This window comes from Pseudomonas sp. MDV22-iso1, from assembly GCF_058145095.1.
The window spans coordinates 1-57,671 of the sequence record NZ_JBYVMF010000004.1; the positions used below are offsets into that span (position 1 = coordinate 1).

The 57,671-nt window shown below is 59.3% G+C and carries 51 protein-coding genes and 1 pseudogene (1 of these 52 running past the window's edge); 30 read left to right on the top strand and 22 right to left on the bottom strand.

The window, feature by feature from the left end; translation table 11 throughout:
* Nucleotides 1-192 precede the first annotated feature (192 nt).
* From AC3ZVB_RS06340 to AC3ZVB_RS06410, 15 genes are all read left to right on the top strand, one after another.
* Nucleotides 193-1,665 (top strand): purine-cytosine permease family protein, encoded by a 1,473-nt coding sequence (locus AC3ZVB_RS06340; protein WP_490146096.1) that lies wholly within the window; start codon nucleotides 193-195, stop codon nucleotides 1,663-1,665.
* A 69-nt stretch (nucleotides 1,666-1,734) separates the two neighbouring features.
* Nucleotides 1,735-2,703, top strand: coding sequence for an ABC transporter substrate-binding protein (locus AC3ZVB_RS06345; RefSeq protein ID WP_162439994.1), 969 nt, complete (start codon nucleotides 1,735-1,737; stop codon nucleotides 2,701-2,703).
* 70 nt (nucleotides 2,704-2,773) lie between these two features.
* Complete coding sequence (locus tag AC3ZVB_RS06350) at nucleotides 2,774-3,625, top strand: ABC transporter permease (protein WP_490146097.1); 852 nt, start codon at nucleotides 2,774-2,776, stop codon at nucleotides 3,623-3,625.
* A complete protein-coding gene (locus AC3ZVB_RS06355) occupies nucleotides 3,622-4,452 on the top strand; it encodes a quaternary amine ABC transporter ATP-binding protein (RefSeq protein WP_194691688.1) in 831 nt (276 codons plus the stop codon). Before AC3ZVB_RS06350 ends, AC3ZVB_RS06355 begins: the two co-directional genes overlap by 4 nt.
* 73 nt (nucleotides 4,453-4,525) lie before the next feature.
* Nucleotides 4,526-6,049 (top strand): histidine ammonia-lyase, encoded by a 1,524-nt coding sequence (gene hutH, locus AC3ZVB_RS06360; protein ID WP_490146098.1) that lies wholly within the window; start codon nucleotides 4,526-4,528, stop codon nucleotides 6,047-6,049.
* A gap of 134 nt (nucleotides 6,050-6,183) precedes the next feature.
* On the top strand, nucleotides 6,184-7,716 hold the full coding sequence (gene hutH, locus AC3ZVB_RS06365; protein WP_490146099.1) for a histidine ammonia-lyase: 1,533 nt from the start codon (nucleotides 6,184-6,186) through the stop codon (nucleotides 7,714-7,716).
* 101 nt (nucleotides 7,717-7,817) lie between these two features.
* Nucleotides 7,818-9,023 (top strand): imidazolonepropionase, encoded by a 1,206-nt coding sequence (gene hutI, locus AC3ZVB_RS06370; RefSeq protein WP_490146100.1) that lies wholly within the window; start codon nucleotides 7,818-7,820, stop codon nucleotides 9,021-9,023.
* Nucleotides 9,024-9,033: 10 nt separating this feature from the next.
* Nucleotides 9,034-9,837 (top strand): N-formylglutamate deformylase, encoded by an 804-nt coding sequence (hutG, locus tag AC3ZVB_RS06375; protein ID WP_490146101.1) that lies wholly within the window; start codon nucleotides 9,034-9,036, stop codon nucleotides 9,835-9,837.
* A gap of 201 nt (nucleotides 9,838-10,038) precedes the next feature.
* A complete protein-coding gene (gene pip, locus AC3ZVB_RS06380; protein ID WP_162440001.1) occupies nucleotides 10,039-11,010 on the top strand; it encodes a prolyl aminopeptidase in 972 nt (323 codons plus the stop codon).
* Nucleotides 11,007-11,444 (top strand): D-aminoacyl-tRNA deacylase, encoded by a 438-nt coding sequence (dtd, locus tag AC3ZVB_RS06385; RefSeq protein WP_162440002.1) that lies wholly within the window; start codon nucleotides 11,007-11,009, stop codon nucleotides 11,442-11,444. The genes pip and dtd overlap by 4 nt, the downstream gene beginning before the upstream one ends.
* A 322-nt stretch (nucleotides 11,445-11,766) precedes the next feature.
* Nucleotides 11,767-13,590 (top strand): glucan biosynthesis protein G, encoded by a 1,824-nt coding sequence (locus AC3ZVB_RS06390; RefSeq protein WP_490146102.1) that lies wholly within the window; start codon nucleotides 11,767-11,769, stop codon nucleotides 13,588-13,590.
* Nucleotides 13,583-16,153 (top strand): glucans biosynthesis glucosyltransferase MdoH, encoded by a 2,571-nt coding sequence (mdoH, locus tag AC3ZVB_RS06395; RefSeq protein ID WP_162440004.1) that lies wholly within the window; start codon nucleotides 13,583-13,585, stop codon nucleotides 16,151-16,153. The genes AC3ZVB_RS06390 and mdoH overlap by 8 nt, the downstream gene beginning before the upstream one ends.
* 268 nt (nucleotides 16,154-16,421) lie before the next feature.
* Entirely contained in the window at nucleotides 16,422-17,219 is a 798-nt protein-coding gene (locus AC3ZVB_RS06400) for a transporter substrate-binding domain-containing protein (protein WP_490146103.1), read from the top strand.
* 199 nt (nucleotides 17,220-17,418) lie between these two features.
* Complete coding sequence (locus tag AC3ZVB_RS06405; protein WP_194691682.1) at nucleotides 17,419-18,378, top strand: amino acid ABC transporter permease; 960 nt, start codon at nucleotides 17,419-17,421, stop codon at nucleotides 18,376-18,378.
* A complete protein-coding gene (locus tag AC3ZVB_RS06410; RefSeq protein WP_123361152.1) occupies nucleotides 18,371-19,105 on the top strand; it encodes an amino acid ABC transporter ATP-binding protein in 735 nt (244 codons plus the stop codon). The genes AC3ZVB_RS06405 and AC3ZVB_RS06410 overlap by 8 nt, the downstream gene beginning before the upstream one ends.
* Nucleotides 19,106-19,248: 143 nt before the next feature.
* Here the strand turns inward: AC3ZVB_RS06410 and AC3ZVB_RS06415 are convergent, their stop codons facing one another.
* The 11 genes and pseudogenes from AC3ZVB_RS06415 to ubiE form a co-directional block, all read right to left on the bottom strand.
* Nucleotides 19,249-20,112, bottom strand: a complete 864-nt coding sequence (locus AC3ZVB_RS06415) for a methyl-accepting chemotaxis protein (RefSeq protein ID WP_490146238.1) — start codon at nucleotides 20,110-20,112, stop codon at nucleotides 19,249-19,251.
* Nucleotides 20,104-21,165: pseudogene (locus AC3ZVB_RS06420) on the bottom strand (methyl-accepting chemotaxis protein); the annotation flags it as partial. The gene AC3ZVB_RS06415 and the pseudogene AC3ZVB_RS06420, both read right to left, overlap by 9 nt.
* Nucleotides 21,166-21,383: 218 nt before the next feature.
* Nucleotides 21,384-22,091 carry a 16S rRNA (uracil(1498)-N(3))-methyltransferase gene (locus AC3ZVB_RS06425; RefSeq protein WP_490146104.1) on the bottom strand — a complete coding sequence of 236 codons (708 nt, stop codon included), beginning with the start codon at nucleotides 22,089-22,091 and terminating at the stop codon, nucleotides 21,384-21,386.
* Nucleotides 22,088-22,882: a twin-arginine translocase subunit TatC gene (gene tatC / locus AC3ZVB_RS06430; protein ID WP_162440009.1), complete on the bottom strand. Its 795-nt coding sequence runs from the start codon at nucleotides 22,880-22,882 to the stop codon at nucleotides 22,088-22,090. Before tatC ends, AC3ZVB_RS06425 begins: the two co-directional genes overlap by 4 nt.
* The gene (gene tatB, locus AC3ZVB_RS06435; protein WP_194691679.1) at nucleotides 22,879-23,340 is read right to left on the bottom strand and encodes a Sec-independent protein translocase protein TatB; all 462 of its coding nucleotides are present in this window, start codon (nucleotides 23,338-23,340) and stop codon (nucleotides 22,879-22,881) included. Before tatB ends, tatC begins: the two co-directional genes overlap by 4 nt.
* A 10-nt stretch (nucleotides 23,341-23,350) precedes the next feature.
* A complete protein-coding gene (locus AC3ZVB_RS06440) occupies nucleotides 23,351-23,626 on the bottom strand; it encodes a twin-arginine translocase TatA/TatE family subunit (protein ID WP_162440011.1) in 276 nt (91 codons plus the stop codon).
* A 25-nt stretch (nucleotides 23,627-23,651) separates the two neighbouring features.
* Nucleotides 23,652-23,984, bottom strand: a complete 333-nt coding sequence (locus AC3ZVB_RS06445) for a phosphoribosyl-ATP diphosphatase (RefSeq protein WP_007899279.1) — start codon at nucleotides 23,982-23,984, stop codon at nucleotides 23,652-23,654.
* Nucleotides 23,977-24,378, bottom strand: a complete 402-nt coding sequence (gene hisI / locus AC3ZVB_RS06450) for a phosphoribosyl-AMP cyclohydrolase (protein WP_162440012.1) — start codon at nucleotides 24,376-24,378, stop codon at nucleotides 23,977-23,979. Before hisI ends, AC3ZVB_RS06445 begins: the two co-directional genes overlap by 8 nt.
* Before the next feature lie 90 nt (nucleotides 24,379-24,468).
* On the bottom strand, nucleotides 24,469-26,073 hold the full coding sequence (gene ubiB / locus AC3ZVB_RS06455) for a ubiquinone biosynthesis regulatory protein kinase UbiB (RefSeq protein ID WP_162440013.1): 1,605 nt from the start codon (nucleotides 26,071-26,073) through the stop codon (nucleotides 24,469-24,471).
* Nucleotides 26,070-26,693: a ubiquinone biosynthesis accessory factor UbiJ gene (locus AC3ZVB_RS06460; protein WP_162440014.1), complete on the bottom strand. Its 624-nt coding sequence runs from the start codon at nucleotides 26,691-26,693 to the stop codon at nucleotides 26,070-26,072. The genes ubiB and AC3ZVB_RS06460 overlap by 4 nt, the downstream gene beginning before the upstream one ends.
* Nucleotides 26,693-27,463: a bifunctional demethylmenaquinone methyltransferase/2-methoxy-6-polyprenyl-1,4-benzoquinol methylase UbiE gene (gene ubiE / locus AC3ZVB_RS06465; protein WP_007948968.1), complete on the bottom strand. Its 771-nt coding sequence runs from the start codon at nucleotides 27,461-27,463 to the stop codon at nucleotides 26,693-26,695. The genes AC3ZVB_RS06460 and ubiE overlap by 1 nt, the downstream gene beginning before the upstream one ends.
* 154 nt (nucleotides 27,464-27,617) lie before the next feature.
* On the opposite strand from ubiE, the gene AC3ZVB_RS06470 reads away from it, so the two are divergent.
* From AC3ZVB_RS06470 to AC3ZVB_RS06480, 3 genes are all read left to right on the top strand, one after another.
* Nucleotides 27,618-27,893 (top strand): polyhydroxyalkanoic acid system family protein, encoded by a 276-nt coding sequence (locus AC3ZVB_RS06470; RefSeq protein ID WP_162440015.1) that lies wholly within the window; start codon nucleotides 27,618-27,620, stop codon nucleotides 27,891-27,893.
* Nucleotides 27,894-28,138: 245 nt separating this feature from the next.
* Nucleotides 28,139-28,561: a phasin family protein gene (locus tag AC3ZVB_RS06475; protein ID WP_162440016.1), complete on the top strand. Its 423-nt coding sequence runs from the start codon at nucleotides 28,139-28,141 to the stop codon at nucleotides 28,559-28,561.
* A 10-nt stretch (nucleotides 28,562-28,571) separates the two neighbouring features.
* Complete coding sequence (locus AC3ZVB_RS06480) at nucleotides 28,572-29,480, top strand: phasin family protein (protein ID WP_490146105.1); 909 nt, start codon at nucleotides 28,572-28,574, stop codon at nucleotides 29,478-29,480.
* 201 nt (nucleotides 29,481-29,681) lie between these two features.
* On the opposite strand, the gene AC3ZVB_RS06485 is transcribed toward AC3ZVB_RS06480, so the two are convergent.
* The 10 genes from AC3ZVB_RS06485 to AC3ZVB_RS06530 form a co-directional block, all read right to left on the bottom strand.
* Nucleotides 29,682-30,302, bottom strand: coding sequence for a TetR/AcrR family transcriptional regulator (locus AC3ZVB_RS06485; protein WP_162440018.1), 621 nt, complete (start codon nucleotides 30,300-30,302; stop codon nucleotides 29,682-29,684).
* Nucleotides 30,303-30,329: 27 nt separating this feature from the next.
* On the bottom strand, nucleotides 30,330-32,012 hold the full coding sequence (phaC, locus tag AC3ZVB_RS06490; protein ID WP_162440019.1) for a class II poly(R)-hydroxyalkanoic acid synthase: 1,683 nt from the start codon (nucleotides 32,010-32,012) through the stop codon (nucleotides 30,330-30,332).
* A gap of 115 nt (nucleotides 32,013-32,127) precedes the next feature.
* Entirely contained in the window at nucleotides 32,128-32,982 is an 855-nt protein-coding gene (phaZ, locus tag AC3ZVB_RS06495) for a poly(3-hydroxyalkanoate) depolymerase (protein ID WP_162440020.1), read from the bottom strand.
* Between the two features lie 147 nt (nucleotides 32,983-33,129).
* Nucleotides 33,130-34,809 (bottom strand): class II poly(R)-hydroxyalkanoic acid synthase, encoded by a 1,680-nt coding sequence (phaC, locus tag AC3ZVB_RS06500; protein ID WP_194691674.1) that lies wholly within the window; start codon nucleotides 34,807-34,809, stop codon nucleotides 33,130-33,132.
* A gap of 255 nt (nucleotides 34,810-35,064) precedes the next feature.
* Entirely contained in the window at nucleotides 35,065-35,442 is a 378-nt protein-coding gene (locus AC3ZVB_RS06505) for a gamma-butyrobetaine hydroxylase family protein (protein WP_490146106.1), read from the bottom strand.
* A 222-nt stretch (nucleotides 35,443-35,664) separates the two neighbouring features.
* The gene (gene hslU / locus AC3ZVB_RS06510; RefSeq protein ID WP_162440023.1) at nucleotides 35,665-37,005 is read right to left on the bottom strand and encodes an ATP-dependent protease ATPase subunit HslU; all 1,341 of its coding nucleotides are present in this window, start codon (nucleotides 37,003-37,005) and stop codon (nucleotides 35,665-35,667) included.
* Nucleotides 37,006-37,060: 55 nt separating this feature from the next.
* Entirely contained in the window at nucleotides 37,061-37,591 is a 531-nt protein-coding gene (hslV, locus tag AC3ZVB_RS06515; RefSeq protein ID WP_162440024.1) for an ATP-dependent protease subunit HslV, read from the bottom strand.
* Nucleotides 37,592-37,822: 231 nt separating this feature from the next.
* Nucleotides 37,823-38,530 carry an SPOR domain-containing protein gene (locus AC3ZVB_RS06520; protein WP_008149545.1) on the bottom strand — a complete coding sequence of 236 codons (708 nt, stop codon included), beginning with the start codon at nucleotides 38,528-38,530 and terminating at the stop codon, nucleotides 37,823-37,825.
* Between the two features lies 1 nt (nucleotide 38,531).
* Entirely contained in the window at nucleotides 38,532-40,268 is a 1,737-nt protein-coding gene (gene argS, locus AC3ZVB_RS06525; RefSeq protein WP_490146107.1) for an arginine--tRNA ligase, read from the bottom strand.
* Between the two features lie 149 nt (nucleotides 40,269-40,417).
* Nucleotides 40,418-42,637, bottom strand: a complete 2,220-nt coding sequence (locus AC3ZVB_RS06530) for a primosomal protein N' (protein ID WP_490146108.1) — start codon at nucleotides 42,635-42,637, stop codon at nucleotides 40,418-40,420.
* A 221-nt stretch (nucleotides 42,638-42,858) separates the two neighbouring features.
* On the opposite strand from AC3ZVB_RS06530, the gene rpmE reads away from it, so the two are divergent.
* The 3 genes from rpmE to AC3ZVB_RS06545 all read left to right on the top strand — a co-directional run bounded on the left by rpmE (nucleotide 42,859) and on the right by AC3ZVB_RS06545 (nucleotide 45,355).
* Nucleotides 42,859-43,089 (top strand): 50S ribosomal protein L31, encoded by a 231-nt coding sequence (gene rpmE, locus AC3ZVB_RS06535; RefSeq protein ID WP_008080648.1) that lies wholly within the window; start codon nucleotides 42,859-42,861, stop codon nucleotides 43,087-43,089.
* Between the two features lie 26 nt (nucleotides 43,090-43,115).
* Nucleotides 43,116-43,904, top strand: coding sequence for a thermonuclease family protein (locus AC3ZVB_RS06540; RefSeq protein WP_162440944.1), 789 nt, complete (start codon nucleotides 43,116-43,118; stop codon nucleotides 43,902-43,904).
* Between the two features lie 182 nt (nucleotides 43,905-44,086).
* Nucleotides 44,087-45,355, top strand: a complete 1,269-nt coding sequence (locus AC3ZVB_RS06545; protein WP_162440942.1) for a malic enzyme-like NAD(P)-binding protein — start codon at nucleotides 44,087-44,089, stop codon at nucleotides 45,353-45,355.
* Nucleotides 45,356-45,593: 238 nt separating this feature from the next.
* On the opposite strand, the gene AC3ZVB_RS06550 is transcribed toward AC3ZVB_RS06545, so the two are convergent.
* Nucleotides 45,594-48,035 carry a penicillin-binding protein 1A gene (locus AC3ZVB_RS06550; protein ID WP_490146239.1) on the bottom strand — a complete coding sequence of 814 codons (2,442 nt, stop codon included), beginning with the start codon at nucleotides 48,033-48,035 and terminating at the stop codon, nucleotides 45,594-45,596.
* A 219-nt stretch (nucleotides 48,036-48,254) separates the two neighbouring features.
* Here AC3ZVB_RS06550 and AC3ZVB_RS06555 point away from each other — a divergent pair, with 219 nt between their 5' ends.
* The 9 genes from AC3ZVB_RS06555 to gltB all read left to right on the top strand — a co-directional run.
* Nucleotides 48,255-49,319, top strand: a complete 1,065-nt coding sequence (locus AC3ZVB_RS06555; protein WP_162440940.1) for a pilus assembly protein PilM — start codon at nucleotides 48,255-48,257, stop codon at nucleotides 49,317-49,319.
* Nucleotides 49,319-49,885, top strand: coding sequence for a PilN domain-containing protein (locus tag AC3ZVB_RS06560; protein WP_162440939.1), 567 nt, complete (start codon nucleotides 49,319-49,321; stop codon nucleotides 49,883-49,885). Before AC3ZVB_RS06555 ends, AC3ZVB_RS06560 begins: the two co-directional genes overlap by 1 nt.
* Nucleotides 49,882-50,505: a type 4a pilus biogenesis protein PilO gene (gene pilO, locus AC3ZVB_RS06565; protein WP_162440938.1), complete on the top strand. Its 624-nt coding sequence runs from the start codon at nucleotides 49,882-49,884 to the stop codon at nucleotides 50,503-50,505. Before AC3ZVB_RS06560 ends, pilO begins: the two co-directional genes overlap by 4 nt.
* Nucleotides 50,502-51,029: a pilus assembly protein PilP gene (locus AC3ZVB_RS06570; protein WP_162440937.1), complete on the top strand. Its 528-nt coding sequence runs from the start codon at nucleotides 50,502-50,504 to the stop codon at nucleotides 51,027-51,029. Before pilO ends, AC3ZVB_RS06570 begins: the two co-directional genes overlap by 4 nt.
* A gap of 13 nt (nucleotides 51,030-51,042) precedes the next feature.
* Nucleotides 51,043-53,133 (top strand): type IV pilus secretin PilQ, encoded by a 2,091-nt coding sequence (locus AC3ZVB_RS06575; protein ID WP_490146109.1) that lies wholly within the window; start codon nucleotides 51,043-51,045, stop codon nucleotides 53,131-53,133.
* A 4-nt stretch (nucleotides 53,134-53,137) separates the two neighbouring features.
* Nucleotides 53,138-53,656 carry a shikimate kinase AroK gene (gene aroK, locus AC3ZVB_RS06580; RefSeq protein WP_490146110.1) on the top strand — a complete coding sequence of 173 codons (519 nt, stop codon included), beginning with the start codon at nucleotides 53,138-53,140 and terminating at the stop codon, nucleotides 53,654-53,656.
* A gap of 151 nt (nucleotides 53,657-53,807) precedes the next feature.
* On the top strand, nucleotides 53,808-54,908 hold the full coding sequence (aroB, locus tag AC3ZVB_RS06585; RefSeq protein ID WP_162440943.1) for a 3-dehydroquinate synthase: 1,101 nt from the start codon (nucleotides 53,808-53,810) through the stop codon (nucleotides 54,906-54,908).
* 10 nt (nucleotides 54,909-54,918) lie between these two features.
* Nucleotides 54,919-56,505, top strand: a complete 1,587-nt coding sequence (locus AC3ZVB_RS06590) for an AAA family ATPase (protein WP_194691665.1) — start codon at nucleotides 54,919-54,921, stop codon at nucleotides 56,503-56,505.
* A 349-nt stretch (nucleotides 56,506-56,854) separates the two neighbouring features.
* Nucleotides 56,855-57,671, top strand: the 5' end (the start) of a protein-coding gene (gltB, locus tag AC3ZVB_RS06595) for a glutamate synthase large subunit (RefSeq protein WP_162439918.1). It continues 3,632 nt past the right edge of the window; only the first 817 of its 4,449 coding nucleotides appear in the window; the start codon lies at nucleotides 56,855-56,857; the stop codon falls past the right edge of the window.

The following is a 57,671-nucleotide window of genomic DNA, read 5'->3' on the forward strand; positions in this document are numbered from 1 at the left end:
GATCGACTGCGCCAAGGAACAAGGCCTGAACCTGCCGATGATCACCGGTAAATAAACGCAGGACACTGTAGGAGCTGCCGAAGGCTGCGATCTTTTGATCTTGATCTTCAGAAAAGATCGCAGCCTCGTTTCACTCGACAGCTCCTACAGGGACCACACCAACCCAGAATAACAATCCACAGAGGTTGAATCATGGCTGTAAACAACGATCGTGCAGGCAACAAACCGTTGATCGAGAAACGTTCGATCGACTACATCCCGGAAGCGGAAAGACACGGTCGTCTATTGAGTCAGTTCACCCTGTGGATGGGGGCCAACCTGCAAATCACTGCGATTGTCACCGGGGCCTTGGCCGTGGTGCTGGGTGGTGATGTGTTCTGGTCGTTGATCGGTCTGTTGATCGGTCAACTGCTGGGGGGCGGGGTGATGGCGTTGCATGCGGCGCAAGGGCCCAAGCTTGGCCTGCCACAGATGATTTCCAGCCGGGTACAGTTCGGTGTTTATGGCGCGGCCATCCCGATCGTACTGGTCTGCTTGATGTACCTCGGTTTCACTGCCACGGGCACCGTACTTTCCGGCCAGGCGCTGGGCCAGTTGTTCGGCGTCAGCGACAGCGTCGGTATCCTCATTTTTGCCAGTGTCATCGTGCTGGTCACGGTGCTCGGCTATCGGGTGATCCATTGGATTGGCCGCGTCGCCAGTGTCATTGGCGTGATTGCTTTCGTTTTCCTGTTCAGCCGTCTCATGAGCCAGACGGACGTTGGCGCACTGCTGGAAATCCGCCACTTCAGCTGGAGCAGCTTCCTGCTGGCTGTATCACTCGCGGCGTCCTGGCAGATCGCCTTCGGCCCTTACGTGGCTGACTATTCGCGCTACCTTCCAAGCAAGACTTCCTCGGTGAAGACCTTTTTCGCCGCTGGCGCGGGTTCGGTCATTGGCGCACAGGTGGCAATGATCCTCGGCGTGTTCGCCGCTGCATCGGCCAACGGCCAGTTCGTCGGTCACGAAGTCGCCTACATCGTGGGTCTGGGCGGGACCGGTGCCACCGCCGCGCTGCTGTACTTCAGCATCGCCTTCGGCAAGGTCACCATCTCCACGCTCAATTCCTACGGCAGCTTCATGTGCATTGCGACCATCATCAGCGGCTTCCGTGGTGAGCTGAAGGTCACGCCCTTGCAGCGCCTGGTCTTCGTGCTGGTCATTGTAGGAACCGCGACCCTGATTGCCTTGCTCGGCCAGCACTCGTTCCTCGGTGCATTCAAGTCCTTCATCCTGTTCCTGCTGGCGTTCTTTACGCCATGGAGCGCGATCAACCTGGTGGACTACTACTGCATCACTCGCGAGCGTTATGACGTGCCAGCCCTGTCCGATCCGAAAGGTCGCTACGGCCGTTGGAACCCATTGGGTATCAGCGTCTATGTTTTCGGTGTACTGGTGCAGCTACCGTTCATCTCCACCAAGTTCTATACCGGTCCGCTGGTAGCGGCCCTGGGTGATGTGGATATCTCCTGGATCATTGGTCTGGTGCTTCCTGCAGCCCTGTATTACGTGTGTGCGAAAAAATGGCACGGCTCAGTGCCCGATCAACTGATTTTGCCGGTCGAGCAGGACAGTGTTGTACAACCAGTAACGAGCGGGGCCAGTCGCGCTGCGGCGCGGGCCTGATTGGACGAGGACAGGGCTGGATGCCTCTTGACTGCCGTAAGCCAACTCATGATTAGGAGCGTCACAACAATGAAATCGAACAAGACCCTGCTGACTACATTGATTTCCATGGGCCTGCTCGCCAGCGCCGGCGCCAGCCAGGCAGCCGGTTGGTGCGAATCCGGTAAACCGGTGAAGTTCGCCGGCCTCAACTGGGAAAGCGGCATGCTCCTGACCGACGTGCTGCAAGTCGTGTTGGAGAAAGGCTACGACTGCAAGACCGACAGCTTGCCAGGCAACTCCATCACCATGGAAAACGCCCTGAGCAGCAACGACATTCAAGTCTTCGCCGAAGAATGGGTGGGGCGTAGTGAAGTCTGGAACAAGGCCGAGAAGGCCGGCAAGGTCGTCGGTGTGGGCGCTCCGATTACGGGCGCTGTCGAAGGCTGGTACGTACCGCGCTACGTGATCGAAGGCGATGCCAATCGCAAGCTGGAAGCCAAGGCGCCTGACCTTAAAAACATTGCTGATCTGGCCAAGTACGCCAGCGTGTTCAAGGATCAGGAAGAACCGTCCAAAGGCCGTTTCTACAACTGCCCGGCCGGCTGGACCTGTGAGCTGGACAACAGCGAGATGCTGAAGAGCTACGGCCTGGAAAGCACCTACACCAACTTCCGCCCAGGCACCGGCCCGGCGCTGGATGCAGCGGTGCTGTCGAGCTACAAGCGTGGCGAGCCGATCCTGTTCTACTACTGGTCGCCGACGCCGCTGATGGGGCAGGTCGACCTGGTCAAGCTTGAAGAGAAACCGGGCGTGGACAAGAGCGTGACCATCAAGGTCGGCCTGTCCAAAACCTTCCACGACGAGGCCCCGGAACTGGTGGCCGTGCTGGAAAAGGTCAACCTGCCGATCGACCTGCTGAACCAGAACCTGGGGCGCATGGCGAAGGAGCGGATTGCTTCGCCGAAGCTGGCGAAAATCTTCCTCAAGGAACATCCTGAAGTCTGGCATGCGTGGGTAAGCGAAGACGCAGCCAAGAAGATCGACGCGGCTTTGTAGGTCCAGCTTCTTCGACTGCCGGCGACGGCAGTCGGGTGCTGTATCGCAACCCCTTGATTGAGAGTCTCTTATGTTTCCCGAAAGCTTTACCTTTTCCATCGCCGACTGGGTCAACGGTTGGGTCGATTCGCTGGTGACCAATTACGGCGATGTGTTCCGACACATCTCAGACACCCTGTTGTGGGCCATCGTCAACCTTGAAGGCCTGCTGCGTGCGGCGCCCTGGTGGCTGATGCTGGCAATCGTTGCAGGTGTGGCCTGGCACGCGACCCGCAAGATCGTGACCACCGCTGTCATTGTCGGCTTGTTGTTCCTGGTGGGGGCGGTTGGCCTCTGGGACAAGCTGATGCAGACGCTCGCTCTGATGATGGTCGCGACGGTGATTTCGGTGCTGATCGGCATTCCGCTGGGCATCCTCTCGGCGCGCAGCAATCGCCTGCGTTCGGTACTGATGCCGTTGCTCGACATCATGCAGACCATGCCAAGTTTCGTGTACCTGATCCCGGTACTGATGCTGTTCGGCCTGGGCAAGGTGCCGGCGATTTTCGCGACCGTGATTTACGCCGCGCCGCCGCTGATCCGCCTGACCGATCTGGGCATTCGCCAGGTCGACGGAGAAGTGATGGAGGCCATCAACGCCTTCAGTGCCAACCGCTGGCAACAACTGTTCGGCGTGCAACTGCCGCTGGCCCTGCCAAGCATCATGGCCGGGATCAACCAGACCACCATGATGGCCCTGTCGATGGTGGTGATTGCCTCGATGATCGGTGCCCGTGGCCTGGGTGAAGATGTGTTGGTGGGGATTCAGACCCTCAACGTTGGACGAGGCCTGGAAGCCGGTCTGGCGATCGTGATTCTGGCAGTGGTCATCGACCGCATTACTCAGGCGTATGGTCGGCCACGGCATGAGGTGAGCAAATGAGCAACGAAGCCATCAGCAAGATCGAAGTCAAAAACGTCTTCAAGATTTTCGGCAACCGTTCCAAGGATGCGCTGGCCATGGTTGGCCAAGGCAAGACCAAGGATCAGGTGCTTTCCGAAACCGGCTGCGTGGTGGGTGTGAACGACTTGTCGTTGAGCATCGGTACCGGTGAGATTTTCGTGATCATGGGCCTCTCGGGCTCCGGCAAGTCGACGCTGGTTCGCCACTTCAATCGCCTGATCGATCCCACCAGCGGCGCGATCCTGGTGGACGGCGTGGACATCCTGCAATACGACATGGAAGCCTTGCGCGAATTTCGTCGGCACAAGATCAGCATGGTGTTCCAGAGCTTCGGCCTGCTGCCGCACAAGACCGTGGTGGACAACGTCGCCTACGGCCTGAAAGTGCGCGGCGAGAGCAAGCAGATGTGCACCGAGCGTGCCCTGCACTGGATCAACACCGTGGGCCTCAAAGGCTACGAAAACAAATACCCGCACCAGCTCTCGGGCGGCATGCGCCAGCGTGTGGGCCTGGCCCGCGCCTTGGCGGCGGACACTGACATCATCCTGATGGACGAAGCCTTCAGCGCCCTCGATCCGCTGATCCGTGCGGAGATGCAGGACCAGTTGCTGGAGCTGCAAAAGACCCTGCACAAGACCATCGTTTTCATCACCCACGACCTCGACGAGGCCGTGCGCATCGGCAATCGCATTGCGATCCTCAAGGACGGCCGCCTGATCCAGGTCGGCACGCCGCGCGAGATCCTGCATTCGCCAGCGGATGAGTATGTCGACCGGTTCGTGCAGCGTCGGGCTGCGGTGGTTTAGATCATTTGTGTTGGCTGGGCTGGCCCCATCGCGAGCAGTGAAGCTGCATCAATATTCCGGATTGAGGTCAATGATGTCCCAGGCTGAAAAAATCGTTATCACCGAAGCGCAAGTCACTTGGCAGAACGTCGTCGCCGTCGCTCGGCATGGCGCACAACTTGAACTGTCGGCGCCGATCTGGGCGCGGATCGAGAATGCTCAGGCGATCGTCCAGCGCATCGTCACCAGTGGCGAACGCGCCTATGGCATCAACACCGGCCTGGGCGCGCTGTGCAACGTCTCGCTGCAGGATGAACAGCTCAGCCAGTTGTCGCGCAACACCTTGCTCAGCCACGCCTGTGGCGTTGGCGCGCCGCTGGCCGACGAGCAGACTCGCTCGATCATGTGCGCCGCGGTCATCAACTACAGCCACGGCAAATCCGGCCTGCACCGCCAGGTAGTGGAAGCGCTGCTGGCGTTGCTCAACCGTGGCATCACCCCGCAAGTGCCGTCCCAGGGCTCCGTGGGCTATTTGACCCACATGGCGCACATCGGCATCGCGCTGCTGGGTGTCGGCAATGTCAGCTACCGCGGGCACATCGTCTCCGCGCAGCAGGCCTTGGCGGAAGAAGGGCTGCAACCGGTCAAACTGGGTGCCAAAGATGGTCTGTGCCTGGTCAACGGCACGCCGTGCATGACTGGCCTGAGCTGCCTGGCCATTGCCGACGCCGAGCATCTGTTGCAGTGGGCCGACGTGATTGGTGCCATGAGCTTCGAAGCCCAGCGCGGGCAGATCGACGCTTTTGACGCCGAAATCATCGCGCTCAAGCCGCATCCGGGTATGCAGCAGGTCGGTATCAACCTGCGCGCCTTGCTCGACGGCAGCGAAGTGATTGCCCAGAGCAAAGGCATTCGGACTCAGGACGCCCTGAGCATTCGTTCCATCCCGCAAGTGCACGGCGCCGCGCGTGACCAACTGGTGCACGCGACCCGTCAGATCGAAACCGAACTCAACAGCGCCACCGACAATCCGCTGGTGCTGGGCACTGCGGACAAGTACCGCGTGGTGTCCCAGGCCAACCCGCATGGCCAATCTGTAGCCATGGCGGCGGACCTGCTGGCCATTGCCATGGCGGAGATCGGCTCCATCGCCGAGCGTCGCCTGGATCGCTTGATCAACCCACACGTCAGCGGCCTGCCGGCCTTTCTGGTGGCCAACCCGGGCGTGAACTCCGGGATGATGATCGTGCAATACGTCGCCGCTTCGCTGTGCGCGGAAAACCGCCAACTGGCGCAACCGGCCGTGCTCGATAACTACGTCACCTCCGGCCTGCAGGAAGATCACCTGAGCCTTGGCACCAATGCAGCGCTGAAGCTGCACCGCGCCCTGGAAAACTGTACGCAGATTCTCGCCATCGAGTACTTGCTGGCGGCCCAGGCATTCGAGTTCCTGAAAGAACAGCGCTTTGGTGCTGGCACCGATGCGGCGTGGCGTCTGCTGCGCGAACGTGTCCCGGCTTACGATCAGGATCGCTGGTTGGCGCCGGACATTGCCGCTGCGGCCAGTGTGTTGAAAGAACCGAATTTGCTGCACAAGGCTTTGCCCAATCTGAACTGATTTTTATCCAAAACCAGCGTGCCAAGGCGCCAGCCCCCTCAAAAAGGGGGAAGCGACGGACAACGGACATTTCCGGAGCGTCTGGTCTGCCTCTCTAAACAGAGAGCATTTACAACTCTCAAAAGGAGCACAAAATGACAGCCCTAAACCTGATTCCCGGCCAGCTGAGCCTCGCCCAACTGCGTGATATCTATCAGCAGCCCGTGCAACTGACCCTCGACAGCAGCGCTTCGGCCCAGATCGAAGCCAGTGTCGCGTGCGTGGAACAGATTCTCGCCGAGAACCGTACTGCCTACGGCATCAACACCGGGTTTGGCCTGCTGGCCTCGACCCGCATCGCCAGCGAAGACCTGGAAAACCTGCAGCGCTCGCTGGTGCTGTCCCACGCCGCCGGTGTTGGCGAACCGATCAGCGACGCACTGGTGCGTCTGGTCATGGTGCTCAAGGTCAACAGCCTGAGCCGTGGCTTCTCCGGCATTCGCCGGGTGGTGATCGACGCGTTGATCGCCCTGATCAACGCCGAGGTTTATCCCCACATTCCATTGAAGGGCTCCGTCGGCGCCTCGGGTGATCTGGCGCCGTTGGCGCACATGTCGCTGGTGCTGCTGGGCGAAGGCAAGGCGCGCTACAAAGGCGAATGGCTGGAGGCGAACGAAGCGCTGAAAGTGGCCGGCCTGACCCCGCTGACGTTGGCGGCGAAAGAAGGTCTGGCGCTGCTCAACGGTACTCAGGTGTCCACCGCTTATGCGCTGCGTGGTCTGTTCGAAGGTGAAGACCTGTTCGCTGGTGCTGTTGCGCTGGGTGCGTTGACGGTGGAAGCCGTGCTGGGTTCGCGCTCACCGTTCGACGCCCGTATCCATGCCGCGCGTGGCCAGAAAGGCCAGATCGACGCCGCGGCCGCTTACCGCGATCTGCTCGGCGAGCGCAGCGAAGTGTCCGATTCGCATCAGAACTGCGAGAAGGTTCAGGACCCGTACTCCCTGCGCTGCCAGCCACAAGTCATGGGCGCCTGCCTGACCCAGTTCCGTCAGGCCGCCGAAGTGCTCGCCATCGAAGCCAACGCAGTCTCGGATAATCCGCTGGTGTTCGCGGCTGAAGGCGATGTGATTTCTGGCGGTAACTTCCACGCCGAGCCAGTGGCCATGGCCGCTGACAACATGGCGTTGGCGATCGCGGAAATCGGCTCCCTGAGCGAGCGTCGTATTTCGCTGATGATGGACAAGCACATGTCGCAACTGCCGCCGTTCCTGGTGGCCAATGGCGGCGTGAACTCCGGTTTCATGATCGCCCAGGTGACGGCTGCCGCATTGGCCAGCGAGAACAAGGCATTGTCCCATCCGCATTCCGTGGACAGCTTGCCGACCTCGGCCAACCAGGAAGACCACGTGTCCATGGCGCCCGCTGCAGGCAAGCGTCTGTGGGAGATGGCCGAAAACACCCGCGGTGTTCTTGCGGTGGAATGGCTGGCAGCGTGCCAGGGCCTGGACTTGCGTGAAGGCTTGAAGACTTCGGCGAAGCTGGAAAAAGCACGTGGGATTCTGCGTAAGGAAGTGCCGTTCTATGAGAAAGACCGTTTCTTCGCGCCGGACATTAATGCCGCGACTGAGTTGTTGGCGACGCGTTGCTTGAACGAGCTGGTGTCGACCAAGCTTTTGCCTAGCCTGTGATGGACTCATCGCCAGCAGGCTGGCTCCCACAGAGGTACGCATTCCAACTGTGGGAGCCAGCCTGCTGGCGATTCTATTTTGAATACTGTGGAGACTAAGGGATGAAAACTCTCTGGCAACACTGCCACGTCGCAACCATGGCGCAAGGCGTCTACTCGATCATCGAGGACGCGGCCATCGTGACGTCCGGTGCGCACATTGAGTGGGTTGGCCCGCGCAGCGAATTGCCGTCCGGCGAGTACCCGGCGGTCAACGATTTGAAAGGGGCCTGGGTTACACCGGGCCTGATCGACTGCCACACCCACACGGTGTTCGGCGGTAACCGCAGCGGCGAATTCGAACAGCGTCTGCAAGGCGTCAGCTACTCGGAAATCGCCGCCAAAGGGGGGGGGATCGCCAGCACCGTTCGCGCCACCCGCGCCGCAACCGAAGACGAACTGTTCGCCAGCGCCGCCAAGCGTCTGAAAAGCCTGATGCGCGATGGCGTCACCAGCATCGAAATCAAATCCGGCTACGGCCTGAACCTGGACAACGAGCGCAAGATGCTGCGCGTGGCCCGGCGCCTTGGCGCCGAACTGCCGGTCAGCGTGCGCACCACCTGCCTGGCCGCTCACGCCCTGCCGCCGGAATACGTGGATCGCGCCGACGCCTACATCGATCACATCTGTGCCGATATGCTTCCGGCGCTGGCTGCCGAAGGTTTGGTGGATGCGGTGGATGCCTTCTGCGAATACCTGGCGTTTTCTCCGGAGCAGGTCGAGCGGGTATTCATTGCCGCACAGGAACTCGGATTGCCGGTGAAGCTGCATGCCGAACAACTATCGTCGCTGCATGGCTCGAGTCTGGCCGCGCGGTACCACGCCCTGTCTGCCGATCATCTGGAATTCATGACCGAAGACGATGCCATCGCCATGGCGAAGTCCGGCACCGTCGCGGTACTGCTGCCGGGGGCGTTCTACTTCCTGCGTGAAACCCAGTTGCCACCAATGGACGCCTTGCGCAAACACGGTGTGAAAATCGCCATTGCCAGCGATCTGAACCCCGGCACTTCGCCTGGGCTGTCGCTGCGCCTGATGCTGAACATGGCCTGCACCTGTTTCCGCATGACCCCGGAAGAAGCCCTGGCCGGCGCGACAATTCATGCCGCCAGCGCTTTGGGTATGGCGGACACCCACGGTTCGCTGGAGGTCGGCAAGGTTGCGGACTTTGTTGCCTGGCAAATCGATCGTCCTGCCGACCTTTCGTACTGGCTGGGCGGTGATCTGGAAAAACGCGTCGTGCGTCACGGCGTCGAAACGAGCGTTTAGGAGAACAGTTGTGGATAAGGTTCTGAACTTCAAACAAGGCCGTGTGCCGCTGCTGATCAGCATGCCTCACGCCGGCTTGCGCCTGACACCTGCGGTCGAAGCCGGGTTGATCCCCGATGCGCGCAGCTTGCCGGACACCGACTGGCACATCCCCACGCTTTATGAATTTGCCGCTGAACTGGGTGCCAGTACCCTGGCTGCCGAGTACTCGCGATTTGTCATCGACCTGAACCGTCCGTCCGATGACAAGCCTTTATATGCGGGTGCCACGACCGGTCTGTATCCCGCGACGCTGTTCGACGGCATTCCGTTGTTCCGTGAAGGCATGGAGCCGTCGGCGGCAGAGCGGGCGACCTACCTGGAGCAGATCTGGACGCCGTATCACAGCACCTTGCAGAACGAGCTGGCTCGACTCAAAGCCGAATTCGGCTATGCATTGCTGTTCGATGCGCATTCGATTCGCTCGATCATCCCGCACCTGTTCGACGGCAAGCTGCCGGACTTCAACCTGGGCACCTTCAATGGTGCCAGTTGCGATGCGCAATTGGCGTCGCAGCTGGAGGCGATCTGTGCGCGCCACGGCGAGTACAGCCATGTGCTGAACGGCCGCTTCAAGGGCGGCCATATCACCCGAAACTACGGCAACCCGGCCGAGAACATTCATGCGGTGCAGCTTGAACTGGGGCAGTGCACGTACATGGAAGAGTTCGAGCCGTTCCGTTACCGGCCTGATCTCGCGGCACCGACTCAGGTGGTGCTGAAGGAATTGTTGCAAGGATTGCTGGCGTGGGGTCAGGCGCGTTATCGAGGCTAAAACGTGTAGGAGCGAGCTTGCTCGCGATGGACGTTAACGATAACGGGGGGCACTTGGATGAATATGTACCCTCACGTTTTTCGCGAGCAAGCTCGCTCCTACACAGGACATGCTCATTCACGTAATTCGGGTTTATGATGCCTCACGGCAGAATAATAGTAGTCCCCCCAGGGATGACCTCGACCCCTTACGGAGCGCGCAATGCAGACTTTGTACCCGCAGATCAAACCCCACGCCCGGCACGATCTGGCCGTCGATGAAACCCACACACTCTACGTTGACGAAAGCGGTTCACCGGAAGGTTTGCCGGTGGTGTTCATCCACGGCGGTCCCGGCGCCGGATGTGATGCCCAGAGCCGTCGTTACTTCGATCCGAACCTGTATCGCATTGTCACCTTCGACCAGCGCGGCTGCGGTCGCTCCACGCCCCACGCCAGCCTGGAAAACAACACCACCTGGGATCTGGTCGCCGATCTTGAGCGAATCCGTAAACACCTGGGTATCGAGAAATGGGTACTGTTCGGCGGTTCCTGGGGTTCGACGCTGGCGCTGGCTTACGCGCAGACCCACCCGGAGCGCGTGCACGGTCTGATCCTGCGCGGGATTTTTCTCTGCCGTCCGCAAGAAATCGAGTGGTTCTACCAGGCTGGCGCCAGCCGTCTGTTCCCGGATTACTGGCAGGACTACATCGCGCCGATCCCGATGGACGAGCGCGGCGACTTGCTCACGGCATTCCACAAACGCCTGACCGGCAACGATCAGATCGCCCAGATGCACGCGGCCAAGGCCTGGTCCACATGGGAAGGGCGGACCGCTACCTTGCGTCCGAACCCGCTGGTCGTCGATCGTTTCTCCGAGCCGCAACGCGCCCTGTCGATCGCCCGTATCGAATGCCACTACTTCACCAACAATGCGTTTCTTGAACCGAACCAGCTGATTCGTGACATGGGCAAGATCGCCCACTTGCCTGGCGTGATCGTCCATGGCCGCTACGACGTTATCTGCCCCTTGGATAACGCCTGGGAGTTGCACCAGAACTGGCCCAACAGCGAACTGCAAGTCATCCGTGACGCCGGCCATGCGGCCTCCGAACCTGGCATCACCGATGCACTGGTGCGTGCCGCCGACCTGATGGCGCGGCGTATGCTCGACCTGGCGCCAGAAGAAGCATGAAGGGGTTGTTGCAGCGCGTGCGAGGCGCGCGAGTCGAAGTAGAAGGCGAGGTGGTCGGCGCGGTCGACCAGGGTTTGTTGGTCCTGGTGGCGGTCGAACCCGACGATACGCGGGCCAGCGCCGACAAACTTCTCCATAAGCTGCTTAACTATCGGGTGTTCAGTGACGCTGAAGGCAAAATGAATTTGTCCTTGGCCGATGTCGGTGGCGGGCTGCTGCTGGTCTCTCAGTTCACCCTCGCCGCCGACACACGCAGCGGGTTGCGCCCGGGTTTTTCGACCGCCGCCCCTCCGGCCTTGGGTGAAGAGCTTTTCGACTATCTATTAAACAAAGCGAAACAAGTGCATGGCACTGTGGCATCAGGTAGATTCGGCGCGGATATGCAGGTGCACCTGGTCAATGATGGCCCGGTCACCTTCCTGTTACAGACCTGAAAGCGCTTGAAACAACTTTTTAAGCCCTTTTCGACTGAAAGCAGGGGTTTTTCGCGATAAATACTTTGTTACCCCTGATGCGTTGTAACGCGGCCTGCTAGATAATCGCGCGCTACGGGGATCAGCGTTCGTTGGCCCATTTTTGACTTAGGTAGAGACTTGTCCTGGACCTCTTGGGGAATCATTTTGCCCCATAGGAGTCGGAACAATGCTCGCCAACTTGGCAAGAGTCGTTCGCAGGGTCGGGTTTTCGATACCGTACACCGTGCAGGCACTTTAACTGGCCGTTGGTTTTTTGATCTGTTTTCGGCGAGGGTTGCTCGTGATTGTTAGTCCCTGTAATGCTCCAAAATTGTCTGCCAAACGGTTCCGAAGCGCTCTGGTAGCGGGCTCTGCACTGCTCTGCCTGCTCAGCGCCGGTCAGCTTTGGGCTTTCAGTCTGGATGATGTATCGGCCAAAGCAAAAGAGTTGGCCGGGCAGAAATACGAAGCCCCGCGCAGTAATCTGCCGAACGAATTCCGCGAGATGAAATTCGCGGACTATCAAAAAATTCGTTTCCGCACCGAAAAAGCCGAATGGGCCGATCAAAAAACCCCGTTCAAGCTGTCCTTTTATCACCAGGGTATGCATTTCGATACGCCGGTGAAAATCAACGAAATCACGGCTAATACCGTCGAAGAGATCAAATACGACCCAAGTCGTTTCGATTTCGGCGATGTGAAGTTTGATCCTAAGGCCACTGAACAACTGGGTTATGCCGGTTTCCGTGTGCTGTACCCGATCAACAAAGCCGACAAGCAAGACGAAATCATGACCATGCTGGGCGCGAGCTATTTCCGCGTTGTCGGCAAAGGTCACACCTATGGCTTGTCCGCTCGCGGCATGGCCATCGATACCGCTTTGCCGTCCGGCGAAGAGTTTCCGCGTTTCACCGAATTCTGGATTGAACAGCCGAAGCCGGGCGACAAGCAGCTGGTAATTTTCGCGCTGCTGGATTCGCCGCGAGCGACCGGTGCCTACCGCCTGACCCTGCGTCCAGGCAGCGACACCGTTGTCGACGTCAAGGCGCAAATGTTCCTGCGCGACAAGGTTACCAAGCTGGGTATCGCTCCGCTGACGAGCATGTTCCTCTTCGGTGCCAACCAGCCCTCCAAAGTGCTGAATTACCGTCGCGAGCTGCACGATTCAAGCGGTCTGGCTATCCACGCCGGCAATGGCGAATGGATCTGGCGTCCGCTGAACAACCCTAAACACCTTGCCGTGAGCAACTTCGCAGTCGAAAACCCGCGTGGTTTTGGCTTGCTGCAACGTGGCCGCGACTTCAGCCACTATGAAGACCTGGATGACCGTTACGACAAACGCCCAAGTGCCTGGATCGAGCCAAAAGGCGATTGGGGCAAGGGTTCTGTAGACCTGGTGGAAATCCCGACGGCCGATGAAACCAACGACAACATCGTTGCGTTCTGGAGCCCGGAGAAGCTGCCTGAGCCTGGCCAGCCGCTGGACGTCGCTTATCGCATGCACTGGACCATCGACGAAGCTGCGCTGCACGCACCGGACAGCGCCTGGGTCAGCCAGACCTTGCGCTCCACGGGTGACGTCAAGCAGTCCAACCTGATCCGTCAGCCGGATGGCAGCGTTGCTTACCTGGTGGACTTTGAAGGTCCATCCCTGGCGGCTTTGTCGCCGGATACCGATGTTCGCAGTCAGGTCAGCGTTGGCGATAACGCCGAGCTGGTCGAGAACAGCGTGCGCTACAACCCTGAAACCAAGGGCTGGCGCCTGACGCTGCGCATGAAGATCAAGGATCCGAGCAAGTCCACCGAGATGCGTGCGGCCCTGGTGCAGAACATCGTGCCTGCCGATCTCGCCAAGACGTCGCTCCCGGTCTCCAACTCTTCTGTAGCCAAGGCCGACAAGGTTGCCGCCAAGCAGCAGGAGAAGGCGGACAAGGAAGCTAAAGAAGCCAAGCAGGCAGAGGCCAAACCGGCCGATGCCAAGCCGGCAACGGATACCCAGAACAAGGACAACAAAGACGCCAAGCAGCCTGCAGCTGCCGACGCGGCCCCAGCCACACCGGAATCGGCACCGACTGAACAAGTCCTGACCGAGACCTGGAGCTACCAGTTGCCTGCCGATGAGTAATTCTCAAGTACAGCCGGAGACTCTTGCAGAGTATCTGGCGCATCTGCCGATGACCGACGAGCAGCGCGCGGAACTCGCGGGCTGCCAGTCGTTCAGTGAACTGCATCAACGCCTGTCGTCCTCGACGTTCGACGCACCGAGCGAGGCCGCCCAGGCCTCGGTCGGCAAGCGCCTGACCTTGAGCACCGCTGAAGAACTGCAAGACGCGGAAATGCTGGTGCTGGATGCCAGTGGCCGGGTATGCCTCAAGGCAACCCCGCCGATTCGTCGGACCAAAGTCGTGCCAGAGCCGTGGCGCACCAACATTCTGGTGCGCGGCTGGCGTCGCCTGACCGGTCGCACCAATCCGCCGGCTCCGCCGAAGGATGAACGTGTGCTGCCGGCTGCACGCTGGCGCACGGTGGGATCGATCCGTCGTTACATATTGCTGGTGCTGATGCTTGGCCAGACGATCGTCGCTGGCTGGTACATGAAAGGCATCATGCCGTACCAGGGCTGGTCGTTTGTCGACCTCAACGAAGTGCTGCATCAACCGCTGTTGCAAACGGCCACGCAAGTACTGCCGTATGCACTGCAAACCAGCATCCTGATTCTGTTCGGGATTCTGTTTTGCTGGGTATCGGCCGGTTTCTGGACAGCACTGATGGGCTTCCTCGAGTTGCTCACCGGTCACGATAAATACCGTATCTCCGGTAAAAGTGCTGGCAATGAGCCGATCGCCAAGGACGCGCGCACCGCGTTGGTGATGCCGATCTGCAACGAAGATGTGCCGCGGGTTTTCGCCGGCCTGCGAGCAACGTTCGAGTCGGTAGCCGCCACGGGAGACCTGGACCGCTTCGACTTCTTCGTACTCAGCGACAGTAACGATGCAGACATCTGCGTCGCCGAACAGCAAGCCTGGCTGGACGTCTGCCGTGAAGCAAAAGGCTTCGGCAAGATTTTCTACCGCCGCCGTCGCCGTCGCGTCAAACGCAAAAGCGGCAACCTCGACGACTTCTGCCGTCGCTGGGGCGGTGACTACAAGTACATGGTCGTGCTCGACGCGGACTCCGTGATGAGCGGTGAATGCCTGACCAGTCTGGTGCGCTTGATGGAAGCCACGCCGGACGCCGGGATTATCCAGACCGCGCCGCGTGCATCGGGCATGGACACGCTGTATGCACGCATGCAGCAGTTCGCCACCCGTGTTTACGGCCCGCTTTTTACCGCCGGTCTGCACTTCTGGCAGTTGGGCGAATCCCACTACTGGGGTCACAACGCGATCATCCGCATGAAGCCGTTCATCGAGCATTGCGCCCTGGCGCCATTGCCCGGTAAAGGCGCATTTGCTGGTGCGATCCTGTCCCACGACTTCGTTGAAGCCGCGCTGATGCGCCGTGCCGGCTGGGGCGTGTGGATTGCCTACGATCTGCCGGGTAGCTACGAAGAACTGCCGCCCAACCTGTTGGACGAACTCAAGCGTGACCGTCGTTGGTGCCACGGCAACCTGATGAACTTCCGGTTGTTCCTGGTCAAGGGCATGCACCCGGTTCACCGCGCGGTGTTCCTGACAGGCGTGATGTCTTACCTGTCGGCGCCTCTGTGGTTCTTCTTCCTGGTGCTGTCGACGGCGCTGCTGGCGGTCAACACGCTGATGGAACCGCAGTACTTCATGGAACCCCGGCAGCTCTATCCGCTATGGCCTCAATGGCATCCGGACAAGGCGGTCGCGCTTTTCTCGACCACAGTCGTGCTGTTGTTCCTGCCGAAGCTGTTGAGCATCATCCTGATCTGGGCCAAGGGCGCGAAAGAGTTCGGTGGCAAGTTCAAGGTGACGATGTCGATGCTGCTGGAGATGCTGTTCTCCATGCTGCTGGCGCCGGTGCGGATGATTTTCCACACCCGTTTCGTCCTTGCTGCGTTCCTCGGCTGGGCCGCGACCTGGAACTCGCCACAACGTGACGATGACTCCACGCCGTGGAGCGAAGCGGTAAAACGCCATGGTCCGCAGACCTTGCTGGGCTTCTTCTGGGCGCTGCTGGTGATCTGGCTGAACCCGAGCTTCCTGTGGTGGCTGGTGCCGATCGTCGGTTCGTTGATGTTGTCGATTCCGGTGTCGGTGATTTCCAGTCGTGTCGGCCTGGGCCTCAAGTCCCGTGACGAGAGCCTGTTCCTGATCCCTGAGGAATACAATCCGCCGCAGGCGCTGGTGGCAACGGACCAGTACACTCATGAAAACCGTTATCACGCGCTGAACGACGGCTTCATCCGGTCGGTAGTCGATCCACAGCAGAATGCCTTGGCGTGCTCGCTGGCGACCTCCCGTCACGGTCAGGCCGAGCCGATTGAGTGGCTGCGCGTCGAGCGTGTGCGCCACGCGTTGAAGGTCGGGCCCGCAGGTCTGAACAACAACGAGCGCTTGCAGTTGCTCAGTGACCCTGTGGCATTGGGTCGTCTGCATGAGCAAATCTGGAACGAAGGTCACCCCGAGTGGCTGGAAGCCTGGCGCAAATCGGTGAAAGCCGATCCCCATGCACCGTTGCTCCCGCTCAAACCGCTGAGCGCACAGCCTCAGTTGGCGTGAGCATGGCCCCCGCTGCCAGATGAAGCGGGGGGCCATTAAAAGATCGCAGCCTTCGGCAGCTCCTACGTTGTTCGGTGTTAACCCGACCCTGTAGGAGCTGCCGAAGGCTGCGATCTTTTGCTTTTGCGTCTAACAAATCCTCCGAGGCTACGTTAGCATCCGTCCCCGAATTGGTGCGCCCGGACAGCTTTCTGTTCGTATCTGCCGGTTTTCCAGGGAAAACCGCCGATTGCGTGCCTCACACCGCAATGGTTTTGGGGACTTGATGATGAAGAAGTATCTTTCGATGCTGCTGGTCGGCGTCACGGCTTTGGTTGCAATCAACACGGCGCAGGCCGGTGCCATCGATCACGCGGTCAAGCGCGGCACGCTGAAAGTCGGGATGGACCCGACCTACATGCCGTTCGAAATGACCAACAAGCGCGGCGAAATCATCGGTTTCGAAGTCGACATCCTCAAAGCCATGACCAAGGCCATGGGCGTCAAGCTGGAGCTGGTGTCCACCGGCTACGACGGCATCATCCCGGCCCTGATGACCGACAAGTTCGACATGATCGGCAGTGGCATGACCCTGACCCAGGAACGCAACCTGCGCCTGAACTTCAGCGACCCCTTCATCGTGGTCGGCCAGACCCTGCTGATCCGCAAGGAGCTCGAAGGCACCATCAAGTCCTATAAAGACCTGAACACCGCCGACTACCGCATCACCTCCAAGCTAGGCACCACCGGCGAAATGGTCGCCAAAAAGCTGATCTCCAAAGCCAAATACCACGGCTACGACAACGAGCAGGAAGCCGTGCTTGACGTGGTCAACGGCAAGGCCGACGCGTTCATCTACGACGCGCCGTACAACGTTGTAGCGGTGAACAAAGTGGGTGCCGGCAAGCTGGTGTTCCTCGACAAGCCGTTCACCTACGAGCCGCTGGCCTTTGGTTTGAAGAAAGGTGACTACGACAGCATCAACTTCATCAACAACTTCCTGCACCAGATCCACGAAGACGGCACCTACGATCGCATCCATGACAAGTGGTTCAAAGACACCGCTTGGCTCAAGGATATGGAATAAGGCTTCAGCGCCAATCGCGAACAGCCTCGCCCCCTGTAGCAGCTGCCGAGGTACGAGGCTGCGCTGGGCTGCGTAGCGGCCCTTTGGGGCGGTCCTGCGGACACGCAACGCAGCCTCGTACCTCGGCAGCTGCTACAGGACCGCGAACTGGCTCGATGACGCCGTTCCTGGCGACACGAATTCTGGAAACTGCTGACAAATGAAACAAAGAAAATCCCAATGGCCATGGCACGTTCTAACCGTGCTCGTGCTGATCGGCCTGGCCGGCGCGTTGTATTACGCCACGTCGCTGATGTCATACGAATGGCGCTGGAACCGTGTGCCGCAATACTTCGCCTATCACGCCGAAGAGTCCCAGCGCGCTGCCGATATCTCCACCGTCAGTGAACTGGTGCGAAAGGGCGACAAGGCTGAAGTCACCCTGCGCAACGATGCTGGCGATGAACAGCGTCTGATCGTGGACGACAACAGCCTGCAAGTCGCTCAAGGCGATGATGTCGCTGAAGGCGATGTCATTGGTGTCACCCGTCATTGGGCCGCAGGTCCGCTGTTGTGGGGCCTTTGGACGACCTTGTGGCTGTCGGTGGTGTCGGGTGTGCTCGGTTTGTTGATCGGCCTCGCCACCGGCCTGTGCCGTCTGTCGAACAACCCGACGTTGCGCGACCTCTCGACGATCTACGTCGAACTGGTGCGCGGCACGCCGCTGCTGGTACAAATTTTCATTTTCTACTTCTTCATCGGCACCGTGATGAACCTGTCCCGGGAATTCGCCGGGATCGCCGCGCTTTCGCTGTTCACTGGCGCTTATGTTGCGGAGATCATTCGGTCCGGTGTGCAGTCGATCGCCCGCGGCCAAAACGAAGCGGCGCGTTCATTGGGCCTGAGCGCCGGCCAATCGATGCGCCATGTCGTGATGCCCCAGGCATTGAAACGCGTCCTGCCACCCTTGGCAGGGCAGTTCATCAGCCTGGTGAAAGACACCTCGCTGGTGTCGGTGATCGCGATCACCGAGCTGCTAAAAAGCGGCCGTGAAGTCATCACCACCTCATTTTCGCCGTTCGAAATCCTGTTCTGCGTGGCCGGTCTTTATCTGTTGATCAACCTGCCGCTGTCGAAAATCGCCAGCCGGCTTGAGCGGAGGCTCGCGCAAAGTGATTGAAGTTCGCGATCTGGTAAAAGTCTTCGACACCCGTGGCCAGGTGGTTCGTGCTGTGGATAACGTCACGACGCACGTGAAACGGGGCGAAGTGCTGGTGGTGATCGGCCCGTCTGGCTCCGGCAAGTCGACCTTCCTGCGTTGCCTCAATGGCCTGGAAGAATTCGACTCGGGGTCGGTGAGCATCGACGGCTTGCAACTGGCCGACCCGAAAACCGATGTCAACGCCTACCGCCGTGAAGTCGGCATGGTGTTCCAGCACTTCAATCTGTTCCCGCACATGACCGTGCTGGAGAACCTTTGCCTGGCCCAGAAGGTTGTGCGCAAGCGCGGCAAGAAGGAGCGCGAGGCCAAGGCGTTGGCGTTGCTGGAAAAGGTCGGCATTGCGCAAAAGGCCAACGAATTTCCATCACGTCTGTCCGGCGGCCAGCAGCAACGCGTGGCGATTGCCCGCGCGCTGGCGATGGAACCGAAGGTGATGCTGTTCGATGAACCGACTTCGGCCCTCGACCCGGAGATGGTCGGCGAGGTGCTGGATGTGATGAAAACCCTGGCGCTGGAAGGCATGACCATGGTCTGCGTTACTCATGAAATGGGTTTTGCGCGGGAAGTGGCGGACCGGGTGCTGTTCTTCGATCACGGGAAACTGCTGGAAGATGCTTCGCCAGCAGAGTTCTTCGATGCGCCGAAGGATCCGCGGGCGCAGGCGTTTTTGCGCCAGGTTCTCTAACTGCGGCGACCTTGAGGGCCGCTCATCGCTAGCAGGCTAGCTCCCACCGGGTTAGGTGTGAACACCACAAATCCACTGTGGGAGCCAGCCTGCTGGCGATGGCCTGATCTCGGTGCCGAGTGCACCGAGATCAGGCCATCACCTCAAACCCTGAACCGCCCCACCAGCATCTGCAAATGCGTCCCCAGCCGCGCCAGCTCAACACTGGACGCCGCAGTCTCTTCACTGGCGGCCGAAGTCTGCTCCGACACATCACGCACATTCAGCACGCTGCGGTTGATCTCTTCAGCCACGGCGCTCTGTTGCTCGGCTGCCGCAGCAATCTGCTGGTTCATCGACTGGATCGCCGACACGGTGCGGGTGATGTTGGTCAGCGAACCTCCAGCTCGGCGGGTCAGTTCGACGCTGCTGTCGGTCAGGGTGCGGCTGTTGTCCATGATAGTGGCGACGTGCTGGGTGCCGGTTTGCAGGCCGACGATCAACTCTTCGATTTCTTCGGTGGACTTCTGGGTGCGCTGAGCGAGGCTGCGAACTTCGTCGGCGACCACTGCGAAACCCCGTCCTGCCTCACCGGCGCGGGCAGCTTCGATGGCGGCGTTGAGGGCAAGCAGGTTGGTTTGCTGGGCCACGGACTTGATCACGTCGAGCACGCTGCCGATTTTGTCGCTTTCGCGCTTGAGATGACCCATGGCTTCGGTGGAGTTGCCAACCTCGAGGGCCAGGCGCTCGATCTGGGCGATGGCTTCACCGACCACTTTGTCACCTTCACGGGCTTGCTGGTCGGCGGCAACGGCGGCTTCTGAGGCTTCTTCAGCGTTGCGTGCAACTTCCTGCACGGTGGCGGTCATTTCGTTCATGGCGGTCGCGACCTGGTCGGTTTCAACCTTCTGGCTGTTAACCCCGGCGCTGGTCTGTTCGGTGACTGCGGACAGTTCCTCGGCAGCGCTGGCGATTTGCGTTACGCCATCGCTGATGCCGCTGATCAGTTCGCGCAGCCCTTGCGTCATGCTCTGGATGGCGCGCTGCAGTTGGCCTAATTCGTCCTGGCGCTGGGAGATGAGGCTGTGGGTCAGGTCACCCGCCGCGATGCGCTCGGCGACTTTTAGAGTCTGATTGAGAGGAATCACGATCTGACGAGTAATGGCCCAGGCCGCGAGCAAACCAAACGCCAGGGCCAGGAGGGTGGCCAGCAGCAGCATGTTTTTGGCATGCGCGGCATCGGTGTCACGTACGACGGTTTGCGACGCCGTCAGTTTTTTGCTGAGGTCGATCAGGATTTCGCCTTGTGCGGCCATGTGTTTCAGAGCAGTGGCGTTTGCTGTCTGCGAGTCTCGGAACTGGCTGACGGCAGCGCGGTAAGCCGTTAGCGATTCAGTGGCTTGTTGGAGGTTGGTGAGGTGCTGTTCCGGCACTTTTGAGGAGAGTGTTCCCAGGCTTTCCAGGGCCTTGTCGATAGCGTCCAGCGCGGGCTGTTCTGCTTCGGTCTTACCGCTGTAGGTGTAGCCGCGGACCTGATAACGCGCCTGCTGGAGCAGCTTGCTCAGCTCGATCACGTTGCTGTAATCGGCAACGTTTTCGCCTTGCAGCATGGACTTCTCGACCGTGGCGACCTGAGCCACGGCATTGTCGGCGGTCGCCCCGAGTTTGCTGCGGGCATCTTCACGCGTAACGGTGGCTTGGGCCATGTCGGCAAAGGCGCGCTTATACTCGGCGACGGCGGCGATTTGCTGGTCGACCATGGCGGCATCAGCAGGTTGCTCAATCATCGTACGTGCCGTTTTCAGGCGGGTGTCGAGTTCGCCCAGCACTTCGTTGACCGCGCCCGGCCCTTGCTCGCCGCGACGCATGTCGTAGTTCATTCGGGCAATGCGCAGGTCCTGGCTCAGCTCGATCAGGCTGGAAATGAAACCCAGCTTGTCACCGCGACTCAGCACGCCGCTCAGGCCGGTCCAGCCGGTGAGGGTGATCAACATCGTCAGCAGCAAAACGAGGCCGAAACCCACCCCCAGCTTGCGATTGACGCTGACGTTTCCCAGTTTATCGGCTAGCCATTGGTACATGCTGAAACTCCCTCGAACCACTCATAGGTTTTATGGGAGTTTTATCGGCAGGTGTGCCGGTTTCTGTAGGGATGTGACGCAACTCACCTGACATCCCACGGCCCTGTAGGAGCTGCCGAAGGCTGCGATCTTTTGATTTTTGTTTGGTGAGATGACCGAAGATCAAAAGATCGCAGCCTTCGGCAGCTCCTACAGGGTGCGGTGTTCAGGGAAGAGTGTCAGAAAAGGCGTGCGAGCAGCGCAGTGACGGCTGTTTCGACGCGAAGAATGCGTTCGCCGAGCTGTACCGGTTGCAGACCGGACTTGCCCAGGAGGTCTATTTCGTAAGGGATCCAGCCACCTTCCGGGCCGATGGCCAGGGTCACCGGTTCTTCGAGACCGCGAGGACAGGCGGGGTAGTTGCCGGGATGGCCCACCAACCCGAGGGTACCTTCGCTGATGGCCGGCAGGCGGTCTTCGACGAACGGCTTGAAGCGTTTCTCTATGACGATCTCCGGCAACACGGTGTCTCGGGCCTGTTCCAGCCCCAGGATCAACTGCTCGCGAATCGCCTCGGGCTCCAGGAACGGCGTTTGCCAGAAGCTCTTCTCGACGCGATAGCTGTTCACCAGCATGATCCGCGGCACACCCATGGCCGCTACGGTCTGAAACACCCTGCGGAGCATTTTCGGGCGTGGCAGGGCCAAAATCAGGGTCAATGGCAGCTTGGTCGGTGGCGGCTGGTCAAGGGTGACCCGCAATTCGGCTTCATCCGCGTCCAGGCGCAGCAGTTCGGCAGAACCCATCAATCCGCCAATGCGGCCAACACGCAAGCTATCACCGACTTCAGATCGGTGGACTTCCTGCATGTGGGTCAACCGGCGATCGCGCAGGATCGCCCGGTCGGCTGCAATGAAATCAGCTTCTTCAAGTAGCAGCAGGTTCACGGCTGGGTCGCTGGCGGCTGGTCGTTGTGATCGTCAACCGGCTGGTCGTCCGGGTGCTCGCCACGTTTGCTGATCAGGCTGCCAAACAGGATGCCGATCTCGAACAACAGCCACATTGGAACGGCCAGCAACGTCTGCGAGAAGATGTCCGGCGGCGTCAGGATCATGCCGACCACGAAGCAGCCGATGATCACGTACGGACGGATTTTCTTCAGGTATTTGACGTCGACCACGCCGATCCACACCAGCAGCACCACGGCGACCGGGATTTCGAACGCTACGCCAAATGCGAAGAACAGCGTCATGACGAAGTCGAGGTAGCTGCTGATGTCCGTCATCATTTCCACGCCAGCCGGGGTGGCGGCGGCGAAGAATTTGAAGATCAGCGGGAATACCAGGTAATAGGCGAACGCCATGCCGGCGTAGAACAACAGAATGCTGGAGACCAGCAAAGGCACCGCGATGCGCTTCTCATGCTTGTAAAGGCCTGGTGCGATGAAGCCCCAGATCTGATGCAGGATCACCGGGATCGCCAGGAACAGCGAGACCATCATGGTGAGCTTCAGCGGTGTCAGGAACGGTGACGAGACGTCGGTGGCGATCATCGTCGCGCCGACTGGCAGGTATTGCCGCAGCGGCGTGGAGACGAAGGTATAGATCTGCTGGGTAAAGGCGAACAAACCGGCAAAGACGATGAAGATCGCCGCTACACAGCGCAGCAGACGGGTACGCAACTCGGTGAGGTGCGAAACCAGCGGCATGTGCTGGTCATTTTCAGGAAGGTCGCTCATGGGGCTCGCGGCGGCAATGGGGTGTCGTGAGGCGCCGTGATTGTCGGCGCGGCGGCAGGAGCAACAGGTTCAGCGGGAGCCATGACCGGTGCCGGTTCAACGGCTTTCACCGCTTCCGTCGGCGCAGTGGCGGGCGCAGCTTCCGTCGTCGGAGCATGGATCGTTGGCGTCGTCACCGGTTCGGCAGGCTGAACCGGTGTGGCCTCCTGCTGGGTCGGCGAGAAGATCTTCCGCGCCTCCTGCTCCAGCGACAGAATGTGCTCGTTGTGCAGTTGCCGACGAATCTCGTCAGCACCGATTTCACGTTCAACTTCCTGTTTGATCGCGTTGAAGCTGCGCTTCAGACGCCCGACCCACAGGCCAGCCGTACGCGCAGCACCCGGCAGGCGCTCGGGGCCCAATACCAGCAGGGCGACGAGGCCGACGAGCAGCAGTTCAGAGAAGCTGATACCGAACATTAGTCTATGCTCACACGTCTTTGCGGATTGGCTCTTCGACTTTTTGTGCCTGCACATCGATGGTGTGCGGCTGGTTTACCGGTGTGGTCTGAGGCTGAACGGGCGGAACCGGTTGGGCCGGAGTCACGGTTGGATCAGCCGGTTTTTCATCATCGTTCATGGCTTTGCGAAAGCCCTTGATGGACTCGCCGACGTCAGTCCCGAGGTTTTTCAGTTTCTTGGTGCCGAATACCAAAACGACAACAACCAGGATGACGATCCAGTGTTTCCAGTCAAAAATGCCCATGTTGCTGCTCCTCTCTAATAGTTGTTCAGGCGGACGGACGCGAGGCTTTCTCGGCGTGTCCGGACAGACCGAAGCGACGGTCCAGTTCATCGAGTACAGCCTGAGGATGCTGCCCCAGTTGGGCGAGCATAACCATGCTGTGGAACCACAGGTCGGCGGTTTCGTAAATCACATCGCTGCAGTCACCGCTGATGGCGGCATCCTTGGCGGCAATGATCGTTTCGACCGACTCTTCGCCGACTTTTTCCAGAATCTTGTTCAAGCCCTTGTGGTACAGGCTGGCGACATACGAGCTATCGGCGGCGGCGCCTTTGCGCTCTTCCAGCACCTGGGCCAGACGGGTCAGAGTGTCACTCATGTTTGTGTCCTGCGGAATAAATGGCATGCGGGTCTTTCAGCACCGGGTCGACGGTTGTCCAGTCGCCGTTCTCGAAGACACGATAAAAGCAGCTCTGGCGTCCTGTATGACAGGCGATGTCACCGACTTGCTCGACCATCAGGATGATCACGTCGGCGTCACAGTCCAGGCGCATCTCATGCAAGGTCTGCACGTGACCGGACTCTTCGCCCTTGCGCCATAGCTTGCCCCGGGACCGGGACCAGTAAATGGCGCGGTTCTCGGCGGCGGTCAGCTCCAGCGCTTCACGGTTCATCCAGGCCATCATCAGGACGCGCCCGGTCTTGTGATCCTGGGCAATCGCGGGCACCAGGCCATCGGCGTCCCACTTGATCTCGTCCAGCCAGTTTTTCATCTTCGACTCCGATGCAGGCTCTCACTTCATCAATTGAGGCCCACGTGAAATTCAGCGTTGAAACAGTGTGCCAGCGTGTTGCGCGACTGGCTATCGGCGAACGACCAGATACAAACCGACAGCCACCATGATTCCGGCCGGCCAATGACCCATTTCACCCAGCGGTCCACCGGCAAGCAAAATAGCGCCACCGGCCAGGTGAGCGCAGCCGAGCAGCCGCAGGAACCAGTCGTCCTTGCGTTTGTGCCACGGCGGCGGTGGGTCGTAGGCGTGGGGTTGGGACATGCGTTCGAGCAGGTCGCGAGCCATATTCGCCAGGTGCGGCAATTGCTCAAACTGGCTCTGAACGTTGCCAATCAAGGCTTTCGGGCTGACGCGCTCACGCATCCAGCGTTCGAGGAACGGCTGGGCGGTGTTCCACAGGTCCAGGTCCGGGTACAGCTGACGGCCCAGGCCTTCGATGTTCAACAGGGTTTTCTGCAGCAGCACCAGCTGCGGCTGCACTTCCATGTTGAAGCGCCGAGCGGTCTGGAACAGGCGCATCAGGACCTGTCCGAAGGAAATATCTTTTAACGGTTTTTCGAAAATCGGTTCGCATACGGTGCGAATCGCTGCCTCGAATTCATTCAGTTTGGTCTCTGCCGGTACCCATCCTGAATCGATGTGCAGTTGGGCGACTCGCCGGTAGTCACGTTTGAAAAACGCGAACAGGTTGCGCGCCAGGTAATCCTGATCTTCCGGAGTCAGGCTGCCGACGATGCCGCAGTCGATGGCAATGTATTGCGGGCTCCACGGGTTCACGGTGCTGACGAAAATGTTGCCCGGGTGCATGTCGGCGTGGAAGAAACTGTCGCGGAACACTTGGGTGAAGAAGATCTCCACGCCGCGCTCGGCGAGCATTTTCATGTCGGTGCGCTGGTCAGCGAGGGTGGCCAGATCAGTGACCTGAATGCCGTAGATACGCTCCATCACCAGCACTTTCGGCCGGCACCAATCCCAATAGACCTGGGGGACGTAGAGCAGTGGTGAGCCTTCGAAGTTGCGTTTCAACTGACTGGCATTCGCAGCTTCGCGCAGCAGGTCGAGTTCGTCGTAGATGGTTTTTTCGTAGTCCAGGACCACGTCCACCGGGTGTAGCAGGCGGGCGTCGGCCGATAGCTTTTCTGCAGCTCGGGCGAGGATGAACAGCCAGGCCAGATCCTGCGCAATGATCGGCTTCAGGCCCGGGCGGATAACCTTGACCACGACTTCTTCGCCGGTTTTCAGTTGCGCGGCATGCACCTGCGCCACCGAAGCCGAGGCCAGGGGCTCAACGTCAAAGCGACTGAACACTTCGCTGATCTTTTTGCCGAGCTGTTCTTCGATCAGCTTGACCGACACTTGCGAATCGAACGGAGGCACCCGGTCCTGAAGCTTCATCAGTTCATCGGCAATGTCTTCGGGAAGCAGATCACGACGGGTGGACAGTATCTGTCCGAACTTGATGAAGATCGGCCCCAGGTCCTGTAATGCCAGACGCAAACGTGCGCCTCGGGTCAGGTCCAGGGTTTTGCGCGGGAACCAGCGCCACGGCAAGGCATAGCGCAGCGCCAGCAGAAACCAGGGCAGCGGCAGGGCGAAGAGAAGGTCATCGAGGCGGTAGCGAATCACAACGCGCTGGATGCGCAACAAACGGCGGACGGCAAGCAGCTTCATGCGTTATCGCTTGGGTCGAGGGATCGGGAAAGGCGCTCGAAACGCGCCTCGAGACGTTCCAGATCGAGTTTGATCTGGTCCAGTTCACTGAAACGGGCTTCGGCTTCGCGCTGACCGACGAGGGTTCGCGATTCTTCGGCCAGGTATTCACCCAGGTTCTGCCCCAGGCTTGTGAATCCTTGCTGGTACCAACGTGCGCGGCTGCGCAGATGACCGCCAACCAGTTGCGTGGCCACCGGTCCCAGCCAGCGCGAGAGTTCGTACTCCCAATCCAGTTCGAGGTCCTGAAGGATCGCCGCCAGTTCCAGCAGCACACCGCTGTCACCGTCGAGCTCGACTTCGGGGCCATGCAGCACCGCGGTCTTGTCTTTGCTCATCGCCAGTTTCAGCAGGCTTGAGGCGGGTGCACGCAAAGTGCAGTCGGCGCCGGTTTCCCACTGGGAAGCGAGCATCAGGCCTTCGTCACTGGGCAGGATGAACAGCTGAAATGCCGGGCTGCGGCAATCGACGGCAATCACCCTGCCACTCAAATGCGCGAGCCGTGGCAGTGCCGTGCTGTCGAGACGCAGCACCCGGTTCAGACCGAGTTCAACGCTGGCGAGCAGACCGGCGAGCAACATCAGGGTTTGATGCCGCGGTGCAAGGCAACGATGCCTGCGGTCATGTTGTGATAGGTCACGCGGTCGAAACCGGCCTCGACCATCATCGATTTCAGGGTTTCCTGATTCGGGTGCATGCGGATCGATTCGGCCAGGTAGCGATAGCTCTCCGAGTCGTTGGTGATCAGCTTGCCCATCAGCGGCATGAACGCGAACGAATAGGCGTCGTAGGCCTTGGACATCAGCGCGTTGGTCGGTTTGGAGAACTCCAGAACCAGCAGACGGCCGCCCGGTTTCAGTACGCGCAACATCGAACGCAGGGCGTCTTCTTTGTGCGTGACGTTGCGCAGGCCAAAAGCGATGGTCACGCAGTCGAAATGGTTGTCCGGGAACGGCAGCTTTTCAGCGTCTGCCTGGACGAACTCAACGTTGCCGGCAACACCGAGGTCCAGCAGGCGGTCACGACCGACCTTGAGCATGGATTCGTTGATGTCGGCCAACACCACCTGGCCGGTCGGGCCAACGAGGTGCGAGAATTTTTTGGTCAGGTCGCCGGTGCCACCCGCGATGTCCAGTACGCGATTACCGGTGCGCACGCCCGACAGTTCGATTGCGAAACGCTTCCACAGACGGTGCATGCCGCCCGACAGGAGGTCGTTCATCAGGTCGTACTTGGCGGCTACCGAGTGAAAAACCTCAGCGACTTTTTCCGCTTTTTGGCTTTCCGGAACGTTTTTGAAACCGAAGTGAGTGGTGGGTTCGGCATCGCTGCCTTTGCGCTGATCAGTCATATCGCTGTCACCAGAAGAGAATGCGGGACATTCTAATCCCGGTGGCCTGCTTTGTCTTGGAGTGGGTAAAGGTAAGATAAGGAAACACCGGGACGTTTTGCCGCAGCGGCGGTCAAGATGCTTCAGGAAGTATTCATCAAGCAGGAGTCATTCGATGGCCCGAATTAGTGTTGAACGTGCCCACGGCCTGGGTAAGGAAGCGGCCCGCGAGAAGGCTGAAAAGCTGGCGCAGAAACTGTCCGACCAATATGGCCTGGAGCCGCAATGGTCCGGCGACACCCTGAACCTCAAACGCTCGGGCGTAAAAGGCACGGTGCAGGTCGGCGAGGACTCGATCAAGGTGGATGTGGAGCTGGGCATGCTGATGTCGGCCATGAGCGGCACGATCAAATCGGAAATCGAGAAGGCCCTGGATAAAGCGTTGGTCTGATTCCGGATTGAAATCCCTTCCCCCTGTAGGAGTGAGCCTGCTCGCGATAGCGGTCTGTCAGTCAACATTAGTTTCGACTGATAGGCAGCTATCGCGAGCAGGCTCACTCCTAAATTTGTTTTGTGGTGAAGCCAGAGATTTATGTCAGTTGTTAGGGTGCCGTTTCTAATTATTCTCACTACTTTGTGCCTGAGCCCGACTCTTTCGCGGGCAGTTCCTCAAACCTTCTGCGCGTGAGGTGCACCATGGCCAAAGTTATTTTGAAGAAAAAAATCGACGTTACGACCACTGCTCTGGGCGACGTCAAATCCTATGCCCGCAAGATCTGGCTGGCAGGCCTGGGTGCCTACACCAAGGTCGGACAAGAAGGCAGCGAGTACTTTCAAGAGTTGATCAAAGAAGGTCAAACTGTTGAAAAGAAAGGCAAAAAGGTAGTTGCTGAGAAACTTGAAGCAGCCAACACCGAGATCGAAGAAGCGAAGAGCGAAGTCAGCACTTTCAAAGGCAAGGTCGAAGTTCAACTCGACAAAGTCGAGAAGGCTTTTGACTCGCGTGTCGCAAGTGCCTTGAATCGTATCGGCATTCCGTCTAAACATGACGTTGAGACGCTGTCTGCTAAGCTCGATGAGTTGACGGCATTGCTCGAACGCGTCGCGCGTAAATCTTAAGGAGAACGGGATGGCTGGTAAAAAGAACACCGAAAAAGAAGGCAGCTCGTGGATCGGGAAAGTCGAAGACTACTCCCGCAAAATCTGGCTGGCTGGTTTAGGCGTGTACTCGAAGATCGACAATGACGGCGGCAAGCTCTTCGATACATTGGTCAAAGACGGCGAGAAAGCCGAGAAGCTCACCAAGAACGCAGTCGGCAAGAAAGTCGACGCTGCCAAGGACTCCGCTACCTCGGCCAAGTCGCGCATTACCGGTGTTAAAGATCGTGCGCTGGGCAAGTGGGACGAGCTGGAAGGTGCTTTTGACAAGCGCCTGAACAGTGCCATTTCGCGCTTGGGCGTTCCAAGCCGCAATGAAGTCAAAGCCCTGCACAGCAAGGTCGATACCCTGACCAAGCAGATCGAAAGACTCACCGGTGCCAAGGTTGCGCCTGTTGCGACGAAAACCGCAGCGGCAAAACCTGCAGCTAAAACGGCAGCGGCTAAACCCGCGGCCAAAACGGCTGCCAAGCCACTGGTCAAGGCAGCTGCTAAAGCAGTGGCCAAACCAGCCGCCAAAGTCGCCGCTAAAACCGCTGCCGCAAAACCGGCAGCCAAAGCAGTAGCTAAGGCCGCGGCCAAACCGGTCGCCGCCAAACCTGCCACCAAGCCGGCTGCTAAACCTGCGGCCAAGCCCGCAGCGAAAACGGCAGCAGCCAAACCTGCAGCCAAGCCAGCGGCAAAACCTGCCGCAGCCAAAAAGCCAGCAGTGAAAAAACCGGCGGCACCGAAAGCCGCAGCACCAAAACCAGCAGTGGCTGCCGCCAAACCGGCAACCCCGGCACCTGCGGCCAGCACATCGAACTCTGCTGCCGCGCCGACCCCTGCTGCCACCCCGACTGTCGCGCCAGCCCCATCGACGCCAACCAGTCAGTCCTGATTTCAGGGCTCAAAAAAACGCCCGGCCTGCAAAGGTCGGGCGTTTTTGTTTGTGAAAACATTTTAAGAGTCACCGCAGATCCCCTGTAGGAGTGAGCCTGCTCGCGATTGCGGTGTGTCATTCAACATTGATATTGACTGGCCCCACACCATCGCGAGCAGGCTCACTCCTACAGTGAAATATGTTTATCCAGTGAGAGGGTTATTCGTGTTCTTCCAGGTACTGCATCGCCATGTGCTCCGTTGCAGCCTTGATCGGCGGCAACAAATGCGGTGCCACCAGCATCATGATCTGATACACCACCAGCTTCACTTCACCCTCGCGATCCAGAATTCGCTGATAGTCCAGTGAGAACAACAGCGTCATGGTGATCTGCTCCACCAGTTGCCCCAACGCCTGGGTATCACTGACCAACTGACCCTGAGCCTTCAAACGCGCCAACAACGAAGCCAGCGTGCGCTTGAGCGCGTTGAGCAGGTTGCGGATGCCTTTGGCGAGTTTCGGCAAGCGTCCGGCAAGGTTCGACAGGTCCTGGAACAGAAACCGGTAATGCGCCAGCCGCTCGACGATCAAGTGCAGGAATAGCCAGTAATCCTCCGGCGCCAGTTCCACATCCGCAGGTGGATCGAGCAGCGGTGCCAGCTCGGCTTGAAAGCGCTCGAATAACCCTAGGATGAGCGGTTCCTTGCCGTGAAAATGGTAGTAGAGGTTGCCAGGGCTGATGCCCATTTCGTTGGCCACTTCCATCGTGGAAACGTTCGGTTCGCCCTTCTGATTGAACAACTGCAAAGCACATTCGAGAATCCGGTCGCGGGTTTTCATCCAGTCTTCTTAATGGTTCGTTGAGCGTCAGCGCACGCGCACATAGGTGCCAGGTGCTGCCTCCATCGGTGGATAGTTCTGGTTGCCAAGTGCCATGTGGGTTTCTTTTTGCGCGCCCGAACGTTCCTGAATCCAGCTCAGCCATTGAGTCCACCAGCTGCCGTCGACTTGCTTTGCGTCGTAATACCAGGCGCGTGGGTCGCTGCTCAGCTTGGCGCCTTCGATGTAGTTGGCTTTCGGGTTGCTCGGCGGGTTCAGGATGCTTTGTACATGGCCGCTGTTGGATAGCACGAAACGCCGGTCACCCCCTAACAACAAGGTTGAGCGATACACCGCGTCCCAGGGCGTGATGTGGTCGTTGATACCGGCCACGCTGAAGCTGTCGACCGTGACTTTTTGCAGGTCTATCGGCGTACCGCACACTTCAAGACCGCCTGGGTGACTCAGTGGATTGTGTTTGAAGAAATCCAGCAGATCACCGTGCAACGCTGCCGGCAGCCGCGTGTTGTCGTTGTTCCAATAGAGGATGTCGAACGCTGGCGGCTCTTTGCCCAACAGGTAATTGTTGACGAAGTAGCTCCAGATCAAATCGTTGGGGCGCATCCAGGCGAATACCTTTGCCATGTCACGCCCGTCCAGCACACCTTTCTGATAGGAACGACGCTTGGCGGCTTCCAGCGTCTGCTCGTCGGCGAACAGGGTGGCTGGCGAGTCCATCTGACTGTCGAGCAGGCTCACCAGGTACGTCGCGCTGGAGACACGACGCAGTTGTCGTTTGGCCTGCAAATGACCCTGCAGCGCGGCGATGGTCAGCCCGCCAGCGCAGGCGCCCATCAGGTTGACCTCGCGGGCGCCGGTGATGGCCCGGCACACGTTCATGGCTTCTTCCACGGCTTCAACGTAGGACGAAAGGCCCCATTCGCGATGTCGCACATCAGGGTTGCGCCAGCTGATCATGAACGTCTGCAAACCGTTTTTCAGGGCGAACTGGACGAAGCTGTTACTCGGGCTCAGGTCAAAAATGTAGTACTTGTTGATCTGGGGCGGCACCACCAGCAGGGGTTTGGAATACTGTTTTTCGCTCATCGGCTTGTACTGGATCAGCTCCAGCATGTCATTGCGAAACACCACGGAGCCGGTGGTCGTGGCGACGGTTTTGCCGACTTCGAAAGCTTGTTTGGTGACTTGCCTTGGCAGGCCGTCGTTGTGCAGAAAATCGTCGATCAGATGGCTGGCCCCGCGCACGAGGCTGTTGCCGCCGGAGTTGAAAATTTCCTTGATGGCCAGCGGATTGAGCAAGCTGTTGGAGGGCGCCACGGCGTCATTGAGCAAAGCGAACGCGAAGTGCGCGCGAGCGCGATCATCCGGGTTCATGTTGCTCTCGTCGATCCAGCTTTTGACCTGTTTCTGCCAGCTCAGGTAAGCCTGCAGACTGCGGCGGTAAAAAGGGTTGAGGCTCCACGCCGGATCGGCAAACCGATTGTCCTGCGGGTTGGTGGGGTGCAAGGTTTCTCCCAGCAACACGCGGCCCAGTTGACCGCCGAGTCTCAAGGCGTGTCGGGCGCTGTGCACGGGATTGCGCAAGCCATGGGCGGCCACACTGCGCAAGGTCGAAAACAGATCACGGCCACGCAGGCCGGTAATCGCACTCTGTGCGTTGATGAACGCGGCGGGAGTGGGTAAGGAATCCCTCACTGGTTTGTCGCGCATGACTCAACACTCCTTCGTCTTCAGGCCAAAAACAAACGTACCGAACCAGAACACCATAGACGCTGCAACGGGTTGTTGCGCGGTGCGGCATCCTGCCGACCGACGATGGGGAGGCTTAACCGCCCAATGGCGCCGGGTGCGGGTGCATCACCGCGCGCTGCCGTTCTTCCTCGAGGAATTTCATAATGATCGGGGCCACCGCTTCGGCCCGGGTAATGAGGAACAGATGCCCGTCATCGATGACGTGCAACTGAGCGTTGGGAATTCGCCATGCCAGCAAGCGCATGTTGATCAACGGGATCAGCGGATCATCATCACCGGCCAATACCAGCGTCGGCTGATGGATCTTGTGCAGCCAATGAATGCTGGTCCAGCCAAGGCCGGCGAACAGCTGCCAGTAGTAACCGAGCTTGCCAGCCGACCGCACTTTCGCCGCATGGCTGGCCGCCAGTGTGGGGTCGCGACGGAACGAGCCACCATAGATCATCGGCGCAATGCGAATGACGTGAGAAGGCTGAATGTAGCGTCGGGGACTGGCCATCATCCACAGCACCTTCGGTTTGCCCGGCACCATGACTGCGCCGGCCGCTGTCGCCGCCAGGACGAGTTTTTTGCAACGCTCGGGATAATCGTAGGCGAACTGCTGGGCGAGGGCGCCCCCCCAGGACACGCCGATCACGTTGACTTGCCCGTAGTCCAGGTAGTCGAGCATCCGCGCCGTGAGTTTTGCCAGACCCGGAAAGCGATACGGCCGATTGGGTGTCGACGAACCGCCGACCCCGGGAACATCGAAAGCGATGACTTCCAGGTCCGGGTCCAGCGCCGCGACAAACGGAAATACCAGCTCCAGGTTGGCGCCGATGCCGTTGAAAATCAGCAAGGGCGTCAAATGAGGCTTGCCGGGGCGTACCGCGGTCCGGAGGGTCTGGCCATCCAGGTCGACGGTACGAAAAACGAACGGTTGCGGCATGCTTCAGGCCCTGTGGGTCACGCTCTCAAATTCATCCCCAACCCTGTAGGAGCTGCCGCAGGCTGCGATCTTTTGATCCTGCTTCAAGGGTCAAGATCAAAAGATCGCAGCCTGCGGCAGCTCCTACCGAAGTGTGGGGTGTGTCAGTTACCGCTCATGTACATAAGTGCCCGGTGCAGCTTCGCCCGCGACATAGGTTTTGTTTCCCAGAGCGGTCGGCGATTTCTTCAGCTTGCCCGAGCGCTCCGCCTGCCACGCCTGCCAGTGCAACCACCAGGAGTCGGTGTGCTTTGTGGAGTTTTCTTGCCACTGCTCGGCGTTGGCGGCCATGTCGACACTGGTCATGTAACGTGACTTCGGATTACCCGGCGGGTTCAGAATGCTTTGGATGTGGCCGCTGCTCGACAGTACGAACTCGACCTTGCCGCCAAACAGTTGCGCCGACTTGTAGCAAGACTTCCACGGCGTGATGTGGTCGTTGGTGCCGGCCAGCGAGAAGATGTCGGCAGTGACCTGCTTCAGGTCGATCGGCGTACCGCACACTTCCAGTGCATTGGGGCGGATCAGTGGATTACTTTTGAACATCTCGATCAGGTCGCCGTGGAACGCGGCTGGCAATCGAGTGGTGTCGTTGTTCCAGAACAGGATGTCGAACACCGGCGGCTCGTTGCCCAGCAGGTAGTTGTTCACCCAGTAGTTCCAGATCAGATCGTTGGGACGCATCCAGGCGAAGACCTTCGCCATGTCGCGGCCTTCCAGCACCCCGGCTTGGTAAGAGTGACGCTTGGCGGCCTCGAGGGTCTGCTCGTCGACGAACAGGGCCACGTCGCTGTCCAGGGTGGTGTCCAGCACGCTGACCAGCAGCGTCAGTGCATTGACCTTCTTCTCGCCGATCGCCGCGTAGTGGCCCAGCAGCGCGGTGCAGGTAATGCCGCCGGAGCACGCGCCCAGCATGTTCACGTCTTTGCTGCCGGTGATCGCGGTGACCACGTCCACGGCTTCCTTCAGGGCTTCGATGTAGGTCGACAGGCCCCACTCGCGCTGTTCCTTGGTCGGGTTGCGCCAGCTGACGATGAAGGTCTGCACGTTGTTGCGCAGGCAGAAACGCGCCAGGCTCTTGTCCGGGCTCAGGTCGAATACGTAGAACTTGTTGATCTGTGGCGGCACCACCAGCAGCGGGCGCTCATGCACTTGCTCGGTGATTGGCCGGTACTGGATCAGCTCCAGCACATCGTTGCGAAACACGACTGCGCCTTCGGTTACGCCCAGGCTCTTGCCCACCTCGAACGCACCCATGTTGACCTGGCTCGGCATGCCGCCGTTGTGCACCATGTCCTTGGCCAGATGCGAGAGGCCGTCGAGCAGGCTCTTGCCGCCGGTTTCGAAGAAGCGTTTGACCGCCGCCGGGTTGGCCGCACTGTTGGTCGGGGCCATGGCTTCGGTCATGAGGTTGATCACGAAATGCCCTCGAGCGACGTCCTTGGGCTCGAGGTTACTGTCGTCAATCCAGTCGTGGAGTTCCTTGCGCCACGCCAGGTAGGTTTGCAGGTAGCGTTTGTAGAGCGGGTTCTGGCTCCAGGCCGGATCGGCGAAACGACGGTCATCACCACCCGGTTGCAACGCGGATTTGCCAAACAAAACGTTCTTGAGCTCAAGCCCGAAATGGGCGACGTGCTTGGCACTGTGAATCGGTTGTTTGATGGCCTGCCTGAGCACCATTCGAGCAGACGCCAACAGATCCTTTCCACGCAGTCCAACGACAGGATTCAGCCCCAAGGTATTTTCCGAGGCCTGAGATTTCAGGTCATCGTTATTCTTGTTACTCATCTACGACGCTCCATTGTCCTGAGACGAGTACCTGTTCCGCTGTTCAGTCGCACAGCACGCGTCAGGTACTACTGCTCGGGTGACCGATAATCTGCACCACTGCTTTTTTATGCAGAGAGCACTGCAGGGAACTTGCCAGCTCCATTGGTTACCCGAGTTTAATTTTTTTCGCAAGCGGGCCAATCGTCGGCCCTGAAGCGGAGCATTCAAACAGATGAAATTAGAAAATGCCCACTAATGAGCAAGAGGCGCGGGCTAGAGCATCAGCTTGACGATGGATTCGTTCGGGTCGCGGGTTTTTCCTGCCGCTTTGAGCTCGGCAAGATAATCGCTCCAGAGATCCTCCTGACGCACACCCAGCTGGTACAGGTATTCCCAGGTGAACAGGCCGCTGTCGTGCCCGTCGTCGAAGGTCAATTTCAGTGCGTACTGACCGGCAGGTTCTACCTTGGTCAGTCCTACGCCGATCTTGCCAAATTGCAGGATAGGTTTGCCGTGGCCCTGGACCTCAGCGGAGGGAGAATGCACGCGCAGGAACTCGGCGGGCAGGTGATGTTCCTCGCCGGACGCGTATTTCAGCGACAGGGTTTTCGAGGCTTTGTGGAGTTTGATGTCGGTGGGGATCTGGGTCATGACCTAAGTTCCGTTGTAGGTGCGTGACCTACATGTGGAGCAGGTTTTGTGGCGAGGGGATTTATCCCCGTTGGGTCGCGAAGCGATCCTGAAATCTGCAACTGCGGCGTATCAGATACGCCGCATGCATTCAATTCACGACTGCTTCGCGGTCGAACGGGGATAAATCCCCTCACCACATCAGCCCGCTCTCACAGGTCTACGCTCGCCTGTAAATATGACCTACAGGATATAACGGGACAGGTCTTCGTTCTGCGCCAATTCGCCCAAGTGGCTGTTGACGTATTCCGCGTCGATCAGGATCACCTTGCCGTCGTGGCTGCTGGCCAGGTCGCCGGCACTGAACGACACCTCTTCAAGCAGGCGCTCAAGCAACGTGTGCAAACGACGGGCACCGATGTTCTCGGTCTTTTCGTTAACCTGCCAGGCAATCTCGGCAATGCGCTTGATGCCGTCCGGCATGAACTCGATGCCCAGCCCTTCGGTTTTCAACAGGGCGCAATATTGCTCGGTCAGCGATGCATGGGGTTCGCTGAGGATGCGCTCGAAGTCTTCAGGCGTCAGCGCCTTCAGTTCGACACGGATCGGCAGACGACCTTGCAGTTCAGGCACCAGATCGCTTGGCTTGCTGAGGTGGAACGCGCCGGATGCAATGAACAGGATGTGGTCGGTCTTGACCATGCCCAGCTTGGTGTTGACGGTGCAGCCTTCGATCAGCGGCAGCAAGTCACGCTGCACGCCTTCACGGGACACGTCGACACCACCGGAATTGCCGCGCTTGGCGACCTTGTCGATTTCGTCGATGAACACGATGCCGTGCTGCTCGACCGCTTCCAGCGCCTTGGCCTTCAACTCTTCTTCGTTGACCAGTCGACCGGCTTCTTCATCGCGGACCAGCTTCAGCGCTTCCTTGACCTTGAGCTTGCGGCTTTTCTTTTTGCCTTTGCCCATGTTGGCAAACAGGCTCTGCAACTGGTTGGTCATTTCTTCCATGCCTGGCGGCGCGGAAATATCGACGCCGGCCACTTCGGCGACTTCGATTTCGATTTCCTTGTCATCCAGCTGACCTTCGCGCAGACGCTTGCGGAACAGCTGGCGGGTGTTGGAGTCGGCCGACGTTACCGTGTCATCGCTGTTGAAACCCGCGCGTGCCGGAGGCAGCAGGGCGTCAAGAATACGGTCTTCGGCAGCGTCTTCGGCGCGATGGCGCACCTTGGTCATTTCCTGTTCGCGCAGCAGCTTGATAGCCGCATCTGCCAGGTCACGGATGATCGATTCAACGTCGCGGCCGACATAGCCGACCTCGGTGAATTTGGTCGCTTCGACTTTGATGAACGGCGCGTTGGCGAGTTTGGCCAGACGACGGGCGATTTCGGTTTTGCCGACACCGGTCGGGCCGATCATCAGGATGTTCTTCGGTGTTACTTCAACGCGCAGCTCTTCAGGCAGCTGCATCCGGCGCCAGCGGTTACGCAGCGCGATGGCGACGGCGCGTTTGGCATCGTCCTGGCCGATGATATGGCGATTGAGTTCGTGGACGATTTCACGGGGAGTCATGGACATAGTATTTGGCGGACCTCAAGCAAGAATGAGCCGTGGCACAAAGGCCTAAACAGGCTTACTCGGCGCAGTCCTGCTCCTCAATGGTCAGGGTGTGGTTGGTGAATACACAGATGTCGCCGGCGATACCCAAGGCGGTTTCGACGATTTCCCGAGCCGACAGATCGGTTTTCTTCATCAGCGCGCTGGCGGCGGCCTGGGCGTAACCACCCCCTGAACCCATGGCGATCAAACCTCCTTCGGGTTCGACCACGTCACCATTGCCGGTAATGATCAGGGAAGCGTCTTTGTTGGCGACCGCGAGCATGGCTTCGAGGCGGCTGAGGGAGCGGTCGGTGCGCCATTCTTTGGCGAGTTCAACGGCGGCGCGCACCAGGTGGCCCTGATGTTTTTCAAGCTGGCCTTCAAAACGCTCGAAGAGGGTGAAAGCGTCAGCCGTGGCCCCGGCAAAACCGGCGATAACCTGACCGTGGTACAGGCGGCGAACTTTCTTCGCGTTGCCTTTCATCACGGTATTGCCGAGAGAAACCTGGCCGTCGCCGCCCATGACGACTTTGCCGTGGCGGCGAACTGAAACGATGGTGGTCAAGGGAGAGTCTCCACGCAGCGGGGCGAAAATGCCTTATGCAAACTCATATGGGGGTGGTGACGGGTTTTTCAACTGCGGGGAGGGAGAGGAGACGAGTGGTGCGAGTCGCGTAGGAGCTGCCGCAGGCTGCGATCTTTTGATCTTGTCTTTAAAAACAAAATCAAAAGATCGCAGCCTGCGGCAGCTCCTACAGGGATTGTTGTCTCCTGCTGGCGCTGTGGCGGCGCAGGGTCAGCGGCTCTGGCGTTGTTGTAACAACAAATTGCTAAACCCGCTGCCCGCCAGTTGTTTCTGAGCGGTGGTCAGCTGTTCGCGGTTGCTGAACGGCCCGACCAACACGCGGTACCAGGTCTCGTCCTTCACCGTGCCGGACTCAACCGCTACGGCCTGACCCAGCAGGATGATCTGCGCCCGAACCTTGTCCGCGTCAGCCTCTTTGCGGAACGAACCGGCTTGCAGGAAGAACTTGGTCACTGGCGCCGCCTTGGAGACCGGAGGCGCAGGCGGTGGAGTGATCCCGGCCAGTGCCGCCTGTGCCCGTGCCGTGTCGATCTTCGCTGCTTGCTCAGGCGTCACCGGCGTTGTCGGAATCGCTGGCACTTGCGGCGTCGGCAGGGTTTTCTCCGGGACAGCATCCGGCGGCACGATGACTTCCGATTCCGGCAGCAACGTGTAGAAGTCGTACTTCGGCTTCACCGGTTGGGTCGGGCTCGGCGGGGTCTTGTTGGCCTCGGCGATCTTCGTGGCTTTCTGCTGCTCGATCTTCTCGCGCTTGACGCTCTCGCTGCCCTTGCCAGGCTCCAGCTTCATCAGAAACACGATGAACGCGCCGACCGTCAGACCGATGGCCATCCACAGCCAACCCGGAATCGGTTGCTTCGCAGGAGCTTGGTAACGGCTGGCGCCACGCTTGGGTGCAGGTTTTTTCTTGGCAGCCAACTTACATACGCTCCAGAGTTTCCAGACCCAAGAGTTCCAGGCCTTGCTTGAGAGTGCGACCGGTCAGCGCGGCGAGGCGCAGGCGGCTTTGCATTTGCGCCGGGGTGTCGGCACTGAGGATCGGGCAGTTCTCGTAGAAGCTGGAGAACAAGCCCGCCACATCGTACAGGTACGTGCACAGAATGTGCGGCGTGCCTTTGTCGGAAACGTTGTTCAGGACTTCACCGAACTGCGCCAGTTTGGCCGCCAGTTCGTGCTCGTGCTCCGCTTCCAGAACGATCTGGCCTTCGACTTCGCTGAAATCCTTGCCGAGTTTGCGGAACACGCCGGCCACACGGGTGTAGGCGTACAACAGATACGGCGCAGTATTGCCTTCGAAATTCAGCATCAGATCGAAGTTGAAGCTGTAATCGCTGGTGCGGTGCTTGGACAGATCAGCGTATTTGACCGCGCCGATGCCTACGACCTTGGCGATGTTGCGCAGCTCGACTTCGGCCAGCTCGGGGTTCTTGTCCTTGACCAGGGTATAGGCGCGCTCCTGGGCTTCGATCAGCAGGTCGATCAGCTTCACGGTGCCGCCGTCACGGGTCTTGAACGGACGGCCGTCAGCGCCGTTCATGGTGCCGAAGCCCATGTGTTCCATTTCCATCGGGTGCGTCACGAAGCCTGCCTTGCGGGCCACGGCGAACACCTGCTGGAAGTGCAGGGCCTGGCGCTGATCGACAAAATACAGTGCGCGATCGGCTTTCAGTACGTTGCTGCGATAGCGCACGGCCGCCAGGTCGGTGGTCGCGTAGAGGTAGCCACCGTCAGCCTTGACGATGATCACCGGCAGCGGGTCGCCATCGGCATTCTTGAACTCGTCGAGGAAAACGCACTGCGCGCCGTTGCTTTCGACAAGCATGCCGGCGGCCTTCAGGTCGTTGACCACGTTGATCAGGTCGTCGTTGTAGGCGCTTTCACCCATCACGTCGGCCATGGTCAGCTTGACGTTCAACAGCTCGTAGATTTTCTGGCAGTGGGACAGCGAGATGTCCTTGAACTTGGTCCACAGCGCCAGGCAGTCCGGGTCGCCGGCTTGCAGCTTGACCACCAGGCCACGGGCACGGTCGGCGAACTCTTCGGATTCGTCGAAGCGTTGCTTGGCCGCACGGTAGAAATTTTCCAGATCCGACAGCTCGTCACTGGTGATCGGGTTTTCCTGGAGATAAGCCATCAGCATGCCGAACTGGGTGCCCCAGTCGCCGACGTGGTTCTGACGGATCACGGTGTCGCCGAGAAACTCCAGTACGCGAGCCACGCCGTCGCCGATGATGGTCGAGCGCAAATGGCCGACGTGCATCTCCTTGGCGAGGTTGGGGGCGGACAGGTCGACAACGGTGCGTTGGGCCGGGCCGGCCTTGCGCACGCCGATGTGTTCGTTGGCGAGTGCGGCGTCCAGGCGAGCGGCCAGGGCTTGGGTGTTCTGGAAGAAATTCAGGAAGCCTGGGCCGGCGATTTCAGTCTTGGTGACGTTCTCGTCAGCCGGCAGCGCGGCGATGATTTTTTCGGCCAGGTCGCGCGGTTTCATGCCGGCCGGTTTGGCGAGCATCATCGCGATGTTGCTGGCGAAATCGCCGTTCTTCTTGTCTCGGGAGTTTTCCACCTGGATCGCCGGCGACAGGCCTTCAGGCAACACACCTTCGTTGACGAGTTGGGTGATGGCTTGTTGGATCAGCTGACGAATGGTGTCTTTCATGGGGCTCTCTTTCGACCGCAAGCGCGGCGGCGCCTGGATGCGCGGGTGGAAAAACTGGGCATTATCCGTGGCGGAGACGGGCTTGCCAACTATAGCGGGCAGGTTATGGATATGTGGTGACAAAAAGCGGTGCGTCAGGCCCACAGGTATCAATACAGATCGACGGGATCAACATCCAGAGACCAGCGCACCGCCCGCCCGCTCGGCATCTGCTCCAACACCAGCAACCAACTGCTCAGTAATCGATGCAGCGGCGCCCGCGCTGTCGCCTGCAACAGCAGCTGCGCGCGATAGCGCCCCGCCCGACGTTCCATGGGAGCCGGCACTGGCCCAAGCAGCTCAATTCCGGTCAGATTCTGTTCGGCCAGCAAGCGTTCGGCCTCGCTGCACGCCTCATCGAGAAATCCCTCGGCCTGTCCTGGCTTGTGCGCTTCAGCCCGCAGCAGCGCCAAATGCGCAAATGGAGGCAAACCTGCCGAGCGCCGCTCACTGAGCGCCTGTTCGGCAAAGGCGAAATAACCCTGCTCGGTCAGTTGCACCAGCAGTGGATGATCGGCCAGGTGCGTCTGGATAATCACTCGTCCCGGCTCTTCAGCCCGGCCCGCGCGGCCAGCCACCTGAACAATCAGTTGCGCCATGCGCTCACTGGCGCGGAAATCGCCGGAGAACAGCCCGCCATCGGCATCCAGGATCGACACCAGGGTCACCCGAGGGAAATGGTGCCCTTTGGCAAGCATCTGCGTGCCCACCAGAATGCAGGGATGGCCCTTCTGGATGGTTGCGAACAATTGATTCATCGCGTCTTTGCGCGACGTGCTATCGCGATCCACCCGCAGTACCGGCACGTCCGGAAACAGAATCGCCAGCCGCTCTTCGGCACGCTCGGTGCCGGCTCCCACGGGCCGCAAGTCGACTTTGCCGCACTTCGGACAATGCCGGGGCACACGCTCAACGTAGCCGCAATGGTGGCAGCGCAGCTCGCCGGAACGCTGGTGCACGGTCATTCGCGCATCACAGCGCTGGCATTCGGACATCCAGCCGCAATCGTGACACAGCAGTGTCGGGGCAAATCCGCGGCGGTTGAGGAACACCAGCACTTGTTGCCCCGCCGCAAGCGTTTGGCCGATGGCCTGCTGCATCGGCCCGGAAATACCGCTGTCCAGTGGACGGCTTTTCACGTCCAGACGCAGGAAACGCGGCTGCTTGGCACCGCCGGCTCGCTCGTTCAGGCGCAGGAGCCCGTATCGACCGGTGTAGGCGTTGTGCAGGCTTTCCAGGGACGGCGTCGCCGAGCCGAGGACGATCGGGATGTTTTCCTGCCGTGCGCGCACCAGCGCCAGATCGCGGGCGTGGTAGCGCAGGCCTTCCTGCTGTTTGTAGGATCCGTCGTGCTCTTCGTCGATGATGATCAGGCCGGGATTTTTCATCGGCGTGAACAGTGCTGAACGCGTGCCGATAATGATGTCGGCGTCGCCATCGCGGGCGGCGAGCCAGGCTTCAAGGCGCTCGCGGTCGTTCACGGCTGAGTGGATCAGCGCAATGCGCGCATTGAATCGCTGTTCAAAGCGCGCCAGCGTTTGCGGGCCGAGGTTGATCTCTGGAATCAGTACCAGTGCCTGTTTGCCCGCCTCGAGGGTTTCGCGAATCAGTTGTAAATAGACTTCTGTCTTGCCGCTGCCTGTCACGCCGGCGAGCAGGAAGGCGTGGTAACTGTCGAACCCGGCGCGAATGGCCTCGTATGCCGCACGTTGTTCGGGATTGAGGGGCAATTCTGGCTGAGCCAGCCAGTGCTCATGCCGAGCACCGGGGGCGTGCTTGCGGATCTCCACCTGCACCAGGCCTTTGGCCAGCAGCAAATCCAGACTGTCTTTGCTCAGCATCAGTTTGCTCAGCAATTGATGGGCGACGCCGTGGGGGTGCTGGGCAAGGGTCGCCAGCGCTTCACGCTGGCGCGGGGCGCGGGCGATGCGCGGGTCATCGAGGCTGGCGCCGGACGCGGCGGACCAGAAGCGCTCCTGGCGCGCTTCCGCCAACTCACCCTGGCGCAGCAGCACCGGCAGCGCCCAGCTCAAGGTGTCGCCGAGGCTGTGCTGGTAATACTGGGAGGTCCACAGGCACAGCTTGAACAAGGCTGGAGGCAGCGGCGGCGTGGCGTCGAGCAAAGCGATGGCCGGCTTGAGTTTTTCCACCGGCACTTCGCTGGTGTCGGTGACCTCTACCAGAATCCCTATCATCTCCCGACGGCCGAACGGTACCCGCAAACGCATGCCTGGTTGCAGCTGGGCGCGCAAGACTCCGGCTGGAGCACGGTAGTCGAACAGGCGGCGCAGGGGCGAGGGCAGGGCGAGGCGCAAAATGGCGTCGGGCACGCGGAGGATTCTCGATAAGCAGCTAATAACAGCAGGGTGCAAGACCTGAGAGAGCTGACTGTGGCTCCCGCAGGGACGGTATCAGGAGCGGGAGCCTAGCAGACGGTCGGTAGAAGCGACAGCTTGCGCGATTAGCATTGTCTGGTAGAATCCGCGGCCTAATTATGTGCGGTATTCAACAATAGTGTTGAGTGGCGGCACACTAGCCTGAGGAATACACCATGAAAGCCGATATCCATCCAGCATACGAAACCATCGAAGTAACTTGCAGCTGCGGCAACAAGTTCGAAACTCGTTCGAACCTGTGCAAGCCACTGGGTACTGACGTATGCAACGAGTGCCACCCGTTCTACACCGGTAAGCAGAAGACTCTGGATACTGGCGGCCGTGTACAGCGCTTCGCAGACCGTTTCGGCGCTTTCGGCAAGAAAGCTCCAGCTGCTGCAGAGTAAGGTTGAAGAGCCCCTTGGGCTTTTCCTTGCTGTTGAAAAAGGCGTCCCTTGCGGGCGCCTTTTTTGTGTCCGCGATTTGGTTCCCGGCTGCCCAGGCTTATTGTCCGGCGCCAAGCGGCCTGAAGTCCGTCACGGTACAGCGGGTTGTGGATGGCGACACAGTGCGGCTCAGCGATGGTCGCAGCGTACGCATGATCGGTTTGAATACGCCGGAGCTTGGCAAGAAGGGCCGAACAGACGAGCCGTTCGCTGTTGCAGCGCGCAAACGCCTGGAATCCCTGGTGGCCGCTAGCGACGGACAGCTCGGTCTGCTTCCTGGTAAAGAGAACAAAGATCGCTACGGCCGCACCCTGGCCCATCTCTATGGCGCCGATGGTGCCAACCTGGAAGCGCAGATGCTTGCCGAAGGTCTGGGTTTCCAGGTGGCTGTGGCGCCGAATATCGACCTGGCCAAGTGTCAGCAAGCGGCTGAGCGCATTGCACGTCAGGCCAGGCTGGGGATATGGCGCCAATCACCGGTCCTCAAAGTTGAGCAAGTCAACACTTCAGGGTTTGCGGTTGTCAGCGGCCGTGTGACCAAGGTTCAGCGTAATCGTGGCGGAGTCTGGATCGAGTTGCAGGATTCGGTTGTATTGCGTGTTGCACCCAATCTGCTGCAGCAGTTCGATGTGGCGTCTCTGGAAAAACTGAAAGGCAGGCAAATCGAGGCGCGTGGCTGGGTGCTCGACCGTTCGCGGCGTGGTGGGTTGAAAGAAGGGCAGGCGCGTTGGTTGTTGCCATTGACTGACCCCGTCATGCTTCAGGCGACTCCATAAGAAAAAATTGTAGACATTTTTTAAGTGGATTGTGAACAGTCCACCCCTTGTGTTCCGCGGCTCTTGGCCCAAAGTCGTAGGGCCGGGCGCTTGACAGGGGTGACTGGTCAGTCTTGTGGGGACTTTGCGAGGCGCGTATCCTCGCTGACCAGTCTGTCCAACAGTAAAAGCGGAATGCCCCCATGTCTGATTTGAAAACTGCCGCTCTCGAATATCATGCCCATCCTCGTCCAGGTAAGCTGAGCGTCGAGCTCACCAAGGCCACCGCTACCGCCCGCGACCTGTCGCTGGCTTACAGCCCCGGCGTAGCCGAACCAGTACGCGAAATTGCTCGCGATCCTGAGCTGGCCTACAAATACACCGGTAAAGGCAACCTGGTTGCAGTTATTTCCGATGGCACCGCGATTCTTGGTCTGGGTAACCTCGGTCCATTGGCGTCCAAGCCAGTCATGGAAGGCAAAGGCGTGCTGTTCAAGCGCTTCGCCGGCATCGACGTTTTCGACATCGAAGTCGACTCCGAAAGCCCGCAAGCCTTCATCGACACCGTCAAGCGTATCTCCATCACCTTCGGTGGCATCAACCTGGAAGACATCAAGGCACCTGAGTGCTTTGAGATCGAACGCGCTTTGATCGAGCAGTGCGACATTCCGGTATTCCACGATGACCAGCACGGCACCGCTATCGTGACCGCGGCCGGCATGATCAACGCCCTGGAAATCGCTGGCAAAACCCTGTCTGACGCCAAGATCGTCTGCCTGGGTGCCGGTGCAGCTGCCATCTCCTGCATGAAATTGCTGGTGAGCATGGGCGCCAACATCGAAAACATCTTCATGGTTGACCGTACCGGCGTGATCCACTCCGGCCGTGACGACCTGAACCAGTACAAGGCTGTGTTCGCTCACGCGACCGAGAAGCGCACCCTGGCTGACGCACTGACCGGTGCTGACGTGTTCGTCGGCCTGTCCGGCCCGAACCTGCTGAGCGCTGAAGGCCTGCTGGCGATGGCGCCTAACCCGATCGTGTTCGCGTGCTCCAACCCGGATCCGGAAATCTCCCCGGAACTGGCTCACGCCACCCGTAACGACGTGATCATGGCCACCGGCCGTTCGGACTACCCGAACCAGGTCAACAACGTACTGGGCTTCCCGTTCATCTTCCGTGGTGCCCTGGACGTTCGCGCCAAGCGCATCAACGAAGAAATGAAAGTGGCTGCTGCCAACGCCCTGCGTGAACTGGCCAAACTGCCAGTACCTCAGGAAGTGTGCGACGCCTACGGCGGCATCAAGCTGGAATTCGGTCGTGAGTACATCATCCCGAAACCAATGGATGCACGTTTGATCACCGTGATCTCCGATGCCGTGGCGAAAGCCGCCATCGAGACCGGTGTTGCAACCCTGCCGTATCCGAAGAACTACCCGTTGAAAAGCGTGGATGATGTGTTCAACGGCTAAGCTGTTGTAACGCTTCAAGCAAAAAAGCCCCGGCTCGCGAGAGTCGGGGCTTTTTATTTCCCGTAGATGATCGTTCCCACGCTCTGCGTGGGAATGTCTCAACGGACGCTCTGCGTTCGGCTTAGGATGGGGCGCGGAGCGTCCCGGCTGCATTCCCGCGCAGAGCGTGGGAATGATCGGTGCAAAAAAAGCCCCGCTCTTCTTTCGAAGGCGGGGCTTTTCGCATTGCGCTACCTGATCAGAACAAATCGATCGGTGCCGCTTCATCGGCTGGCAGCGGACTGCCTGGCGCACTGCCGTTGCCCAGCTCGCTGGCCGTAGGCGGCGTATCTTCGGCCTTGAACAGCTCGAAGTAGGCGCCAGGCGTGCCAGGAGGGGCCGCGCGGCCGCTGACCGGGTCTACCCGCAGGCTCAGGATGCCTTCCGGCTCTGGCAGTGTGTGCGGCGGCTTGTCCTTGAGGGCCGCGGCCATGTAGTTCATCCAGATAGGCAGAGCCACAGTGCCACCAAATTCCCTGCGACCCAGGCTCTCAGGCTGGTCGAAGCCGGTCCAGACGGTCGTGACGTAATCGGCGTTGTAGCCGGAGAACCAGGCGTCCTTGGATTCGTTGGTCGTACCTGTCTTGCCCGCGATGTCGGGACGGCCCAACGCCAGTGCGCGACGCCCGGTACCGAGCTTGATCACGTCCTCAAGCATGCTGTTGAGGATGTAAGTGGTGCGGCCATCGACAATGCGCTCGGCCACGGCAGGTGTTTGAGTCGCTGGTGGCGCAGTTGAGGCGTCTTCCGGCGTCGCGTTGACCGTGAATGCGTTAGCCTCCGGAGCGGCGGCAATGCCGTCACTGGCGACATTGCCCTTTGGAACGCTCGGCGGGTTGGCGACAAACAGCGTATCGCCGTTGCGGCTTTCAATCTTGTCGATGATGTACGGCGTGATTTTGTAGCCGCCGTTGGCAAACGTGCTCCAGCCCGTGGCGATTTCCATCGGTGTCAGGGTCGCGGTGCCCAGCGCCAGGGAGAGGTTGCGCGGCAGATCCTGCTTGTTGAAGCCGAATTTGCTGATGTAGTCGATGGTGCGATCGACGCCCAAGGCCTGTACCAGACGGATCGAAACCAGGTTGCGCGATTTGTACAGCGCTTCACGCAGACGGATCGGACCGAGGAACGTATTGGTGTCGTTCTTCGGACGCCAGACCTTGTCCAGGTACTCGTCGACAAACACGATCGGTGCGTCGTTCACCAGGCTGGCGGCAGTGTAGCCATTGTCCAGTGCAGCGCTGTAGACGAACGGTTTAAAGCTCGAGCCTGGCTGACGCTTGGCCTGCAGGGCACGGTTGTAGTTGCTTTGTTCGAAGGCGAAACCGCCGACCAGCGAGCGGATGGCCCCGTTCTGTGGATCCAGGGAGACCAATGCGCCTTGAGCCTGCGGGATTTGGCTGAACTTCAGCGAATTGTCCGGCTGGCGCTGCACGCGTATCAGGTCGCCCACCTGCGCAACATCCGCCGGTTGCTTGGGATTTGGTCCCATGCTGTTGGTGTTCAGGAAGGGGCGCGCCCACTTCATTGTGTCCCAGTTGACGTGTTCGTCACCGGTGCGCGTCATCACCTGCAGGCCGTTCTTGTCGACCTGGGTAACGATGGCGGGCTCGAGGCTGCTGATGGTGCGTTGCTTGGTCAGTTCTGTTGCCCAGGCTTCGCGAGTCTTGCCCGGCAGGCGCGATTCAGGGCCACGGTAGCCGTGACGCTGATCATAGGTCATCAGGCCTTCGTGCAGGGCGGTGTTGGCCATTTCCTGCAGATTGCTTGGGATCGTGGTGGTTACGCGAAAGCCTTCGGTGTAGGCATCACTGCCATAGCGGCCGACCATTTCGGCACGGGCCATTTCAGCGATGTAGGGTGCGTTCACTTCCGGGGTCGGCACGTGGTAGCTGGCGTTCAGCGGCTCGTTGATCGCGGTGGTGTAGTCGGCTTCGGTGATCTTGCCCAGCTTGTACATGCGCCCGAGGATCCAGTCGCGACGTTCTTTGCTGCGAGCCGGGTTGGCCAGCGGGTTGAAGCGCGACGGGGCTTTCGGCAGGCCGGCGATCATCGCCATCTGCGCAAGGCTCACGTCACGAATCGACTTGCCGTAGTAAACCTGAGCGGCGGCTTCGATACCGTAGGCACGGTTGCCGAGGTAGATCTTGTTGACATACAACTCAAGGATTTCGTCCTTGGTCAGCTGCCGTTCGATCTGCAAGGCCAGGAGAATTTCAGTGGTTTTACGTGAAAAGCTGCGTTCGCTGGTCAGGAAGAAGTTCTTCGCCACCTGCATGGTGATGGTGCTGCCGCCGGACTGGATGTGACCGCTTTTAACCAGCTGGGACGCGGCACGCATCAAGCTGCCAGGGTCGACGCCGTAGTGATTGGCGAAATTGTCGTCTTCAGCACTTAGTAACGCATTAATGAAATTTGGCGGAATGTCGGCGAAACGGATCGGAGTCCGGCGCATTTCACCAAATTCTGCAATCAACTTGTCGTCGCTGCTGTATACCCGTAGAGGAATCTGCAACTGAATACTTCTCAGCGCCTCCACAGACGGCAATCCAGGACTAAGGTAAAGATAAGCGCCACTCAGACCCAGAAGCAGTCCGCAGAAAACGGCGACGATGGACCAACCGAAAAATTTCAGCAGACGAATCAAGGCTTTTGGACATCCAGGGCAAAGAATGAATTAGGCATCAGGGTTGACTGAGCAGGAGCGCACCCGAGCTTGAAGTAAATAGCAGAAAAAAATCGCTGGGCATTATAAGCATTTTTCCGCCAGAGGCGTCATTTGCGCTTGCTGTCAAGACGGGCGGGTTGAACGCAATGGACATTACAGAGTCCGTAACTCACGGATAGTCATAGGGAATTGGTAGTGCTAGGACTCTTCAATAAAAAGGCCAACACGCTTCTGGGGATCGACATCAGCTCCACGTCAGTGAAGCTTCTGGAGTTAAGCCGTCAAGGTGAGCGCTATCGGGTCGAGGCATACGCTGTCGAACCTCTCCCTGCCAATGCTGTAATCGAGAAAAACATCGCTGAGCTCGAGGGTGTCGGGCAGGCATTGTCTCGCGTGTTGGTCAAGGCCAAAACCAGCCTCAGGAATGTTGCGGTCGCGGTCGCCGGTTCAGCGGTGATCACCAAGACGATCGAGATGGATGCCGGGCTCTCCGATGACGAAATGGAGAACCAGCTAAAGATCGAGGCAGATCAATACATCCCCTATCCGTTGGATGAAGTCGCCATCGATTTTGAAGTGCAGGGCGTTTCCGCGCGCAATCCTGAGCGGGTCACTGTCCTGCTGGCCGCTTGCCGCAAAGAAAACGTCGAAGTGCGTGAAGCGGCGCTGGCCCTGGCCGGGCTGACGGCGCGTGTGGTCGATGTCGAAGCCTATGCGCTGGAACGTTCTTTCGGCCTGCTGACAGGCCACCTGGCTGCTTCCCAGGAGCAATTGACCGTGGCCGTGGTCGACATTGGCGCGACGATGACGACCCTCAGCGTGCTGCGCAATGGACGAATTATTTACACCCGTGAGCAATTGTTCGGTGGCCGTCAACTGACCGAAGAAATCCAGCGTCGCTACGGCATGAGCCTGGAGCAGGCAGGGTTGGCGAAGAAGCAGGGCGGTTTGCCGGACGATTACGTCAGCGAGGTATTGCAACCGTTTCGTGATGCGCTGGTGCAGCAGGTTTCGCGTTCACTGCAGTTTTTCTTCGCCTCCGGGCAGTACAACTCGGTCGATCACATCCTGCTTGCCGGCGGGACTGCATCGGTGCCGGGCCTTGATCGATTGATCGAGCAGCGATTGGCCACGCCCACCCAGGTTGCCAACCCGTTTTCCGACATGACCCTGAGCAGCAAGGTCAACGCCGGTGCCCTGGCCGGTGATGCGCCGGCACTGATGATCGCTTGCGGTCTGGCGCTCAGGAGTTTCGACTGATGGCGCGGATCAATCTACTCCCATGGCGTGAAGAGCTGCGAGAACAACGCCGCAAACGCTTCCTGTTGAGCCTTGTCGTTGTGCTGGCGGGCTCTATCGGCGCAGTGCTGTTGGCGGATCAGGTCATCAATCGCGCCATCGACCGGCAACTTGCGCGTAACGACTACATCAGCAAGCAGATCGCTATTGTCGACGAACGCATCAAGCAGATCAGTGACCTCAAGGCTCGGCGCCAGCAATTGGTCGAGCGTATGCGCATCATTCAGGATCTGCAGGGGAACCGGCCGATCAGTGGTCGAGTATTTGATCAACTGGCTCGTACGTTGCCGGACGGGGTGTATTTCACCGAAGTGAAAATGGTCGGCAAGACCTTGTCTATCACCGGTGCGGCAGAATCCAACAATCGCGTGTCGGACTTGATGCGTAATCTCGATGCCTCCGATTGGTTCGATGCGCCCAGCCTCACAGAGGTCAAGGCGAACACTGCAGGTCAGCTGGACCAGGCGAACGTCTTTCAGTTGACGGTTCGTCAGACTCAACCGGCGGTTGTGGAGGGCGACCAATGAGTCCATCCGAATGGTTTGCCGGTTTACGTAACATCGATATCAATGACCTCGACACCAATAACATGGGCTCCTGGCCACCGGCTATCAAAGCGATTGCAGGTGCCCTGCTGATGGTTCTGGTGCTGGCACTGGGTTACAACTTTTACCTCAGTGATCTGGAAAGTCAGCTCGACTCAAAACGCGAAGAAGAGACGACGCTAAAGGAACAGTTCGCGAGCAAAGCCCGCATGGCGGCGAATCTTGAGCTGTACACCCAGCAGATGAAGGAGATGGAAAACTCCTTTGGCGTGCTGTTGCGGCAATTGCCCAGCGACACTGAAGTCCCCGGGTTGCTGGAGGACATCACGCGCACGGGCCTCGGCAGCGGACTGGAGTTCGAAGAAATCAAACTGTTGCCGGAGGTCACTCAGCCGTTCTACATCGAACTGCCGATCCAGATCACCGTCACCGGCGCCTATCACGACCTGGCCACATTCGTCAGTGGCGTGGCGGGATTGCCACGCATTGTCACGCTGCATGACTTCGACATTGCCCCGGCGAATCCAGAGGGTGGAACGAAGCTGCGCATGAGCATTCTGGCCAAGACATACCGCTACAACGACAAAGGGCCGCAAAAATGAGCCCGATTCGTTGTTTATCAATGTTTGCCGTACTGCTCTGCCTGGCGGGTTGTGGAGGAGGCGATGACGTCAGCGATCTCGATGCCTACATGAACGAAGTTCGTCTGCGACCACCCGGCAAGATTGAACCCGCGCCCACGTTTCAGTCCTATCCGACGTTTACCTATAGCGCAGCCAATCTTCGCAGCCCGTTTTCCCGCCAGGTCAGAATCGACCTGGCGGGCCAGAAGCACGGATCGCGTAACGTCAAACCCGACCCCGCTCGGGTCAAGCAGTACCTCGAAGGTTTCAACATCGAGCAGTTTGAAATGGTCGGCACGATATCCAATGCAGGTGGCTCCTTCGCGCTGTTGCGCGGGGCGGGCGGCGTGCATCGGTTGAAAGTCGGCGATTATCTGGGACGTAACGATGGGCGAATCGTCGCCATCAGCGGCTCGCAAGTCGATGTGGTCGAAATTGTTCCCGATGGCGAAGGCGCCTGGTTGGAACGGCCCCGGACCATCCCTTTGAAAGAGCACTCATAGTGGGACTCGAACAATGAACAGGATTTTCTCAACCTTCGGTATTTCGCTATGGATAGCGCTGCTTTCGCCGATGGTTCAAGCCGCCAATCTCAAGACACTCGATGTGGCTGCTCTACCGGGAGACCGCGTCGAGTTGAAGCTGTCGTTCGACAGCGCGCCCCCGGCACCCCGAGGTTATACGACTGAGTCGCCCGCACGGATCGCGCTGGACTTGCCCGGTGTCACCAATAAGCTGACCAGCAAGACCCGTGACCTGGGCGGCGGCAATGCCCGTAGTGCGACAGTGGTGGAAACCACTGACCGTACGCGACTCATCATCAATTTGACGCAGCTGACGCCTTACACGTCGCGAGTCGAAGGCAATAATCTGTTCGTGGTGGTGGGGCAAGGGGCGACTAAAGCGCCGTCGAAACCGGCAGCCAGCGCACCGCGTGCCGCTACGCCGACCCCGGCTCCCGCGAAAGCCTATGCACCTGTTGGCAAGGCTATCCGTGGCGTGGATTTCCAGCGTGGTACGCAAGGCGAGGGCAATGTCGTCATCGATCTTTCCGACCCGTCCATCGCCCCGGACATTCAGGAGCGTGACGGCAAGATCGTCCTCGGTTTCGCCCGAACCCAGCTTCCCGAGCCGTTGCGGGTACGCCTGGACGTCAAGGATTTCGCTACGCCGGTGCAGTTCGTCAACGCCAGCGCCACGGGCGATCGGGCCACAATCAGTATCGAACCCAGCGGCGCCTTTGATTATTCGACTTATCAGACCGATAACAAACTGACCGTCAGCATCCGGCCGATGACCGTGGACGACCTGCAAAAGCGTAATGCCGAGCGATTCGCCTACACCGGTGAAAAGCTGTCGTTGAATTTCCAGGACATCGATGTGCGCTCGGTGCTGCAACTGATCGCCGATTTCACCAACCTCAATCTGGTGGCCAGTGACACGGTACAGGGCGGTATTACCCTGCGCTTGCAGAATGTACCGTGGGATCAGGCGCTGGACCTGGTGCTGAAAACCAAAGGGCTGGATAAACGCAAGATCGGTAACGTTCTGCTAGTGGCGCCCGCCGATGAAATCGCTGCCCGCGAGCGTCAGGAGCTGGAGTCGCAGAAGCAGATCGCCGAGTTGGCCCCTCTGCGTCGCGAGCTGTTGCAGGTCAATTACGCCAAGGCTGCCGATATCTCCAAGTTGTTCCAGTCGGTGACCAGTGCGGATGCCAAGATTGACGAGCGGGGCTCGATCACGGTTGATGAGCGGACCAACAACATCATTGCCTATCAGACTCAGGAACGACTCGACGAACTGCGCCGTATCGTCGCGCAGCTCGATATTCCAGTGCGTCAGGTAATGATCGAGGCGCGGATCGTCGAAGCCAACGTCGACTACGACAAAAGCCTGGGCGTGCGCTGGGGCGGTTCGGTACAGAACAAGGGCAACTGGAACACTTCCGGCGTGAGCAACAACGGCGCCAATGCGTCGTCGACCATCGGCACACCGGGTAGCACCAGCACCAATTCTCCGTTCGTCGACATGGGCGCCGCCGCTAATACTTCGGGTATCGGCATCGCCTTTATTACCGACAATGTTTTGCTCGATCTTGAACTCACGGCGATGGAGAAAACCGGTAACGGCGAAATCGTTTCGCAACCCAAGGTTGTCACGTCCGACAAGGAAACCGCCAAAATCCTCAAAGGCACCGAAATTCCCTATCAGGAAGCCAGCTCCAGCGGTGCGACGTCGGTGTCGTTCAAGGAAGCCTCGCTGTCACTGGAAGTGACGCCGCAGATCACGCCGGATAACCGGATCATCATGGAGGTCAAGGTCACCAAGGACGAGCCGGACTACCTGAACAAGGTGCAGGACGTACCGCCCATCAAGAAAAATGAAGTCAACGCCAAGGTGCTGGTTAACGACGGCGAGACCATCGTGATCGGTGGTGTTTTCTCAAATACTCAGAGCAAGGTTGTAGATAAGGTGCCATTTCTTGGCGATGTGCCGTATCTTGGCCGCCTTTTCCGGCGTGACGTGGTTTCGGAGAAAAAATCCGAGCTGTTGGTGTTTCTCACTCCGCGTATCATGAATAACCAGGCGATTGCTGTGAGTCGTTGATTCTGTGCGAAATTTGATTCTTGTAGGACCGATGGGCGCTGGAAAAAGCACCATCGGCCGGTTGCTGGCCAAAGAGCTGCGCCTGCCGTTCAAAGATTCCGATAAGGAAATTGAATTGCGCACGGGCGCCAATATCCCATGGATTTTTGATAAGGAAGGCGAGCCGGGCTTTCGTGACCGCGAGCAGGCGATGATTGCCGAGCTGTGCGCGTGCGATGGCGTGGTGCTGGCGACCGGCGGCGGCGCAGTCATGCGCGAAGCCAATCGTCGGGCACTGCACGCCGGTGGTCGGGTGGTCTATCTGCATGCCTCGGTTGAGCAGCAGGTAGGGCGCACGGCTAGGGAACGCAATCGACCCTTGCTGCGCACTGCTGATCCGGCCAAGACCCTGCGGGATCTGCTGGCGATCCGCGACCCGCTTTATCGGGAGATTGCCGACCTCGTGGTGGAAACCGATGAGCGGCCGCCGCGGATGGTGGTGCTCGATATTCTCGAGCGCTTGCAGCAGCTACCTCCCCGTTAAAGCGCGGCGCGAAATGCGCTATCCTCGGCGTCCTGTCACGGCCGCTCAGGTGTGTGGCGGATGGCTACCGAACGGCGTCACACCAGCAGAGGCCGTGGACATTCGAAAACTCAAGGCAGGACGCCTGATTCCATCTTTACTGTGGGGACACATGCAGACACTCAAGGTCGATCTAGGCGAGCGCAGCTACCCGATTCATATTGGCGAAGGTTTGTTGGATCAGCCTGAGCTGCTGGCCCCGCATATTCGCGGACGGCAAGTAGCGATCATCTCCAACGAGACTGTTGCGCCGCTCTATCTCGAGCGTCTGACCCGCAGCCTTGCGCAGTTCTCGGTGATTTCCGTGGTGTTGCCCGACGGCGAGGCCTTCAAGACCTGGGAAACCCTGCAACTGATCTTCGACGGTCTGCTGACCGCACGGCACGACCGTCGCACCACAGTGATCGCCCTCGGTGGAGGAGTGATTGGTGACATGGCCGGTTTTGCGGCCGCCTGCTATCAGCGCGGTGTCGATTTCATTCAGGTCCCGACCACACTGTTGTCGCAAGTCGACTCCTCGGTGGGCGGCAAGACCGGCATCAACCATCCGTTGGGCAAGAACATGGTCGGCGCTTTCTATCAGCCGAACGTTGTCCTGATCGATACCGCTTCGCTCAACACCCTGCCTGCGCGCGAACTCTCCGCCGGTCTGGCAGAAGTCATCAAATACGGGCTGATCTGCGACGAGCCATTCCTGACCTGGCTTGAAGAAAACGTCGATCGACTGCGTGCCCTGGATCAGACCGCCCTGACTTACGCTATCCAGCGCTCCTGCGAGGCAAAAGCCGAAGTAGTCGGTGCCGACGAGAAGGAAACGGGTGTTCGTGCCACGTTGAATCTCGGCCACACCTTTGGCCACGCCATCGAAACCCATATGGGCTATGGTGTCTGGCTACATGGTGAAGCGGTCGCTGCTGGCACCGTAATGGCATTGGAAATGTCTGCTCGCCTGGGCTGGATCAGCGAGCAAGAGCGCGATCGCGGCATTCGTCTTTTCCAGCGTGCTGGTCTGCCGGTCATCCCGCCTGAAGAGATGACTGAAGCTGATTTTCTCGAACATATGGCAATTGACAAGAAAGTGATCGACGGTCGTTTGCGCCTGGTGCTGCTGCGCCACATGGGCGAAGCGGTGGTGACCGACGATTATCCGAAAGAGGTTTTACAGGCCACGCTGGGAGCGGATTACCGCGCCCTGGCTCAGCTTAAAGGTTAATAAGATCCCGATGACTAGTTTGCACGCCGACGAGGCTTTCCTCGGCCATTACCAGTTGAGTCACGACCCTTTCGCTCCTCGGGTGCCTGGCTTCAAATTCTTCCCGGCCCAGCGCAAACCGGTGCTGGGACAACTGCATCACCTGGCCCGCTACAGCCAGCTTCTGCTGGTGGTCACCGGCCCGCAAGGTAGTGGCAAGACCCTGTTGCGTCAGGCCCTGGTGGCCAGCACCAACAAGCAGTCAGTGCAGAGCGTGGTGGTTTCCGCCCGTGGCGCCGGCGATGCAGCGGGAGTGCTGCGGCAGGTGGCTCAAGCGCTCAACGTCGCTCAGCCTGAAATCAATGCGATTCTGGCCCAGGTGGTTCAGCTGGCACTCACCGGGCAGGAAGTCTACCTGCTGGTGGATGACGCCGAGCAGCTAGACGAATCCGCCCTGGAAGCCTTGCTGGCCCTGGCCGCTGGCGCACCGGAAGGTCGACCGCATGTGTTTCTGTTCGGTGAGTCTTCGCTCATTGCACAGCTCGATGAGTTGAGCCTCGAAGAAGAGCGTTTTCACGTCATTGAGTTGCAGCCTTACACCGAAGAAGAAACCCGTGAATATCTGGACCAGCGGCTTGAAGGCGCGGGTCGGGGTATCGAACTTTTCACCGCGAATCAGATCTCTGATATTCATGAAAGCTCCGACGGTTGGCCTGGCAACATCAACCAGGTTGCCCGCGATGCAATGATCGAAGCCATGATTGCCAGCCGCTCAGCGGTCAAGCGTCCAAGTATGGGGTTCACTATGCCGAAGAAACACGTATTGGCGATTTCCGCCGTAGTCGTGGTCGCGGTAGCGGCCGCCTGGTTGATGCCAGGTCGCAGCAAAGCACCAACCACAGGCGCTCCTGCCAACGAGCAAGCGCAATTGCCGCTCGGCGAGGGCGCGCCACAAACCAACAGCAGCGGTAATCCTTCCGTTGAATTCGCGGGTAACTCGCAACCGATGCCATTGCCGCTGGTCGGCAACTCGCAACCGGTCATGCGCGGTCCACTGGCCGAAGCGGCCGGCGGCATCACCGAAGGCGACGATGGCGTTCCGGTAGAAGGCTCCAGCGCCACACCGCCGACCGTGACCACGACGGCGCCGCCTGCTGGCATTCAGCCAGGCCCTGCGCCGACGCCAGCGGCCAAGCCTGCTCCGACTCAGATCGCAACTGCCAAGCCCGCTCCGGCACCTGTTGCCAAGCCTGCTCCAGCGCCAGCCAAACCTGCCGCCACTGCCGCTGCCAAACCTGCCGAAAAGCCGGTGACAGTAGCCAAGGCCGCGGGTGGCACCTGGTACGCCGGTCAGGCTCCGGGTAATTACGTGGTGCAAATCCTCGGTACCAGCTCCGAAGCGTCCGCGCAAAACTTCGTGAAAGAGCAGGGCGGCGAGTACCGTTATTTCAAGAAAGTGCTCAACGGCAAGCCGCTTTACGTCATCACCTACGGTAACTTCGCCAACCGCGATGCAGCCCTTACCGCCATCAAGGCCTTGCCAGCGAAGGTTCAGGCTGGTAAACCTTGGCCTCGTACTGTCGCCAGCGTCCAACAGGAACTGGCAACAACTCGCTGAAGATTCGGCGGCCTTACCCAGGCCGCCTCTCCAAGCACCTCAAAATTCTACGAGTGCGCGCCGTCTCTACAGACCGCGTGCCTTGTGGTGTCTGCGTCACAGTAGTCTTTGAGTCGTAGCGGTCAACATTAAAAATGTTTTGACTAGCACAGCATATCGCTTTAAACCTTTCACAAATGCGACATAGATTTACGACAGTTCGTCGTCAAATTTGTGAGCCCCTGTGTCGGTGTGTACAATGACCTCCCTTTTGCCCCCGCAAAGCTGGCGTACGTTCGGCGCGGATGGTAAGTGGTTGAATTGAAAAGAAATTTGCCTCGTAAAGAGGCAGCCTGGTGAGAAAGTGTCTATGAAAGCAGGTCTGTACCAACCAGATGAATTCAAGGATAACTGCGGTTTCGGCCTGATAGCCCATATGCAGGGCGAGCCCAGTCATACCCTTTTGCAAACGGCCATCGAGGCCCTGACCTGCATGACCCACCGCGGTGGGATCAATGCCGACGGCAAAACCGGTGACGGTTGCGGTCTGCTGATTCAAAAGCCGGATGTATTCCTGCGAGCCATCGCCCAGGAGACGTTCGGCGTCGAAATGCCCAAGCAATATGCCGTGGGCATGGTGTTCTTCAACCAGGACCCGGTGAAAGCCGAGGCCGCTCGCGAAAACATGAACCGCGAGATCCTGGCCGCTGGCCTGCAGCTGATCGGCTGGCGCAAAGTGCCAATCGACACCAGCGTGCTCGGCCGTCTGGCGCTGGAGCGTTTGCCGCAGATCGAACAAGTGTTCATCGGCGGTGAAGGCCTGAGCGATCAGGACATGGCGATCAAGCTGTTCAGTTCCCGTCGTCGTTCGTCGGTGGCCAATGCCGCTGACAGCGATCACTACATCTGCAGCTTTTCCCACAAGACCATCATTTATAAAGGCCTGATGATGCCGGCGGATCTCACCGCCTTCTATCCGGACCTGAGCGACCAGCGCCTGCAAACCGCGATCTGCGTGTTTCACCAGCGCTTCTCCACCAACACCCTGCCGAAATGGCCACTGGCTCAACCGTTCCGCTTCCTGGCGCACAACGGCGAGATCAACACCATCACCGGCAACCGCAACTGGGCTGTGGCCCGTCGTACCAAGTTCGCCAACGACCTGATGCCTGACCTCGAAGAGCTCG

Coding starts and splice junctions, on each gene's coding strand:
- AC3ZVB_RS06340 (WP_490146096.1), top strand. CDS start 193: ATGGCTGTAAACAACGATCGTGCAGGCAACAAACCGTTGATCGAGAAA.
- AC3ZVB_RS06345 (WP_162439994.1), top strand. CDS start 1,735: ATGAAATCGAACAAGACCCTGCTGACTACATTGATTTCCATGGGCCTG.
- AC3ZVB_RS06350 (WP_490146097.1), top strand. CDS start 2,774: ATGTTTCCCGAAAGCTTTACCTTTTCCATCGCCGACTGGGTCAACGGT.
- AC3ZVB_RS06355 (WP_194691688.1), top strand. CDS start 3,622: ATGAGCAACGAAGCCATCAGCAAGATCGAAGTCAAAAACGTCTTCAAG.
- hutH (WP_490146098.1), top strand. CDS start 4,526: ATGTCCCAGGCTGAAAAAATCGTTATCACCGAAGCGCAAGTCACTTGG.
- hutH (WP_490146099.1), top strand. CDS start 6,184: ATGACAGCCCTAAACCTGATTCCCGGCCAGCTGAGCCTCGCCCAACTG.
- hutI (WP_490146100.1), top strand. CDS start 7,818: ATGAAAACTCTCTGGCAACACTGCCACGTCGCAACCATGGCGCAAGGC.
- pip (WP_162440001.1), top strand. CDS start 10,039: ATGCAGACTTTGTACCCGCAGATCAAACCCCACGCCCGGCACGATCTG.
- dtd (WP_162440002.1), top strand. CDS start 11,007: ATGAAGGGGTTGTTGCAGCGCGTGCGAGGCGCGCGAGTCGAAGTAGAA.
- mdoH (WP_162440004.1), top strand. CDS start 13,583: ATGAGTAATTCTCAAGTACAGCCGGAGACTCTTGCAGAGTATCTGGCG.
- AC3ZVB_RS06400 (WP_490146103.1), top strand. CDS start 16,422: ATGAAGAAGTATCTTTCGATGCTGCTGGTCGGCGTCACGGCTTTGGTT.
- AC3ZVB_RS06405 (WP_194691682.1), top strand. CDS start 17,419: ATGAAACAAAGAAAATCCCAATGGCCATGGCACGTTCTAACCGTGCTC.
- AC3ZVB_RS06415 (WP_490146238.1), bottom strand. CDS start 20,112: ATGACGCAAGGGCTGCGCGAACTGATCAGCGGCATCAGCGATGGCGTA.
- tatC (WP_162440009.1), bottom strand. CDS start 22,882: ATGAGCGACCTTCCTGAAAATGACCAGCACATGCCGCTGGTTTCGCAC.
- tatB (WP_194691679.1), bottom strand. CDS start 23,340: ATGTTCGGTATCAGCTTCTCTGAACTGCTGCTCGTCGGCCTCGTCGCC.
- AC3ZVB_RS06440 (WP_162440011.1), bottom strand. CDS start 23,626: ATGGGCATTTTTGACTGGAAACACTGGATCGTCATCCTGGTTGTTGTC.
- AC3ZVB_RS06445 (WP_007899279.1), bottom strand. CDS start 23,984: ATGAGTGACACTCTGACCCGTCTGGCCCAGGTGCTGGAAGAGCGCAAA.
- hisI (WP_162440012.1), bottom strand. CDS start 24,378: ATGAAAAACTGGCTGGACGAGATCAAGTGGGACGCCGATGGCCTGGTG.
- ubiB (WP_162440013.1), bottom strand. CDS start 26,073: ATGAAGCTGCTTGCCGTCCGCCGTTTGTTGCGCATCCAGCGCGTTGTG.
- AC3ZVB_RS06460 (WP_162440014.1), bottom strand. CDS start 26,693: ATGTTGCTCGCCGGTCTGCTCGCCAGCGTTGAACTCGGTCTGAACCGG.
- ubiE (WP_007948968.1), bottom strand. CDS start 27,463: ATGACTGATCAGCGCAAAGGCAGCGATGCCGAACCCACCACTCACTTC.
- AC3ZVB_RS06470 (WP_162440015.1), top strand. CDS start 27,618: ATGGCCCGAATTAGTGTTGAACGTGCCCACGGCCTGGGTAAGGAAGCG.
- AC3ZVB_RS06475 (WP_162440016.1), top strand. CDS start 28,139: ATGGCCAAAGTTATTTTGAAGAAAAAAATCGACGTTACGACCACTGCT.
- AC3ZVB_RS06480 (WP_490146105.1), top strand. CDS start 28,572: ATGGCTGGTAAAAAGAACACCGAAAAAGAAGGCAGCTCGTGGATCGGG.
- AC3ZVB_RS06485 (WP_162440018.1), bottom strand. CDS start 30,302: ATGAAAACCCGCGACCGGATTCTCGAATGTGCTTTGCAGTTGTTCAAT.
- phaC (WP_162440019.1), bottom strand. CDS start 32,012: ATGCGCGACAAACCAGTGAGGGATTCCTTACCCACTCCCGCCGCGTTC.
- phaZ (WP_162440020.1), bottom strand. CDS start 32,982: ATGCCGCAACCGTTCGTTTTTCGTACCGTCGACCTGGATGGCCAGACC.
- phaC (WP_194691674.1), bottom strand. CDS start 34,809: ATGAGTAACAAGAATAACGATGACCTGAAATCTCAGGCCTCGGAAAAT.
- AC3ZVB_RS06505 (WP_490146106.1), bottom strand. CDS start 35,442: ATGACCCAGATCCCCACCGACATCAAACTCCACAAAGCCTCGAAAACC.
- hslU (WP_162440023.1), bottom strand. CDS start 37,005: ATGTCCATGACTCCCCGTGAAATCGTCCACGAACTCAATCGCCATATC.
- argS (WP_490146107.1), bottom strand. CDS start 40,268: ATGAAAGACACCATTCGTCAGCTGATCCAACAAGCCATCACCCAACTC.
- rpmE (WP_008080648.1), top strand. CDS start 42,859: ATGAAAGCCGATATCCATCCAGCATACGAAACCATCGAAGTAACTTGC.
- AC3ZVB_RS06545 (WP_162440942.1), top strand. CDS start 44,087: ATGTCTGATTTGAAAACTGCCGCTCTCGAATATCATGCCCATCCTCGT.
- AC3ZVB_RS06560 (WP_162440939.1), top strand. CDS start 49,319: ATGGCGCGGATCAATCTACTCCCATGGCGTGAAGAGCTGCGAGAACAA.
- pilO (WP_162440938.1), top strand. CDS start 49,882: ATGAGTCCATCCGAATGGTTTGCCGGTTTACGTAACATCGATATCAAT.
- AC3ZVB_RS06570 (WP_162440937.1), top strand. CDS start 50,502: ATGAGCCCGATTCGTTGTTTATCAATGTTTGCCGTACTGCTCTGCCTG.
- AC3ZVB_RS06575 (WP_490146109.1), top strand. CDS start 51,043: ATGAACAGGATTTTCTCAACCTTCGGTATTTCGCTATGGATAGCGCTG.
- aroB (WP_162440943.1), top strand. CDS start 53,808: ATGCAGACACTCAAGGTCGATCTAGGCGAGCGCAGCTACCCGATTCAT.
- AC3ZVB_RS06590 (WP_194691665.1), top strand. CDS start 54,919: ATGACTAGTTTGCACGCCGACGAGGCTTTCCTCGGCCATTACCAGTTG.